Source organism: Paenibacillus aestuarii, assembly GCF_027789125.1.
In the GTDB taxonomy this organism is placed as follows: Bacteria; Bacillota; Bacilli; order Paenibacillales; family NBRC-103111; genus Paenibacillus_E; species Paenibacillus_E aestuarii.
Genome location: NZ_JAQFVF010000015.1, coordinates 1 through 57,113 on the forward strand (window position 1 = coordinate 1; position 57,113 = coordinate 57,113).

At 46.2% G+C, this 57,113-nt stretch carries 62 protein-coding genes and 1 pseudogene; 13 read left to right on the forward strand and 50 right to left on the reverse strand.

What is annotated here, in order from left to right; translation table 11 throughout:
• Positions 1 to 874 precede the first annotated feature (874 nt).
• The 5 genes from O9139_RS03110 to O9139_RS03130 form a co-directional block, all read right to left on the reverse strand.
• Positions 875 to 1,642, reverse strand: coding sequence for an ABC transporter permease (locus O9139_RS03110; RefSeq protein WP_270877992.1), 768 nt, complete (start codon positions 1,640 to 1,642; stop codon positions 875 to 877).
• A complete protein-coding gene (locus O9139_RS03115; RefSeq protein ID WP_270877993.1) occupies positions 1,643 to 2,413 on the reverse strand; it encodes an ABC transporter ATP-binding protein in 771 nt (256 codons plus the stop codon).
• A 13-nt stretch (positions 2,414 to 2,426) separates the two neighbouring features.
• Positions 2,427 to 3,296, reverse strand: a complete 870-nt coding sequence (locus tag O9139_RS03120; protein ID WP_270877994.1) for a pentapeptide repeat-containing protein — start codon at positions 3,294 to 3,296, stop codon at positions 2,427 to 2,429.
• Between the two features lie 14 nt (positions 3,297 to 3,310).
• Entirely contained in the window at positions 3,311 to 3,640 is a 330-nt protein-coding gene (locus tag O9139_RS03125) for a PadR family transcriptional regulator (protein ID WP_270877995.1), read from the reverse strand.
• A 201-nt stretch (positions 3,641 to 3,841) separates the two neighbouring features.
• Positions 3,842 to 4,012: a hypothetical protein gene (locus O9139_RS03130; RefSeq protein ID WP_270877996.1), complete on the reverse strand. Its 171-nt coding sequence runs from the start codon at positions 4,010 to 4,012 to the stop codon at positions 3,842 to 3,844.
• A 216-nt stretch (positions 4,013 to 4,228) separates the two neighbouring features.
• Here O9139_RS03130 and O9139_RS03135 point away from each other — a divergent pair, with 216 nt between their 5' ends.
• Entirely contained in the window at positions 4,229 to 5,146 is a 918-nt protein-coding gene (locus O9139_RS03135) for an HD-GYP domain-containing protein (protein WP_270877997.1), read from the forward strand.
• A gap of 90 nt (positions 5,147 to 5,236) precedes the next feature.
• Here the strand turns inward: O9139_RS03135 and O9139_RS03140 are convergent, their stop codons facing one another.
• The 10 genes from O9139_RS03140 to O9139_RS03185 all read right to left on the reverse strand — a co-directional run bounded on the left by O9139_RS03140 (position 5,237) and on the right by O9139_RS03185 (position 15,255).
• Entirely contained in the window at positions 5,237 to 5,944 is a 708-nt protein-coding gene (locus O9139_RS03140; RefSeq protein WP_270877998.1) for a DNA alkylation repair protein, read from the reverse strand.
• Between the two features lie 238 nt (positions 5,945 to 6,182).
• Positions 6,183 to 6,956 carry an SDR family NAD(P)-dependent oxidoreductase gene (locus tag O9139_RS03145; protein WP_270877999.1) on the reverse strand — a complete coding sequence of 258 codons (774 nt, stop codon included), beginning with the start codon at positions 6,954 to 6,956 and terminating at the stop codon, positions 6,183 to 6,185.
• 166 nt (positions 6,957 to 7,122) lie between these two features.
• On the reverse strand, positions 7,123 to 8,310 hold the full coding sequence (locus O9139_RS03150; RefSeq protein ID WP_270878000.1) for a MalY/PatB family protein: 1,188 nt from the start codon (positions 8,308 to 8,310) through the stop codon (positions 7,123 to 7,125).
• Between the two features lie 28 nt (positions 8,311 to 8,338).
• A complete protein-coding gene (locus tag O9139_RS03155; RefSeq protein WP_270878001.1) occupies positions 8,339 to 8,917 on the reverse strand; it encodes a GNAT family N-acetyltransferase in 579 nt (192 codons plus the stop codon).
• Positions 8,918 to 9,068: 151 nt separating this feature from the next.
• Positions 9,069 to 10,091: a DUF3231 family protein gene (locus O9139_RS03160; protein ID WP_270878002.1), complete on the reverse strand. Its 1,023-nt coding sequence runs from the start codon at positions 10,089 to 10,091 to the stop codon at positions 9,069 to 9,071.
• A gap of 126 nt (positions 10,092 to 10,217) precedes the next feature.
• The gene (locus tag O9139_RS03165; protein WP_270878003.1) at positions 10,218 to 10,448 is read right to left on the reverse strand and encodes an alpha/beta fold hydrolase; all 231 of its coding nucleotides are present in this window, start codon (positions 10,446 to 10,448) and stop codon (positions 10,218 to 10,220) included.
• Between the two features lie 235 nt (positions 10,449 to 10,683).
• On the reverse strand, positions 10,684 to 11,166 hold the full coding sequence (locus O9139_RS03170) for a (2Fe-2S)-binding protein (protein WP_270878004.1): 483 nt from the start codon (positions 11,164 to 11,166) through the stop codon (positions 10,684 to 10,686).
• A gap of 2 nt (positions 11,167 to 11,168) precedes the next feature.
• Positions 11,169 to 12,008 carry an FAD binding domain-containing protein gene (locus O9139_RS03175; RefSeq protein ID WP_270878005.1) on the reverse strand — a complete coding sequence of 280 codons (840 nt, stop codon included), beginning with the start codon at positions 12,006 to 12,008 and terminating at the stop codon, positions 11,169 to 11,171.
• Complete coding sequence (locus tag O9139_RS03180) at positions 11,995 to 14,325, reverse strand: xanthine dehydrogenase family protein molybdopterin-binding subunit (RefSeq protein ID WP_270878006.1); 2,331 nt, start codon at positions 14,323 to 14,325, stop codon at positions 11,995 to 11,997. The genes O9139_RS03175 and O9139_RS03180 overlap by 14 nt, the downstream gene beginning before the upstream one ends.
• A 69-nt stretch (positions 14,326 to 14,394) precedes the next feature.
• Complete coding sequence (locus O9139_RS03185; protein ID WP_270878007.1) at positions 14,395 to 15,255, reverse strand: AraC family transcriptional regulator; 861 nt, start codon at positions 15,253 to 15,255, stop codon at positions 14,395 to 14,397.
• A 182-nt stretch (positions 15,256 to 15,437) separates the two neighbouring features.
• Between O9139_RS03185 and O9139_RS03190 the strand changes: the two genes are divergently transcribed.
• A complete protein-coding gene (locus O9139_RS03190; protein WP_270878008.1) occupies positions 15,438 to 16,415 on the forward strand; it encodes a phytanoyl-CoA dioxygenase family protein in 978 nt (325 codons plus the stop codon).
• A 57-nt stretch (positions 16,416 to 16,472) separates the two neighbouring features.
• Here O9139_RS03190 and O9139_RS03195 read toward each other — a convergent pair whose 3' ends face one another.
• Positions 16,473 to 16,868 (reverse strand): (R)-mandelonitrile lyase, encoded by a 396-nt coding sequence (locus O9139_RS03195; RefSeq protein WP_270878009.1) that lies wholly within the window; start codon positions 16,866 to 16,868, stop codon positions 16,473 to 16,475.
• Between the two features lie 53 nt (positions 16,869 to 16,921).
• Positions 16,922 to 17,968 (reverse strand): NAD(P)-dependent alcohol dehydrogenase, encoded by a 1,047-nt coding sequence (locus O9139_RS03200; RefSeq protein ID WP_270878010.1) that lies wholly within the window; start codon positions 17,966 to 17,968, stop codon positions 16,922 to 16,924.
• A 194-nt stretch (positions 17,969 to 18,162) separates the two neighbouring features.
• On the opposite strand from O9139_RS03200, the gene O9139_RS03205 reads away from it, so the two are divergent.
• Positions 18,163 to 18,720, forward strand: coding sequence for a TetR/AcrR family transcriptional regulator (locus O9139_RS03205; protein ID WP_270878011.1), 558 nt, complete (start codon positions 18,163 to 18,165; stop codon positions 18,718 to 18,720).
• Between the two features lie 53 nt (positions 18,721 to 18,773).
• On the opposite strand, the gene O9139_RS03210 is transcribed toward O9139_RS03205, so the two are convergent.
• The 3 genes from O9139_RS03210 to O9139_RS03220 are packed head-to-tail and all read right to left on the reverse strand — an operon-like array spanning position 18,774 to position 21,698.
• Positions 18,774 to 19,664, reverse strand: a complete 891-nt coding sequence (locus tag O9139_RS03210; protein WP_377526078.1) for a glycine betaine ABC transporter substrate-binding protein — start codon at positions 19,662 to 19,664, stop codon at positions 18,774 to 18,776.
• Between the two features lie 2 nt (positions 19,665 to 19,666).
• Positions 19,667 to 20,500 (reverse strand): ABC transporter permease, encoded by an 834-nt coding sequence (locus O9139_RS03215; RefSeq protein WP_270878012.1) that lies wholly within the window; start codon positions 20,498 to 20,500, stop codon positions 19,667 to 19,669.
• Positions 20,475 to 21,698, reverse strand: a complete 1,224-nt coding sequence (locus O9139_RS03220; protein ID WP_270878013.1) for a quaternary amine ABC transporter ATP-binding protein — start codon at positions 21,696 to 21,698, stop codon at positions 20,475 to 20,477. Before O9139_RS03220 ends, O9139_RS03215 begins: the two co-directional genes overlap by 26 nt.
• Before the next feature lie 231 nt (positions 21,699 to 21,929).
• Between O9139_RS03220 and O9139_RS03225 the strand changes: the two genes are divergently transcribed.
• The 4 genes from O9139_RS03225 (at position 21,930) to O9139_RS03240 (ending at position 24,570) form a co-directional block, all read left to right on the forward strand.
• Positions 21,930 to 22,499, forward strand: coding sequence for a GbsR/MarR family transcriptional regulator (locus O9139_RS03225; RefSeq protein WP_270878014.1), 570 nt, complete (start codon positions 21,930 to 21,932; stop codon positions 22,497 to 22,499).
• A gap of 159 nt (positions 22,500 to 22,658) precedes the next feature.
• Positions 22,659 to 22,973, forward strand: a complete 315-nt coding sequence (locus O9139_RS03230; RefSeq protein WP_270878015.1) for a hypothetical protein — start codon at positions 22,659 to 22,661, stop codon at positions 22,971 to 22,973.
• Positions 22,974 to 23,025: 52 nt separating this feature from the next.
• On the forward strand, positions 23,026 to 23,361 hold the full coding sequence (locus O9139_RS03235; protein WP_270878016.1) for a hypothetical protein: 336 nt from the start codon (positions 23,026 to 23,028) through the stop codon (positions 23,359 to 23,361).
• A 144-nt stretch (positions 23,362 to 23,505) separates the two neighbouring features.
• Complete coding sequence (locus O9139_RS03240; protein WP_270878017.1) at positions 23,506 to 24,570, forward strand: S-layer homology domain-containing protein; 1,065 nt, start codon at positions 23,506 to 23,508, stop codon at positions 24,568 to 24,570.
• 71 nt (positions 24,571 to 24,641) lie between these two features.
• On the opposite strand, the gene O9139_RS03245 is transcribed toward O9139_RS03240, so the two are convergent.
• The 3 genes from O9139_RS03245 to O9139_RS03255 all read right to left on the reverse strand — a co-directional run bounded on the left by O9139_RS03245 (position 24,642) and on the right by O9139_RS03255 (position 27,350).
• Positions 24,642 to 25,463: an SDR family oxidoreductase gene (locus O9139_RS03245; RefSeq protein WP_270878018.1), complete on the reverse strand. Its 822-nt coding sequence runs from the start codon at positions 25,461 to 25,463 to the stop codon at positions 24,642 to 24,644.
• Positions 25,464 to 25,557: 94 nt separating this feature from the next.
• A complete protein-coding gene (locus O9139_RS03250) occupies positions 25,558 to 26,154 on the reverse strand; it encodes a TetR/AcrR family transcriptional regulator (RefSeq protein ID WP_270878019.1) in 597 nt (198 codons plus the stop codon).
• A gap of 368 nt (positions 26,155 to 26,522) precedes the next feature.
• Positions 26,523 to 27,350, reverse strand: coding sequence for an SDR family oxidoreductase (locus tag O9139_RS03255; RefSeq protein ID WP_270878020.1), 828 nt, complete (start codon positions 27,348 to 27,350; stop codon positions 26,523 to 26,525).
• Positions 27,351 to 27,445: 95 nt separating this feature from the next.
• Here O9139_RS03255 and O9139_RS03260 point away from each other — a divergent pair, with 95 nt between their 5' ends.
• Positions 27,446 to 27,850 carry a MerR family transcriptional regulator gene (locus tag O9139_RS03260; RefSeq protein WP_270878021.1) on the forward strand — a complete coding sequence of 135 codons (405 nt, stop codon included), beginning with the start codon at positions 27,446 to 27,448 and terminating at the stop codon, positions 27,848 to 27,850.
• Between the two features lie 209 nt (positions 27,851 to 28,059).
• Here the strand turns inward: O9139_RS03260 and O9139_RS03265 are convergent, their stop codons facing one another.
• The 13 genes and pseudogenes from O9139_RS03265 to O9139_RS03320 all read right to left on the reverse strand — a co-directional run bounded on the left by O9139_RS03265 (position 28,060) and on the right by O9139_RS03320 (position 37,843).
• Positions 28,060 to 28,977, reverse strand: a complete 918-nt coding sequence (locus O9139_RS03265) for an aminoglycoside phosphotransferase family protein (protein WP_270878022.1) — start codon at positions 28,975 to 28,977, stop codon at positions 28,060 to 28,062.
• A 98-nt stretch (positions 28,978 to 29,075) separates the two neighbouring features.
• Positions 29,076 to 29,477 carry a YkvA family protein gene (locus O9139_RS03270; RefSeq protein ID WP_270878023.1) on the reverse strand — a complete coding sequence of 134 codons (402 nt, stop codon included), beginning with the start codon at positions 29,475 to 29,477 and terminating at the stop codon, positions 29,076 to 29,078.
• Between the two features lie 190 nt (positions 29,478 to 29,667).
• Positions 29,668 to 29,928: a TOBE domain-containing protein gene (locus O9139_RS03275; protein WP_333742446.1), complete on the reverse strand. Its 261-nt coding sequence runs from the start codon at positions 29,926 to 29,928 to the stop codon at positions 29,668 to 29,670.
• Positions 29,929 to 29,946: 18 nt separating this feature from the next.
• On the reverse strand, positions 29,947 to 30,255 hold the full coding sequence (locus O9139_RS03280; protein ID WP_333742444.1) for an ABC transporter ATP-binding protein: 309 nt from the start codon (positions 30,253 to 30,255) through the stop codon (positions 29,947 to 29,949).
• Positions 30,209 to 30,406 carry an aldo/keto reductase gene (locus O9139_RS33270; protein WP_377526129.1) on the reverse strand — a complete coding sequence of 66 codons (198 nt, stop codon included), beginning with the start codon at positions 30,404 to 30,406 and terminating at the stop codon, positions 30,209 to 30,211. Before O9139_RS33270 ends, O9139_RS03280 begins: the two co-directional genes overlap by 47 nt.
• Positions 30,407 to 30,478: 72 nt before the next feature.
• Positions 30,479 to 31,006: pseudogene (locus O9139_RS03285) on the reverse strand (zinc-binding dehydrogenase); the annotation flags it as partial.
• 32 nt (positions 31,007 to 31,038) lie between these two features.
• Positions 31,039 to 31,680, reverse strand: coding sequence for an HAD family hydrolase (locus tag O9139_RS03290; protein ID WP_270878024.1), 642 nt, complete (start codon positions 31,678 to 31,680; stop codon positions 31,039 to 31,041).
• A gap of 144 nt (positions 31,681 to 31,824) precedes the next feature.
• Positions 31,825 to 32,520 carry a response regulator transcription factor gene (locus O9139_RS03295; protein ID WP_270878025.1) on the reverse strand — a complete coding sequence of 232 codons (696 nt, stop codon included), beginning with the start codon at positions 32,518 to 32,520 and terminating at the stop codon, positions 31,825 to 31,827.
• A gap of 20 nt (positions 32,521 to 32,540) precedes the next feature.
• Complete coding sequence (locus tag O9139_RS03300) at positions 32,541 to 33,968, reverse strand: sensor histidine kinase (RefSeq protein ID WP_270878026.1); 1,428 nt, start codon at positions 33,966 to 33,968, stop codon at positions 32,541 to 32,543.
• Between the two features lie 12 nt (positions 33,969 to 33,980).
• Entirely contained in the window at positions 33,981 to 34,733 is a 753-nt protein-coding gene (locus O9139_RS03305; RefSeq protein WP_270878027.1) for an ABC transporter permease, read from the reverse strand.
• Positions 34,720 to 35,445 carry an ABC transporter ATP-binding protein gene (locus O9139_RS03310; protein ID WP_270878028.1) on the reverse strand — a complete coding sequence of 242 codons (726 nt, stop codon included), beginning with the start codon at positions 35,443 to 35,445 and terminating at the stop codon, positions 34,720 to 34,722. The genes O9139_RS03305 and O9139_RS03310 overlap by 14 nt, the downstream gene beginning before the upstream one ends.
• 69 nt (positions 35,446 to 35,514) lie before the next feature.
• Positions 35,515 to 36,759: a hypothetical protein gene (locus O9139_RS03315; protein ID WP_270878029.1), complete on the reverse strand. Its 1,245-nt coding sequence runs from the start codon at positions 36,757 to 36,759 to the stop codon at positions 35,515 to 35,517.
• 622 nt (positions 36,760 to 37,381) lie between these two features.
• Entirely contained in the window at positions 37,382 to 37,843 is a 462-nt protein-coding gene (locus tag O9139_RS03320; protein WP_270878030.1) for a DinB family protein, read from the reverse strand.
• 274 nt (positions 37,844 to 38,117) lie between these two features.
• Here O9139_RS03320 and O9139_RS03325 point away from each other — a divergent pair, with 274 nt between their 5' ends.
• Positions 38,118 to 38,996, forward strand: a complete 879-nt coding sequence (locus O9139_RS03325; RefSeq protein ID WP_270878031.1) for a LysR family transcriptional regulator — start codon at positions 38,118 to 38,120, stop codon at positions 38,994 to 38,996.
• 3 nt (positions 38,997 to 38,999) lie between these two features.
• Here the strand turns inward: O9139_RS03325 and O9139_RS03330 are convergent, their stop codons facing one another.
• From O9139_RS03330 to O9139_RS03365, 8 genes are all read right to left on the reverse strand, one after another.
• Entirely contained in the window at positions 39,000 to 40,097 is a 1,098-nt protein-coding gene (locus O9139_RS03330; RefSeq protein WP_270878032.1) for a GerAB/ArcD/ProY family transporter, read from the reverse strand.
• Positions 40,094 to 41,260, reverse strand: coding sequence for a Ger(x)C family spore germination protein (locus O9139_RS03335; protein WP_270878033.1), 1,167 nt, complete (start codon positions 41,258 to 41,260; stop codon positions 40,094 to 40,096). Before O9139_RS03335 ends, O9139_RS03330 begins: the two co-directional genes overlap by 4 nt.
• On the reverse strand, positions 41,257 to 42,654 hold the full coding sequence (locus O9139_RS03340; RefSeq protein WP_270878034.1) for a spore germination protein: 1,398 nt from the start codon (positions 42,652 to 42,654) through the stop codon (positions 41,257 to 41,259). The genes O9139_RS03335 and O9139_RS03340 overlap by 4 nt, the downstream gene beginning before the upstream one ends.
• 169 nt (positions 42,655 to 42,823) lie before the next feature.
• On the reverse strand, positions 42,824 to 44,254 hold the full coding sequence (locus tag O9139_RS03345; RefSeq protein WP_270878035.1) for an aldehyde dehydrogenase family protein: 1,431 nt from the start codon (positions 44,252 to 44,254) through the stop codon (positions 42,824 to 42,826).
• A gap of 28 nt (positions 44,255 to 44,282) precedes the next feature.
• Entirely contained in the window at positions 44,283 to 45,452 is a 1,170-nt protein-coding gene (locus O9139_RS03350) for an MFS transporter (RefSeq protein ID WP_270878036.1), read from the reverse strand.
• A gap of 23 nt (positions 45,453 to 45,475) precedes the next feature.
• A complete protein-coding gene (locus tag O9139_RS03355) occupies positions 45,476 to 46,354 on the reverse strand; it encodes an oxidoreductase (RefSeq protein ID WP_270878037.1) in 879 nt (292 codons plus the stop codon).
• A gap of 79 nt (positions 46,355 to 46,433) precedes the next feature.
• The gene (locus tag O9139_RS03360; RefSeq protein ID WP_270878038.1) at positions 46,434 to 46,691 is read right to left on the reverse strand and encodes a hypothetical protein; all 258 of its coding nucleotides are present in this window, start codon (positions 46,689 to 46,691) and stop codon (positions 46,434 to 46,436) included.
• Between the two features lie 190 nt (positions 46,692 to 46,881).
• Positions 46,882 to 48,087 carry an MFS transporter gene (locus O9139_RS03365; RefSeq protein ID WP_270878039.1) on the reverse strand — a complete coding sequence of 402 codons (1,206 nt, stop codon included), beginning with the start codon at positions 48,085 to 48,087 and terminating at the stop codon, positions 46,882 to 46,884.
• Between the two features lie 202 nt (positions 48,088 to 48,289).
• On the opposite strand from O9139_RS03365, the gene O9139_RS03370 reads away from it, so the two are divergent.
• Entirely contained in the window at positions 48,290 to 48,874 is a 585-nt protein-coding gene (locus tag O9139_RS03370; protein WP_270878040.1) for a TetR/AcrR family transcriptional regulator, read from the forward strand.
• Between the two features lie 49 nt (positions 48,875 to 48,923).
• Here O9139_RS03370 and O9139_RS03375 read toward each other — a convergent pair whose 3' ends face one another.
• From O9139_RS03375 to O9139_RS03390, 4 genes are read right to left on the reverse strand one after another with little or no spacing between them, the layout of a single operon-like run.
• Complete coding sequence (locus O9139_RS03375) at positions 48,924 to 50,039, reverse strand: GerAB/ArcD/ProY family transporter (RefSeq protein ID WP_270878041.1); 1,116 nt, start codon at positions 50,037 to 50,039, stop codon at positions 48,924 to 48,926.
• Positions 50,040 to 50,041: 2 nt separating this feature from the next.
• Complete coding sequence (locus tag O9139_RS03380; RefSeq protein WP_270878042.1) at positions 50,042 to 50,284, reverse strand: hypothetical protein; 243 nt, start codon at positions 50,282 to 50,284, stop codon at positions 50,042 to 50,044.
• A 16-nt stretch (positions 50,285 to 50,300) separates the two neighbouring features.
• A complete protein-coding gene (locus tag O9139_RS03385) occupies positions 50,301 to 51,449 on the reverse strand; it encodes a Ger(x)C family spore germination protein (RefSeq protein ID WP_270878043.1) in 1,149 nt (382 codons plus the stop codon).
• Positions 51,436 to 52,899, reverse strand: a complete 1,464-nt coding sequence (locus tag O9139_RS03390) for a spore germination protein (RefSeq protein WP_270878044.1) — start codon at positions 52,897 to 52,899, stop codon at positions 51,436 to 51,438. Before O9139_RS03390 ends, O9139_RS03385 begins: the two co-directional genes overlap by 14 nt.
• A gap of 200 nt (positions 52,900 to 53,099) precedes the next feature.
• Between O9139_RS03390 and O9139_RS03395 the strand changes: the two genes are divergently transcribed.
• Positions 53,100 to 53,684 carry a DUF421 domain-containing protein gene (locus O9139_RS03395; RefSeq protein WP_270878045.1) on the forward strand — a complete coding sequence of 195 codons (585 nt, stop codon included), beginning with the start codon at positions 53,100 to 53,102 and terminating at the stop codon, positions 53,682 to 53,684.
• Positions 53,685 to 53,704: 20 nt separating this feature from the next.
• Here the strand turns inward: O9139_RS03395 and O9139_RS03400 are convergent, their stop codons facing one another.
• Positions 53,705 to 55,120, reverse strand: coding sequence for a PQQ-dependent sugar dehydrogenase (locus O9139_RS03400; protein ID WP_270878046.1), 1,416 nt, complete (start codon positions 55,118 to 55,120; stop codon positions 53,705 to 53,707).
• 145 nt (positions 55,121 to 55,265) lie between these two features.
• Complete coding sequence (locus O9139_RS03405; protein WP_270878047.1) at positions 55,266 to 55,727, reverse strand: phage tail protein; 462 nt, start codon at positions 55,725 to 55,727, stop codon at positions 55,266 to 55,268.
• A 226-nt stretch (positions 55,728 to 55,953) separates the two neighbouring features.
• Between O9139_RS03405 and O9139_RS03410 the strand changes: the two genes are divergently transcribed.
• The gene (locus tag O9139_RS03410; protein ID WP_270878102.1) at positions 55,954 to 56,349 is read left to right on the forward strand and encodes a VOC family protein; all 396 of its coding nucleotides are present in this window, start codon (positions 55,954 to 55,956) and stop codon (positions 56,347 to 56,349) included.
• Positions 56,350 to 56,451: 102 nt separating this feature from the next.
• Positions 56,452 to 57,096, forward strand: coding sequence for a cysteine hydrolase family protein (locus tag O9139_RS03415; RefSeq protein ID WP_270878048.1), 645 nt, complete (start codon positions 56,452 to 56,454; stop codon positions 57,094 to 57,096).
• The last annotated feature ends 17 nt before the right edge of the window (positions 57,097 to 57,113 follow it).

Below are 57,113 nucleotides of genomic sequence, written 5' to 3' on the forward strand. Positions count from 1 at the left end.
CACCAAACTGCCGCTGCAAGCAGTCAAAATCGGACTGCGCAGTCGAACCGCCCGCGCAAGGCCGCTCCAATTGGGCAAATTCGGACTACGGCGCGCCGGAGAAAAAATGGACAACCCGTTTCTAGATAACGGTTGTCCCAATTTTGGTACCAAGTATCAATTCTTTACTCCAATTTTAATCCCGTATAAGCATGTTGATTGCATAAAGTCTTGATCCTTCCTTTATTTACTATTTAACAAAATAATACAGCATCTGATTGTTTGAAAAAATGAAAGATTCATGCGTTTTCATGCAAAAATGTCGGTTATACCACGCAATTTAAACCTTCAGCAGCTATTTGCATGCTTTCTCCTTCTGCCTCGGGGCCCTCTACGCCTACACCTACAACATCAACATCACATTGTATAAACTCACCTATACATCCCCGTTTGACAGGTTTATCCCTAAGCACTTTCCCGATCCTGTATCTTTTGAATGCCTACGTTTAAGCGCAATCACTTTTGCAAAAGGAAGCCAACGCGAGAAGCGTTAGCCCGCCCTTTTTTTTACAGGTGTGCTAACGCTCTTTATGATGATGAAGGTTGATTTAGCATGGATGCAAAGGTAGAGTTCGCGAATTAGCCCAACGAATTGCGGTCAGTACCGATGTTGAGCGGCAATAGTCAGGGTGGATCCACTCCAACAGCTGTTGGTCCGTGGATGGCAATTTCATGTCTGTATGTGGGCAAGGTTGGACTGGATGGCGTTCGAGAGGGTGGCTGCAATAAGTCGGCAAAATAGAACTGGAGCGCATGCGGCAAGCCTGCATCTGATTAAAGATAGCTTTGCCAGATTAAACCTAAAAACATGGATAAACACATAGAAGACGTCTTTTCATACCCTTCTATCATAGACCCTCATGGCAAAGAAATAAGCGATGACTATAATTCCGACGCACCACGCAAGCGCGATCCATATCTCGTTGTTTAGCGGTTGACCTGACAGCAATGCACGGATGGTTTCGACAATCGCGGTCACCGGTTGGTTCTCAGCAAAGACGCGAACGACGGTCGGCATCGACGCGGTCGGTACAAATGCCGAACTGATAAATGGCAGGAAAATAATCGGGTAGGAAAAGGCACTCGCGCCATCGACAGTTTTAGCGGACAGTCCGGCTATAGCTGCTACCCAAGTCAAGGCTAGCGTAAACAGCGTGAGTATGCCGGCTACGGCAAGCCATGGAAGCACCCCCGCGGATGAACGAAAGCCCATAATCAACGACACGAGAATGATGACGACAACGGATATCGCGTTGGATACCAACGAGGTTACGACATGCCCCCACAGTAGGGTGGAACGGGAAATCGGCATCGTGTGAAACCGCTCGAATATCCCCCGCTGCACATCGGTAAACAGACGGTAAGCCGTGTAGGAAACACCGCTAGCAATTGCAATCAGGAGTATACCGGGCAACAGGTAATTCACATAGTTATCCGTTCCGGTTTCAATCGCACCACCGAATACATAGACGAACAGAAGCATAAACGCGATCGGCATGATGGTAACCGTAATGATGGTGTCCAAGCTGCGGGAAATATGACGCATGGAACGTCCAACCATAACGCCCATATCGCTGAAGAAGTGATTTTTTGCCGTCTCCATTTACTTCTCCTCCTTGTTGCCGACGATTGCGAGGAATATCTCCTCCAAAGTCGGTTGCTTCTCTACATACTCCACCTTGGCGGATGGGAACAGCTTCTTTAACTCTGACAGTGTGCCACTGGCGATAATTCTACCCTCATGCAGGATAGCAATGCGATTGGCCAACACCTCAGCCTCTTCTAAATACTGTGTCGTTAAGAATATCGTCGTGCCGCCATCGGCTAGCTCCTTGACGATCTTCCAAACCTCGATGCGCGCTTCGGGGTCAAGCCCTGTCGTTGGTTCGTCTAGGAAAATGATCTGAGCGTTGCCTACGAGGCTTAAAGCGATATCGAGCCTGCGGCGCATACCCCCGGAATACGTAGATACCCTGCGGTCGGCGGCGTCTGTCAGGCCGAACCGATTAAGCAAGTCTTCCGCTACCTGCCGCGGATTCTTGAGGTATCGCAGCTTCGCAATCATGATCAGGTTCTCCCGTCCAGTCAATATTTCGTCCACAGCGGCAAATTGCCCAGTCAAACTGATCGCTTGCCGTACATGATCGGGTTTAGACACGACATCGAATCCGTTAATAGCGGCGGTTCCGCCATCCGGTTGTAGCAGCGTAGTGAGGATTTTGACAACCGTTGTCTTGCCTGCCCCGTTGGAGCCAAGGAGAGCGAATATACTGCCTTTTTCCACTTCAAAATCTACACCTTTGAGCACCTGATGCTGCTTGTAGGATTTCTGCAGTCCTTTAACTTGAATGGGTTTGGTTTGCACGCTTTGCATGTGGTTCCCTCCCTTAAATAACGGTTACTTTCGACAAATCGGCTCCCATGCCTTTGAGCGCTGCATAGGTCAGTTTATCCATGGCCGCGCCATCAAAGCAGATGGTTTTGATCATACGATAGTACTTATTCGTTAAAGTAAACCCAGGCTGGAAAGAAACGTTTTTTAATGTAGCTCCCTTGAACGAAACATCCGTTAGTGCCGCCTTGTCAAATCTCACGCCAATGAACGTCTGCCCTTCAAAACTTTGCCCGCTTAAATCGGTATACTTGAAGTCAACTCCATCAAAGATACAACCTTTAAATTTCGTTTTTCTAAGATCGGTCATCGTTAACGTCACGTCAATGAGTTTTACTCCTGTGAATTTGGCTCCATCAAGACCCGACTTGTTGAAATTGGTGCGAACAAGAATTGTCTTATTGAAACTTGCATTTGACAAGTCAAGCACGGTCAAGCTGCAGTCCGTTAAATTCGCACCGTCAAAATTAGCCTCGCGTACGTCACTCGCCTTAAACGAACTGCCCGTCAAATCTGCGCCCGAAAAGTCCGCACCGTGCAATGCGCTCGCTTTAAATTGGCCTTTATGGGCCTTCACACCTGCAAAATCGCTTTTCTCGAGGTTACTTGCGCTAAAGTTGGTCAGTACTTGCCGCTCAAGCGAGCGAGAGAGATTGGCGACTTCAAGAATCGTCTGTTCAATGTCGCCGATACTCTCAATCGTCAGCTTAAACGCCGTTTCATCGTCTTTACCCGCAGCTCTGAGTTCGCTGTACCGTTCCTGCAAATCGGAGAGCAGGTCGGCCTTTAATTCGGAAACGCTTTTTACCCCGTCATATGGCGTAAAAACACCGTTCAAATAATCCGTCAGTTTGTGATTCGTCATATCCATCCATCTCCTTATAATAAGTTTTCTAACACTCGTTTTGCATACGCCCAATTGCTTTTGTTGCGGGAGTATGTATCTTTGCCCTTTTCGGTTATTCTAAAATATTTGCGTCGTCCACCCTGTGTTTCATCGCCCCAATACCACGCGATGTCGCCATCTGCTTCAAGCCGCCGGAAGCTGGAGTACATCGTGGCTTCCTTAAGTTCATACTCACCGCCTGATCGCTCGGCAATCAGCTTGACAACTTCGTAACCGTAACGATCAGCTTCGGACAGTAGCCGTAAAATCATCGTATCCGTATGTCCGCGCAGCAGGTCGGATGTGATCTTGCTATCATTCATTACCTCACCTCCATAACTGTATGATAAGACATATTACTATGACTGTCAAGGTAATGTTCCAATTATATTACTTTGACTAGAAAAATGGGTGCAACCCTATTAAATAACCGCTAACCGGGAAAAAATAAGGACACTAAAAAGGAACCCTCGCTAAAAGGGTTCCTTCTCGATCCGTTGAGCAGCTCCGTCGTGGACCTTTACTCAAACTTGATTTTTATTGATATTATTTAAACTTGGGACGTAATCAGCGGCCGTGTTGCTTGAGAGTGTTTGCGCTTCTTCAAGAAGACTAGCATCATTTTGCTGATTATTCTTACTATCCGCACGGTTATTCTCGCGGTCATGCTTCGGGTCTGCTTCATTTTTTGGCATAACATTCACCTCCATCGTTTCGAGTCTTAGTATGAATATTTCGCTTGTATTTTATCCCAACTTGTCATGGAAGCAATAATTTTAGAGCTGCGCAAATGATTCTTCCCCCATAATGTTAGGAAAGTTTGAGTTATCTACAATCATTTCCCTAAACGTTTTCTAACACTTTTTTGTTACGCTTGTGGTCCTGAGATCATTCTTTGAAGGTGTGAGCTGATGTTTAAAATGTTTAAGGAAAAAGCGGCAGATTATTTAAGCAACACAGCTGTTTACCGCTGCTCATTCTTCGTTATGATTATTTTTCTGCCAATTCTGAATCTCTTTATATTGCCTAATATTGATGTCTATTCACTCTATCTGCTATCTGTCATCTTCTTAGGCATCGGATTTTCGCATCGCCCATTTATCCTAGTTTTAACCGTAAGTACATTTGTCGTTTTATTGCGGGTATACATACAGTTCCACAGATTACCATCAGCTGACCTGATCACGCTTTGGATTGTGTATGCTGTTATGACCTATTTAGCCTATACGATGGAAAATTTATATCAGAAAAAGAAAAAAGCTGCATTAGAAGTGCTTCTGGCCTTGTCCAAATTGTTGGATTCACGCGACACCTACACAGCCACTCATTCAGAAAATGTAGCCAAATATGCGTCAATGATCGCCCAAGAGATGAAACTTTCGGCTAAACAGTGTGATATCATTTATATCGGTGGTTTGCTCCACGACATCGGAAAAATCGGTATACCCGAAAGTGTGTTAACGAAATCCGGACGCCTAACCGCAGAAGAGTACAACACAATTAAACGTCACCCCAAGATCGGCTTTGAGATCATTAAGCATATCTCCGCCTTTCGGGAAACACATGGCGTGCTCGACATGGTGCTTTATCATCACGAGAGATACGATGGACAAGGTTATCCTGAAGGATTAAAAGCCCAGGAAATTCCTTTGATGGCCCGTATTTTATCGGTAGCAGACTCCTATGACGCGATGACAACCAAACGCGCCTACCGGGAGCGGATGGAATTGGAATACGTATATCAGGAATTTATCAACAACAAAGGGTCGCAATTTGATCCGAAAGTGGTAGATGCTTTTTTAACTATTTTAAAAAAAGATCACTCCTAAGAGCTTGTACCAAGCCGTCAACCATGCTACAGCTCATACAAAAAAAAACCAGCCGCGTTTCCACCTGAACAGTGGTATGCGCCTGGCCTATTAACACCTTACCTGTTTGCGTTTGAAACCAAGTTTCCCTCGAGCTTCTGCCTTTTGAATATTTTCGAGAGCGCTTATAAGCTTGCTTTTCCCCTTGTCGTTGATAACTTCTACCGGACATACGGTCTTCGCAATTGCGACCGCTTTATCATGAAGTGGTAAGTAGGAGGTCGCTACGGTGTACATGAAATTATTCATCGCATATTTCGTTCGCTCCGGAGCTTCGTGAATCGTAGCAGCCACCTGTTCAAGCATCTTCGCAAGCTTGCTTTCTACAAATTCGCTGTCCGGGCGACTGCCCAGCAGCCAGCAATAACAACTCCAGCCCGCTGACATTTTCAAGTCTTCTCCGCTTACAATCCACTTATCGGCAACCTCTTGCGCAATATCCGCTTCCGACAAAGTGACAGCCACCACATAATCGGACAACATGTAAAAATAAGCTGCATCCATCCAACGCTCATAATCCGCCTCTGTCATCACGTTGGGTTCAGCAATGATGCCGGCAAAGTACATGGCGTCGTAATTACCTGTAGCATAAAGCTGTTCCGCTAAAGGTTGATTATATTTGATTTTCTTGAAAATCGGCTTCATCTCGCCTGTGGCTACGCCAAATAGCGGCTCCCGCGCGCCATTGGAGATATACATTTTCTTGAGTCGTTCCTTGCCAAGGGCTTCAAGCTCTTGCATGACCATTTCTAAATCCATGATTTCACACATCCTATACTTCGAGCTTTTGCCTTATCCGGCACCTCGACGGATCTTGTACTTGGACTAGTTTAACATAGAACTATTGCGGATGAAAAACCTCCTGTTGCCAGGACAGGAAGTACCCTCGCTCGCCCGCCCGCTCGCTCCATATAAAAAGAACTTTTCCGGAAGACCCCCAAGGAGTTTCGAAAAAGTTCTAATTTACTTCGATAACTTTACGGCTTCGTAAGTGAACTCAAAGACCTATCCCCCCGTTAATATGCAGCTCGGTGCCGGTGACTTGCGAAGATTCGTCCGATAAGAGGTATACAGTCCCGTAAGCGATATCTTCAGGCGTCTGCAATCGGCCGGATGGGACGTACGATTCGCCTCGCTTGCGAAGCTCATCTTCACTTATACCCAAATTCTCGTGTAACTCGATTTCACCCTCGGATGCAACCCAACCGACGGTAATCCAGTTGGAACGAATCCGATCACGACCGTAATGTGCAGCGATATGTCGATTTAATGTGAGCATTGCCCCTTTGGAGCACGAATAAGCCGCCAGTTCCTTATTGCCCTTGTACCCGTTCGTGGACCCAATCTGTACGATGGAACCGCCTTCTGCCTTCTGCATCGCCTGAATGGCGTACATGGAGCAGAAGAAAGCACCCTTGATATTGACAGCAAAAATGGAGTCAAATAATGCCTCCGTCGTGTTAATCATCGATCCTCTTGGAAAAATCCCTGCATTATTGACGAGCCCATCTATTCTTCCGAAGCGTCTAACGGCGGAATCAATAAGCTGTGCGCACGCAGCTTCCGAGCTAATATCGGCTTGAACAAACATGGCTTCGGTGCCGTATTGTTCCTCAATATGCCGGACAACGGCTACTCCATCGGTTTCGTTCTTGCCGTTTACGATGACCGTTGCTCCCTCTTCTGCGCACATGAGGGCTATTCCTTTGCCAATTCCTTGCGTGGCTCCTGTGATGACTACAACTTTGTTCTCCAATCGCTTCCTCATCATGACTATCCCCTTTGCCTAGGCCGCCACAATATCAGCATGCCGCATTAGTCATATATATGATAACCAAGGAGAGAGAATGCTAGAGCGTACTCTCAGAGCTTCAAAAGGTTAATGAATGCAAAAAGAAGCAGCTGCTCGAGCAACTGCCTCCTCAGCCTATCTATCCTTATTTTAACGCTAGCATATTCGCAAGCCGCATCAACGCTTCTTCGAGAATCGTCCTTGAACACGCAAAATTGAGCCGCATGAACCCTTCCCCACCGGCACCGAACGATGCGCCGCTATTAAGCAATACTTTTGCTTCCTTTATCCGGCTATCGAGTTGTTCAATATCGATATCACTCTTTCTAAAATCCAGCCAGGCTAAATATGTAGCCTCCGGTTTGACATAGGTAACACCTGGCATTTTGTCTTGGACAAACGCCTGAATAAAATCGGCATTCGCGTCAAGGTATCCCAGCAGTTGATCCAGCCATTCCGCACCCTCTGGCGTATACGCTGCTGTCGTGGCCACAATACCGAACAAATTGGCGCCGGAAATAGAAGATTTCTTAAACTCTGAATCAATTTTTTCTTTCAAGCTCTTATTGGGAATGATAAGATTGGACGTCTGCAGTCCCGCCAGGTTAAACGTTTTGCTGGGTGCTGTGCATATTACAGCATGATCGGCGAATTCTTCGCCCAACCGTGCATATGTCGTATGGAGATTTCCTGGTAAAATCAAATCGTTATGAATTTCGTCTGCTACGACAATCACACCATTTCGGCTGCAAATTTCACCCAATCTGTGCAATTGCTCATAGCTCCAGACGATGCCAAGCGGGTTGTGCGGACTGCATAAAATCATCATTTTCGTTTTGGGCTGCTTGGCCAAACTCTCCAGATGATCATAATCGATTACATAAGTGCCATTTTCCCAAATAAGTGGATTATTGACAACGACCCGATTGTTAGTTGTAACTGTACTATGGAACGGATGGTAAACGGGCTGCTGAATAATGATCTGATCTTCTTCATCCGTCAATGCCCTAATGATAAAATTCAATGCAGGGACAATTCCCGGCGTAATTGTCACCCATTCTTGCTTGATCGTCCAATTGTGTCTGACCTGCTGCCACCAAGCCAGCGCTGAATAGTAATCATCCAGAGGTGCGCAGTAACCGAAGATACCGTGTTCGACTCTTTTTTGCAGCGCGTCTGTTACGGACTGAGGTACTGCAAAATCCATATCAGCGACCCATAAAGGAAGGATATTGTCGCCTTCAATTCCGAAGATTTTCTTCAAAATAGCCGGATCCCATTTAACGGAATTCGTGCCTTCCCTTCGAATGACCGTGTCAAAGTTGTATTTCATTGCGAGCCTCCTAGTTCAATATGATTTACTAAAATTCTACGCCTCGCACTTTAGAGAATACCATTGTATTTCGCAATAAGCCATCTATATCGCATTTATCATTTCGAAGTATTCCCTCTAAAGAATATCCCACTCGTTCAGCCACTCTTGCACTATTTGTATTCCGTTCATCACATCGGATTTCAATCCGATTCGCTTGCAGCTCGCTGATGGCAAAGTTTGTGATAGCTTCTACAGCTTCTGTTATGTATCCTTGCTTAGCATAAGAAGTTCTCACCCAGTATCCAATTTCAAATTTTCGTGACTGCCAATCTATTCTGTGTAAACCGCTGCTGCCAACTAGCTCATCGGTTCCCTTTAAAAGAAGCAGCAATCTTAAATCCGTGCGATCTAGAAATTGCAGTCGAGAACGACGGATACTCATTTCAGATTCTTCGACTGTAGGCATGCTCGTTGCCCATGGCATCCAGGGACGCAGTTCCGCCATACTTTCTTTTACTGCCACATTGACCTTTTCGCCATCATTCCATAATGGTGCACGTATTAGCAACCTGTTACTTTCAAAACTCTCCGGGATCGAATACATAATTGGATCTATTTCATTCATATCAGCAATCACCCCTATAGGCGAATATTTCAAAAAAGAGTACCATGATTTTTTTCATCCATCAACCTGAAATTTTAAGACTCTCTCGCTATACATGTTTTCAAACCAAAAAGGGGCTGCCTTTATGGCCCCCTACTGTGTACTTCGTTTCTTAATCTTCAATGAGTTGCTTCCGATTCGTCGTTAATGGTGGTTGTTCGAGCCATTCTCGTTCAACCATAACATCAAACGTGTCTTTCGCGTACAACATGACCTCGGCAATTAGTTTAGAATAGTGAGCCGTAAGATCAGCTCGCATACTTAATGACATAGCATGTGAGATCAATACAATATCTACCGAATTTAAAACATTGATCATCGACATGATCAGTTTGTCTGAAAACGGTGAGACTTTAGAATCTGTAACTTCCATGCTGACTGTTACCGTTCCCAGCAAATCTTCCTCCATTAACAGCTTGTTAAAAAGATCAATTTGCTTTTCACTGATTTTTTTTCCGCGAAGAATGAGTTCCTTTAATCTTTTATCTTCCAATATTTGAGCAAAACCGAGCATGATAATAACAGAAAAATAATTTCGCTCAATGTTGAAAAATATTTCAGACAACTCAATAGCATCTAGTGGACGCTTCTTTCCTAGCATACCGTCAATAAATGATTCTTTTTGAACGTATTCAATTTTTTGGGGGTAGTTCATTTTGGGTGGCCGGTCATAAATGCCCTTCTCCAACATCATGCGAACAGCTTTCCCGAACATCTCAGTTGAATTGTGTAAACATTCATTAAAAAAATCCAACACATCTAGGCGAACATTATTGGAAGCTGTAAAAGAAAAATTAATCATACTCAATCGATTCATCATATAGATGAAACTCAAGGTAAACGTATCGTGAAATAGAGGTGGAGCGGCTAGATTCACATCGCCTTCCGAATACCCGGCAGGAACCGGAAAATTTTCTGCTTGAAAAAATTTTTTTATTTGTTCTTTCCTATCTTGCGACAATTCCAATGATTTTTTTGCCAGTGGGAGAATCTGCTCATCCTGAAGATGAAAAAGGAGATAAGTAAGAAAACACTCCGCTAAGCATTCTTGCATATAAACGCCCCATAGGCCCCCGATTTCCGTACAGGTTAATTCGATATTTGCAGGCTTTACTTGAGGCTTCTGAAATGACATATACTTCCACCCCCACAATTTTAGAAGTAGTATTTGTCATACATCGTTATTTAATTCAAAAGTGTGCGACCAACCGACAGACAAAACAAACCGCCCGCACAAATTAACGTATTCATCCATTTGCCGCTATTCTTGTTTTTGCTTATTGGACTTTCCGATAAAATCCAACATCTCCTGGTTAAACGTCTTCGGCTTCTCTAAGTTCACCGCGTACCCGACATTATTGACAATGCAAAATGTCGCATGGCGGCATCTCTTCGCAGCAGCCTCTGCGACCAGATGGCCACATTGGACTTTGCGCACCGGCCAGAAGAGAATGGGAATTCTGAATAACGAGAAGATTGTTGAAGCCCCCATAGATTGGCCCACTAGGATAGGAGCTTTCAGCCCCAGGTGCTGCATCAGTTGATGAAGGTCTTCGCCGTGCCGCCGCATGCTGGGTCCGTAATCTGGAATGGCCCTCTGATTAGTTTTCCCCTCATTTTACAAAAACGAGCCGCGATTTACGCGGACCGCTTAGTATTGACCAACAAAAAAGCAGTCTCGGACAAGGTTCTATAACGTCCCCGTCTCGCCACTGCCTTCATCATGCTTATTGATTTCTATGTTTCAGCTTCGCAATTTGGACAGCATCCCGGATCTCTTCGTAACTCGTGCATCGGCAAATGTTCGACTGCAGCCAGCTACGAATCTCATCTTCATCAGCATCCGGCTTCGATTGCAGCAGGGCATGGCAAACCATAATAAATCCCGGCGTACAAAAGCCGCATTGAAAAGCAAATGTTTCAATAAATGCTTGCTGCACCGCCGTCTCTCCCCCCAAGCCTTCAATCGTTGTCACGTTACGGCTTGGAGCTTCAACGGCGAGCATGAAGCAGGACTTAATCGGCACGCCATCGACCAGCACGGTACATGCGCCGCAATCCCCATTCTCGCATCCGGCCTTGGCACCGGTAAGCCCAAGATGCTCCCGAAGCACGCGCAGCAGCGTATCCGCCGAACGAATGGTCACTTGATGTTTCTTCCCATTGATAATGAGTTCAACTTCTCTTTTACCGCTACGAAGTGATTGCATCGTTAGCCTCCCTTTCGTTCCAGAGCGGTTAATGTATCCGATAAGGTGTTACGAAGCACGAATCTGCGATAGTCAGCTGAGGCAAGCATATCGTCCAACACCGGGACGGGCCATCTTCGAATAACATTATCAATCCGCATTTCAGGAGAAAGCGAACGATCGTTCAGCACTTCATCAATCTGCTGCGAGCGAAATGGTACGGCGCTTACACCACCGAAGGCGAATCGCATCCAGCCTCCCGTATTCATCGCACAGATGCGAACGACCGGATAATCGATGTACTCGATCTTAGTACGCTTCACCGTGTATGAGGGCTGATCCAAATACTTGCGATCAGTTATCAGCTGGACCAGCATTTCCCCTCGCGCCAAACGAAGCCTTCCGTTGAAGACAGAATGAATCGATACACGCCGTACACCGCTTGGACCCGCAAGAACAACTTGACTGTCCGTGAGCAAGAAAGGAAGCAGCGCTTCCCGATAAAACAGTTTCCCGCAGAGGTGGCCGCCAATCGTTATTTTGTTGCGGTTCGTCTGATCGGCTAGATGCAGAACCGTCTCGGTGAGCAGCGGGAACGAATTGTCGTCTGCGAGGTCTGTCAGCGTCCGTGCTGCACCAACGATCCATTGCCCTCCCGAATGCATAAGCACGTTGCATTCCGGAATGGCCTTCACATCGATCATAGCTCCCGTTCGAAGCTGATCGACCCGTGCCATCGTAATTATCTCCGTGCCGCCGGAATAGTAGAGCGGCTCCAATCCCAGCGAGTCAGCGCGCTGAAACGTTTGAACCGCCTCTTCCATCGTAGCCGGCTTGATATAGTCGAAATCAAACGAGATCATGTGCAGCCCCCCTTGCACGCCATATGAACTCAGGTGTAAGCGGCAGCTGGTTCAGCTCGACACCGGCGGCGATGGAGAGCGCATTCGCCAGAGCGCAAGGCGCACCAATCGTTCCATGCTCTGCGATGCCACGAGCGCCGTAAGGGCCTTCGACAAAAGGAGTCTCGACAAAATCAACCAAATATTCCGGCTGCTCGCCGTACCGTGTTATCTTATAAGTGCGCAGCTGGGGATTTAAGACGACGCCTGCTTGGTTGTACAGGAAGGCTTCACGGGTCGCGAAGCTGAGCCCCATATTCACGCCGCCCACGACCTGCCCGCGCGCCGTTCCGAAGTTGATCACCTTGCCGGCGTCAAAGACGGAAGCTACCTTCAAGATCCGGTACGTGCATTCCCGCGTATCGAATTCGACGACAACCGCCTGTGCGCCGAGCGTCCACTGTTGGCCGGGAATGCCTTTGCCTGTCTCCGGATCCAACGCGCTCTGATGATGCACCCGATATCTACCGCGACCGATCACCAGATTGCCTGAAGCGCTGCCGTTCGGGTACATATATCCGCTAACGAGGGAGCGGATTTCCAGAAAAATATCAGGTTGATCCTTCACATATACGTTGCCGCCGCCAACCTCCAGCTCCTCCGGAGAGCGGTTCAACACAATCGAGGCATTATGCTTCAGCTGTGCGATCGCATCATCCGCCGCATCGAGCACAGCCCGGCCGACCATCATCGTGCTGCTGCTCGACACCGTCTTCCAATGCTCCGGCGTGATTTGCGTATCGACATCGAGCTTGACATGAACCTGATCCATCGGTATGTTCATTCGCTCCGCTGCGAGCTGACCCATGGCCGTTCGGTTCCCTTGCCCGATCTCGATCGAACCGACACTAAGGTTCAGCGACCCGTCGTGATTGAACGTGATGGTCGCGCCTGATCCCGTATCGATCATGGAACCTGACACTTTCCAAATGCATGCGACCCCTGTGGTTCTCACCTTGAAGCGGTCCACCTGCACGCTCTGCCCACCATCTCCCTGTATCAGCTCTCTCAACTTGCGGATGCATTCCCTTAGGTCGCCTACACTGCTGCGGTTCAACAGCGTTTGTGTCGGTGTCGTGTCTCCGGGCTGAATAGCATTAAGGTACCTCAGCTCCAGCGGGTCCATCCGCAGCTTCTTCGCCAGCAAATCCATTGCCCGCTCGGTACAGTAGAGCACTTCGGCATGGCCGAACCCCCGATAAGCGGTTGCATAGGGGTGGTTCGTATACACACTCAGCGCGTCACAGTGGACATGCTCGACTCGATACGGCCCGGTACAATCCACGGCTGCCGATTCCACAACGATCGCCCCTTCATCGGTATAGCCGCCGTTGTCGAACAAAAGCGTGATCTCTGATGCCGTCAACAGCCCGTCACGAGTAGCGCCGAGCTTCACTCGCGCCTCCAAGCCGATATGGCATGGCGAACCGACCATGTCCGTCTCGCGGGTATTATTCAGCTTGACTGGACGTCCGCCACAGGCGAGCGAAGCCAAATACCCGATGTACTCGAGCTGCACCGAGCCCTTGCCTCCGAAAGCGCCCCCGACCAGCGGTACGCGCACAATAACTTTAGATTGGTCAATTCCGAAAAAACGCTGAAAAAATCGCTTCATCGTATAAGGGTCCTGCGTCGATGTCTCCATATGTACCGTTCCGTCCGGCTTTACTTCGACAATGGCGCAGCGCGGTTCCATCGCGCAATGGTCCGACGAATTAAAGGCGTAGCTGCCTTCAACCGTCACTTCACTCGCCGACCAGCCGGCTTGCATATCGCCTTTGCGAATTCTCACGTGATTGCCGATATTGGTCCCCGGTACAGGGTGAACCTCATTCGTCCGCTGATAGCTCGCCAGGTTCTCATGAACTAAGGGCGCTCCGGGCCGCAGTGCGCTGCTGGGCGAATGCACGACAGGGAGCGGCTCGAAGCGGGCTCGAATCAGCTTTGCCGCTTGCTTGGCGATGTGCTCGGAATCCGCCACAACGACCGCATAGGGCTCGCCGTAGTACCGCACCTTACCTCTAGCTAATGGGGGCCGATCAGCCAGTACACCTCCGACGAGCACATCCTGATCGGCTCCGGTAACAACAGCGTGAACACCTACTACTTGAAGGGCTGAGGAGCAATCGATATGTGTAATCCGAGCATGAGCATATGGACTTGTCACCAGCCAGCCATGCAATTGACTAGGAGACTGCGTATCATTCGTATATCGGGCAGCTCCAGTCACTTTATCCTTCGATTCCACGCGTGGGATCGCTTTGCCTATGACGGTCAAGCTTTACTCCCCCTTTTCCAAACGTCATTCTACATTTTATAAGGAAAAAGGATGTCCCATACTTCCGACTTACAAGTCAGATGAATTCATGCGCTTTCTATATAATGAGGGTGGGATTCCAAACATAGCGGTAAATTGCCTTGAAAAATAATGGATAGAATCGAAGCCCAACTCCTCAGCTACTTCCGTTATGGTTCTATTGCTTTCTAGCAGCATAACTTTGGCTTTCCTCATTTTGAGCTTGACGATATATTGCTGCGGTGAAAGACCGGTCGTTTGCTTAAATACGCTGTGGAACTGCGATTTCTGCAATCCACTAGCAGTCAACCATTCTTCGTAGTCTGGGATGAACTCACTTCCAGCAGCTTTTTCAATAAGCTTGCGGATCCGGAAGTCACTTTCGCGATACTTGGCTTGTGTCAACTGCTGCCATTGCAGCAACCAGCCATAGAGCAGCGCATTTACAATTTCATTCTTATAGACAGGTAGACTTTCATTCAATCTGACTACGTGTATCAAATCTTCTAAGAGCCTCGGATATAATTGGAGTTTCGTGTACGTTGGAAGCGCTTCAAGTTCAGGACAGAGCGCGATCTCTGTCATCAATTGCTGCTCAAACGGTTCACTGCCATAAGAAAAGTGCTTCTCATCGGCGGCTAGCTTGTTCCATAAATTAAAGTACACATTATAGGAAAAGAGTGGTGCTGTATCGTCATTCACAAAACTGTGCGGAATTCCAGGCGGGACAAAAATAAGGGATCCCTTCTCCAGCTGATACCATTGATTGTCTACGGACATCGCTCCTTTGCCTTCCATAAATAAATGTAAAGCATATCTGTACCCAATTCGTGGAGTTTCATGAAACGTACCTTGAAATCGATATGGATGTGCATTCCTCACCGTTGGACGAATAGCAATGATTGGTCTCATTGTTCCCCCTTCTTTCAATGAATGGCAAACTTTGGTACTCGTAGTATGAATCTAGATCACAGCTTCGTCAATAATTAAGCGGAAAAAAATACAAATGATCGGAGCAAGAACTCAATACAGGATCCTTCATGATAGATACAATCAAAGTATCACAATCCTACATTTTTGAGGAGGATACCTATATGGACAATCTTACGAATCCAAATCCTGTAGCGGATACCAACGAGGTAAAATGGCCAAAGCGAACAAAGCGAACTCGGAATAATGTACAAGAGTCGGGATATCGCATAAATAGCGGCAGCCTGACCCCAGCGCAGGTTGCGCATTATGACATGCAAGGTTATTTAGTTATTCCGAACCTTCTTCAGGAAGCTGATATGGAACCCGTAAAACAAGCGATGTCCGATAAGGTATCGATGATCGCGGATGAGCTATTTGCGGCGGGGCTTATTTCGGATAAATGGGAAGAACGACCATTCCCGAATCGGCTTGCGGATTTATTTAAGGGGTTGTCGGATAAGGAGTTTTTAAAATATGGGCGCAGTTGGCGCGACCGTCTTCCCGGATACTTTAATCTACTATCCAATCCCAGAATTTTGGATGCAGTAGAATCTTTAATTGGACCTGAGATTTTTGTTAATCCGGTCTATAATGTACGGCCCAAAGTACCTCGTGTCGCTGCAGGCGCCGTCCCGTGGCATCAAGACAAATCATATTGGCCGGATGCCAACTCTAATCCTGTCATCACTGTATGGATCTCTATGGTCGATGCGACGCTGGAGAACGGTTGCCTGCATATCAAACCTTGTACACATAAGATCAGAGTGTTGGATTGGCACACAGAAAGTTCCACAGGCACAGGCTACACGGCCTTAACGGAGGATCAAGTCGGCAAGCGTGAAACTGTCGCGCTGCCCGTACCGGCAGGCTCAGCGATTTTATTTAATGATCGCTTAATTCATATGTCTACACCGAACCTTTCAGATAGCGTTCGCTGGAGCGTTGATCTTCGATATCAGCCAACAGACCAGGATCCTATGCCGCAGCACGGCATTGGTTTTCTCGGTCGAAGCCGGCTTCGGCCAAATCGAGTAGCCACACTTACCGACTGGCTGGAAGAAAGAATGGAGCATGAGTCGAAGGATGACGCAAGCGAATAAAAAAAGGCAACCGATCTTTAAGATCGGTTGCCTTTCATTATGTTTTGCTCCATCCAATCAGCCTTGATATTGCTCGTCGCTTACTTTCTCCAACCATTCAACCGCCTTACCTTCCAGCCGTTCTTGGATGGCAATATGCGTCATTGCTACCGTTGGTGATGCGCCATGCCAATGTTTCTCGCCCGGTGGGAACCAAACCACGTCGCCAGGATGAATGTCCTCAATGGGTCCTCCCCATCGTTGAATTCGTCCGCTGCCCGCGGTTACAATCAGTGTTTGTCCTAGCGGATGAGTATGCCATGCCGTCCTTGCACCCGGCTCGAACGTCACGCTCGCGCCAGCTGCGCGTGCAGGCTCAGGCGCTTCAAACAGCGGATCGATACGTACTGTTCCCGTGAAATATTCATGAGGTCCCTTGCCGGAAGGTTGGGAACCGATTCTTTTGATAGTCATTTTTTCAATTGCCTCCATTGATTTCTATATGTATTCAGCGTTGAAATTAGCTTCTATCGGTCCATCGTGCTAATGTCGATCACAAACCGATACCTGACGTCCGAAGCCAGCACGCGCTCCCAAGCTTCATTAATTTGGTTGGCGGAAATGACTTCGATTTCAGGCGTAATTTGGTGTTCAGCGCAAAAGTCCAGCATCTCCTGGGTTTCGCGGATTCCACCGATGGATGAGCCGGCGAACGAACGACGCTGCGGGATCAGCGAGAAGACTTGAACCGGCAGCGGCTCCGATGGGGCACCGACGTTAACCAAAGTACCATCTACCGCCAGCAAGGATAGGTAGGCGTTAATATCAATCTTGGCGCTCACCGTATTCACGATGAGGTCGAACGTGCCGGCCAGCTTCTTGAACGTCTCCGGATCGCTCGTGGCGTAATAATGGTTTGCACCCATCTGCAAACCGTCATCTTTCTTTTTCAAGGTTTGTGATAAAATCGTAACCTCTGCCCCCATGGCGTGAGCGAGCTTCACGGCCATATGTCCCAGCCCGCCGAGCCCAACAACTGCGATCTTTTTGCCAGGCGCAGCTCCCCAGTGGCGCAGCGGCGAGTACGTGGTAATGCCGGCGCATAGAAGCGGAGCGGCAACGTCTAGCTCCAAACTGTCAGGAATTCGGACCACGAAGTCTTCGGTGACGACGATATGGGTGGAATAGCCGCCTTGCGTATACTGTCCGTATCGGTCGACCGACCCATACGTGCCAGTCATCCCATTCAGGCAATACTGCTCTTCTCCTTTATGACAGCTCACGCATTTCCCGCAGGAGTCAACCATACAGCCTACGCCTACGCGGTCGCCAGTGGCATATTTGGTAACTTCCGAACCGACCTGAGTGACAATTCCGGCAATCTCATGCCCTGGAACAAAAGGATATTGAACCGGTCCCCATTCACCGCGAGCGGAATGAATATCAGAGTGGCAAATTCCGGCGTATTTAATCTCAATAAGAACATCATGCGGCTGAAGCTCGCGGCGTTCGATCGTTGTCAGTTGAATAGGGCTTTCTGAACTAAATGCTGCGCGTGCATGTACAGTAATCATCGTATAGCCTCCCACATTTCCAATAATAAATTCAACAAGAACTGGATAACAAAAATAGATTGTTTAATCAACTCATGTTCATTATTATATAGATTAGAAGTTACAATCAATGGTTAAAAAACCGGGATTTGTTGATATATCAACACAAGAATGAAAAGTGTCTATTATCTCAGGAAGCCAGGTGATCTTTTTTAATGACCCGAACGGATCGAAGAATTGTCAAAACACAGGAATCGTTAAAAAAAGCCGTCATTGATATAATGTCTGAAAAAAGTTTTGATGACATTACAATTCAAGATATTGCCGACAGGGCCAACCTCAACCGTGGAACCATTTATCTTCATTATCAAGACAAGTATGACTTATTGGATAAACTCATTGAAACACACTTAAATGAATTGGGTGAAATGGAGGAATGGGCCTGTGAAATGGAATGGATTGACGCCCTCGTGCCTTATTTCGAATATTTTGAATCCAATTATTTATTCTTTTCCACCATGCTAGCCAGCAAAGAAGCTAAGGGTGCCCCCTCCTCATTCCGTACTCGGCTTTTAAACTCTTTTATGGAAGGGTTTAAAGGTGAAATTGACAGAGAAAGCGACAGGAATACAGATTTAAGTGATGATGTGATGCTGCAATATGCCGGGACCGCTTATGTCGGAATCATTGAGTGGTGGATTAAGAATGGGATGCCGTATCCGCCACAAGTGATGGCTAAACAAGTTGGCATTTTGTTAGGGAGAAGTCTTTAAACCAAAAAACCATCGCTATTTATTTGCTGATGGTTTTTGGATGGTTACCTTGCTTATTTCGTCTTTAAATCTTCGATGGAATCGATATTCATATACCGAGGAACAACTAGCCCCAGCTTTGTTCCATTCAAATTCGCTCCGAGATCCTCAAACTTCCCGCTGTATTTATCAAAATAGTCCTTATGTGTAGTTGGGAGCCAAGCTGCGACCATTGCGTCGGCACTTCCGTCTGCAATGCCTGCCCACATAGGCCCAGCTTCCACTTGCAGCATTTCAACTTTATAGCCGAGTTTCCCCTCTAAAACAGCTTTTACCACGTTCGTACTTGCAATTTCCGAGTCCCAAGCGACATAGGCAAGTTTCAGCTTTTTCCCTTTTTCTTCCGGTAAGTCTTTTACCCAGCTATCTACTTTGGCGGCATTGTCCTTTACCCAGTCGGATGCAGCTTCTTCAGGCTTCTTCCCGTCGATAATGGCCGACATCACCACAGCCATTTCTTCAGGTGTCCATTCGAATCGATCAAGCATTGCATAAGCAGAAGGAGCATCCTTTTGCAGATTGTTTCGTACAACTGTATGTATCTGCTCATCCTTCCCAAACACACCTTTGGGATCACTCAAATATTTCAAATCGTATTTGGCGAACATCCAATGCGGTGTCCAACCTGTCACGATGATCGGCTTTTTCGCTTTATAGGCTTTATCCAAAGCTGCTGTCATGGCTGCACTTGAGCCTTCAACAAGCTTCCAATCCTTAAGATCATAATCGGTTAAGACTTGCGCAGTTTGTTTCATTAAACCTGCCCCGGGGTCAATGCCGATGATTTCATGATTAACTTGACTTCCAATGCTGCCGTCAGATGAAGTTGCATTTGAACATCCAGTCATGAACGCAAAAGCAATCAGACTCGCCAACATCAACGATCTTGCTGTATTCTTCAACATGCTTAAGCACTCCTTTTTCTTTTGAGTATGTACTGTGTCATGCGATCAAGAAGTATAGCTAATACGACAATGGACAAGCCGGCTTCAAACCCCTGTCCTGTTTTAATTTGAGTGACAGCCCTATATACATCGGCTCCAATTCCTTGAGCGCCAATCATCGACGCAATAACCACCATAGACAGGGATAGCATAATGGTCTGATTTATTCCTGCCATAATCGATGGCATCGCCAATGGAAATTGTAGCTTAAACAGTTTTTGTGATGATGTGGATCCGAATGCGTCGGCAGCCTCCACTAAATCTTCCGCAACCTGCCTAATTCCCAAATTCGCTAGGCGAATCGTTGGCGGTACAGCAAAAATAACGGATGCAATGACGCCTGGAACTACACCTAGACCAAAAAATGTGACGGCTGGGATTAAATAAACAAATGCTGGCATGGTTTGCATGAAATCCAGCAAAGGTGTGACCACGTTCCTAAATTTATCGCTTTGAGCGCACCAAACGCCAAGCGGTACGCCTAAGATGATCGAAATCAACGCAGAGGTCAGAACGAGTGCAAGGGTATCCATCGTATGGTCCCAAAACCCTAAATTGAATATGAGCAGCAATCCCACTGCCGAAAACAAAGCAAATGTCCACCGCCCTAAGTAAAGCGCTAGCAAAGTCATTAACGCAATAAGTATAAGAGCCGGTATCGCATGAAAAACGAAGGCAAATGCATGTACAATGCTCTCGATGCCGTTCGAAATGACTTGAAACAGGACTGACAAATGATTTTCAAGCTTGTCAACGATATATTCCACCCAGTCAGCCAGCGGTATCTTTGGAAACATCTTTAAGCACCTCCAATTTAGCCACGGGTTGACCTGCCAAGGCTCCAAGGACAGCGCCACGAACGATGACCCCTATAATTCGATTATTCGTATCGACGACACCTACCGGATACCTGGAAGTACCACAAATTTCGAATAATTCGTACAGCAATTGGTCCGGAGCTACAGTCGGGACATCTCTGATAACAATTTCATCCAAACCTTTACCTGCCCGTACAGCATCTGACGCATCTTCGGCTGTAATAACACCGACGAGCTTCTTACCGCGATCGACAACAAATAAATTCGATATCCCATTTTCGCGCATGAGCTGAAGAGCAACCCTAGGCCCCCTGTCATTTGCAACAGTCTCAGGTCTTCGCATGACGGACGAGGCCGTAAGCACCTTGGACAGATCAACATCTTCGACGAACCTCTCCACATATTCATTGGCAGGATTCATCATAATCTCCTCAGGTTTACCAATCTGAACAACGCTTCCATCCTTCATCAGAGCAATGCGATCACCAATACGGAGCGCTTCATCTAAATCATGCGTGATGAAAATAATCGTTTTTTTCATTTTGTCCTGCAGTTCCAGCAGTTCATCTTGCATATCCTTACGGATTAGCGGGTCTAGCGCGCTAAAGGCTTCATCCATTAATAGAATGTCAGGATCATTAGCTAGCGCCCTTGCTAGTCCTACCCTTTGCTGCATGCCTCCACTCAATTGAGCCGGCATACTATCCCTCCATTGCTCAAGCCCGACTAAACGCAAAGCCTCGACGGCCTTTAACCGTCTCTCCTTCTTGCCGACACCTTGGACTTCCAAACCGTATTCTACATTTTGGGCAACCGTTCTGTGAGGAAATAAAGCAAATTTCTGAAAAACCATACTGATTGTTTCTCTTCTTACGCGTCGAAGCTCTTCATCATTCATCTGCACAACATCTTTGCCATGAATGCTGATACTTCCACTGGTAGGTTCTATTAACCTGTTTAGCAGACGGACAAGCGTTGACTTTCCGCTGCCTGACAACCCCATGATGACAAAAATTTCACCGGGATGTACGGAAAAGCAGACTTCGTTGACACCTACTGTATGCTTCGTTTCCTTGTAGATCTGCTCTTTTGAATATTTCTTCGCCAATAGTGGCAGAACGCACTCAGGTTCAGGCCCAAATATTTTGGTAACCTGCTGCACATCAATAATTGCCATACGCTCACTCCTTTCTGTATGAGTTAATATCCTCGTGCCCATTTAAGTGTAAAGAACAAAAACTGGTTATGTCAACACTAAATTCCGTTATTACTGTTTATACAGAAAAAACTGTACGAAACATCCTTTTCTCTACCTTACGCTTATTGATCCTTGTTCATGACTATCTTTACATTATTAAAAATGTTTTTTACAATAGCGATGTACATATAAAGGCAGGGTGACTTCTCGATGGAACAACTACACAACTTAACTATAGAACAAGAAAACATCATTCAAAGGGCGCGCAAGCGTGTGATAGAATCCATTGGCAACAATATGGATCTCTATGGTATCACCCAATCGATTGGTCATCTTTACGGCTTGCTCTTCTTCCAAAACAAACCAATGACCTTAGATGAAATGGTCCAAGCCATGGAAATGAGTAAAACCAGCATGAGCACGAGCGTGCGAACGCTGGTTGACTTAAAAATGGTAAATAAAGTTTGGGAAAAGGGATCGAGAAAAGATCTTTATGAAGTGGAAATGGACTGGTTCCAAACCTTTGCTGACTTTTTCAGCTTAAAATGGCGGAAAGCATTAGAAATGAATCTCAACAATTTGCGCAAATCAAGAACAGAGCTTGTTCAGCTTCTAGATCAATTTCCTCACGATTTAACTTTACAAAACGCCGTACAAAGCGATATGACGAAGATCAATGAAGCCATTCGTTACTACTTATGGCTGGATCGTCTTATCGATTCGTTTGAGTCTGGTGATATTTTCAAATTGGTCCCTAAAGACATTCAAGAGAATAACTAGGTCATCACGCTCGTTGTTAGGGCCAAGCCCAAATTCTGTACCTACCCCACCAATACATTCACTCCTGTCGAAAGCTATATCAACTCCAATAACAGATATCGCAACCATCGAGACATCCAATCCTGAATGCATAAAATTTTGCTTAAGGTGGTGTTTTATATGGTATTAGGTATGATGTTGCTGGTTGTCGCTTTGCTGTGGGTAGGCTTATTGATCAGAAGCAAGAGATGGAAAGTATTGCTTACGGCTACAAGGGCAAATAGCGAGCAAGTAGAAACGATGTACGCTTATTTTCAATCTCATAAGATTAGATGTAAGTTAATAACGGATGTTGGTCCCGTAGGAAGCAGCAGTTTCATACATGCAACCGACATGATGCCCAATGATTCAGGTGCGGTCATGATGTTGAAAGTACATCAACGCGACATGGATGCAGCTAAGAAACTCATGGGGATTCATCAAGGAATCCTGTAAACGGCATACCTGCCCTTTCTCAAAGTTGTTTGAACGAAAAGGAGTGTATGACATGAACAACATGAATCCCACGGAAGAGAAGCATGTGAGGAACACCCTGCCGGAACCTCCGATGCAAATGGATAATCGTCCATGGCACCGTCAAGGTTGGGTATGGATGATCGTTGTACTGATCGCTTTGGTAACGATCGTGCTGGCAATCGGAGAGTTAAGCGACCAGGTCGCGAACGTAAACAACTCCATCCAGCAGCAGACCGCAGCTATACGTCAACAAAATCATTTATTAGCTGCGCTCGATCATGGTCTGAATCGTATTGAGATGGCCATTACGAATGGTGTGGATCGCGTCATAAACGCGCTTGATAAATGGATGAATAAAATCGCATAGAGATTGTCCCAGGTGATCGTCCTGCTGCCATAGTACCCCGGAAGGGGTACTATTTATTTTTAGGCATCGCTTTGTTTTTGCAACAATTCCAGACTGTCCGTCGTTTGAGATAATGAAAGCAAAAATTCAACGAGGTGATAGAACTTGAATTCCCGGAAAAAACTTTTTAGCCTATCCGCTGCCGCCGTGTTGTCCCTTTCCATAGCTGGTCAAAGCTTTGCAGCAACGACCGCTTTCACCGATCTGGAGCAGGTTGCGGCCAAAGATAAAATTATTTCTCTGCAATCGCAAGGTCTCGTATCGGGAGTCAGTGACGACCTGTTCCAGCCCAATGCAACGCTAACAGCCGCCCAAGGCGTGCAATTAATCGTCAAGGCGCTTGGTTTAAATCTCAACTCCATTAATTTTGTAAAAGCACCACATGCAACCGACTATTTTGCAAAAGCAAACAATGACGCATGGTATGCGCAAAGCTTAATTATTGCGGCAAATAAAGACCTGGGCCTTCCAGCTGATTTTGATCCGAACCAGAAATGGACGAAGGAAATGTTTACCAAAGAGTTGCTTGTTGCTTTGGATGGCCACAACATCATGCATATGATGAAGCTTCCGCCGATCGAGATCAAAGACAAGGCTGATATTACCTTAGACGCTCTTGGTTCAATCCAAGCCGCGATCTACAAAGGGATTGCCTCGCTCGACGCCGACGGTAATTTCCATCCACAAGCGGAAATTACACGTGCGCAAGCCGCTGAGATGATTTATAACGCGCTGAAATACGTCCACCCTGCTGCGAATCAATCCGATCAAACCGTATACGAGAATACCCAATACGGCTTTCGTTTCACTTTGCCTGACAGCTGGAAAGGTTACACCATCGTAAATGACAAATGGGAAGGACTGTCGATCGGGGATTCACAAGGTGAGAGCGTGGTGGAAAGCGGTGCGAAGATTAGCATTCGTCATCCCGCATGGACGGCTGAACAGCCGAGACAGGATATCCCGATTCTCGTCTTTACCGTTGACCAATGGAATGAGCTCCAGCAGGACAAATTTCATATCGGTGCAGCTCCGGTCGGCCCAAGCGAATTGACCCGCAATGACAAGTATGTTTTCGCGCTCCCGGCGCGCTATAACTTTGCGTTCCCGGAAGGCTATCAGGAAGTAGAAGATATTTTAGCTAGCAAGCCGATTCAACCGATTTCGTAACTAAAATGGGCAGTACCCGAAAGCGCAACGCGACTTCCGGATACTGCCCTTCTTTATTAAGTAGCTGTAATTTAGTTATAGTTAGCCGCGATGGTTTCCAAATATTGCTCGATCGGCACGGATTTGCGAAGCGCCATCAAGCCTTTCCCCGCCTCACCGACAATCGTGCGGAATTGCTTGCTTGCCCCGGTCGCTTGCGCCGCAATCGCTTCTACGATCGTTTGCGGGTCATCGAGCTGATCTTCAGGCATTACTGCCATCATTTGCGATACCTTGTTCGTCAAATCATCATATGCATTAATGTTCTCATCTTTATTCCAAATGATACTTTGAACGAAATTATTGCCTTTGGAACCGCCTTGCTCGATAAGCCGAAGCTCGATGTTCAACGGTTTGAGCTCGTAATAGAGACCTTCCGTCAATCCTTCCAAAGCAAACTTGGACATATTATAGAGGGAACCCAGCGGGACGGCCGTGGTGACACCCATAAAGGAACTGATATTGATAAACATGCCGCCGCCTGCGGCTCTGAAATGAGGCAGGAATTTGCGAATGACGTTAATCGGGCCGCGGACATTGACGGAAAACTGCCAATCGATCGTATCTTCTGCGGCTAATTCCAGTGCTCCGTAAGATCCCATCCCCGCATTATTCACAACCACGTCGATTTTCCCAAATGCGTCAATCGCATCTCTTACGGCTGACTCGACTTGGTCCACATTCGTAACGTCCAGCTTAAAGATTTTAATATTGTCGTATGCGGTAAGCTCTGTTTCTTTTTCCGGCGAGCGCATGGTCGCGGCTACGTTCCAGCCGAGCTTGGCAAAATGAATTGCCGTTAGTTTTCCCAATCCTGAGCTTGTTCCAGTAATAAAAATTGTTTTCTTTTCCATGTTTGTTTCCCTCCGTTGTATATTCTGTAATTAGTTAAATTTTAATTTTATATCGAACGTTCGATCTAATTTAGGCAAAAGAATCGGGTTGAACTTATTCGTTCCAACCCTTTTCAAGGCTCACCGCGTTCCAGCAAGCGAGAACCGCTTGCTCCGCGATATCTTCTGTCAGTTCCAGCAGATTTTGCTGATAACCCTTGAGGAGATAAACGATGGATCCATAGTGCATCTGCACCATCATCTGAGGCTCCAATCGTACGAATACGCCTTCGTCGACTGCTTTCCGATACAGCTTCTCCAGCGGCCCGCACCAGCCGTCCTTGTAAGCTTCCAACTTAGACTGCTCATAAATATAGGGCGAAAATGAATACTGCTCAATGAACCGGAACCCCTTCGGATACATATTCCCTAGTTCGATCAAGTTGCGCCAAGCTTTGCGAAACTGTGTCTGAATCGAATCCGTCTCGGTCATATCCTTCGTCACATACTCTCCGTTAAATCGCACAATCGCTTTGTACAGCTCGTTAATAATATCTTCCTTGCTGTTGAAGTAGTGATAGATGTTTCCAGTGGAAACGCCGGAATCTTTGGCGATCAGCGACATGGACGTCGCCTGCAGCTCCTTGTCAATGATCAGATTCAGCGTTGTCTCCAGGACGGCCTGTTGGACCTTGTTGTAAGTCTCAAACATGTTCCCAGCCTCCTTTCGCCTATTTTCTATCGAACGATCGATCTAATCATAGTACACGGTTCCACTGTTGTCAACTCGCCACTCCTCTCCCGCGGTGTCGCTCGATGACCAGATGTAGCGTTGCCTCTAAGAATACGATCTACAATGCACTGTATTGTACAAACATGACCTGACTCCTTCCAATCAAATTAGATCGAACGATCATTCTAATCATATGATGATTCATTACTAACGTCAACCCCCTTTTTCACACTTCGCTATCATCGTTAACAGCGACATCAACGAATGTCAAAGGAAAAGGCCATCAGATCATCTCTCAAGATGATCCAATGACCTGTTTGCAATCTGATAAATGGTGCCGCCATTCACTATTTAAAATAATGCCCCTGTTCAAGATCTGCGATCAGCCCTTGGTGAACAGGGCGCCAGCCCAAGAGATCCTGTGTCTGTACACTCGACCTCGGGATGTCGAGCCCGGCAAGCATAGCGAGGAATCCGAAGTGCGTGCTCGCCTCCTCACGCGAAATGCTGACCACCGGTACATTCAAATGTTTACCGATGACAGCTGCGATTTCGCGGAATGGCACGCCCTCGTCACCTACGCCGTCAAGCCGTGACCCCGCCGGCGCAGATTCGAGTGCCAAGCGGAATAGCGACGCGGCATCGAGACGATGAATGGCCGGCCAGCGGTTCGCGCCGTCTTCTACATAGGCTGCGAAGCCTTTTTCGCGGGCGATATGGATTAATCGCGGCACGAACCCTTTGTCATCCTCGCCATGCACGGATGGCGCAAGTGAGACGATCGAGGACCGTACGCCTCGTTCAGCCAGGGCGATCGCCGCTTGGTCGGAAGCCTCGCCATTGAAGTGAGCCGTAGTCACAAGCGGCTTGCCGCTGCCTTCGAGCGCCGCACCTAACGTTTCTATGGCGCGAAGATCCATTGCCAGCGCGCCGGCGAAATCGGCGAAGTCATGCTTGAACGCCAGGTGAATGACACCGTCCGCATCAGCTGCGCCGCTGTGAAGACTGTCCAGGTCTTCAAGTGTACCGCGGTGCACCTCGGCTCCCATGGCTATCAGCTTGGCGGCGCTATCATCAGAACGTGTTAATCCGACAACCGTATGACCTGTATGGATAAGTTCGCAGACGACCGCTGAACCAATGTAGCCTGCTGCTCCTGTTACAAATATACGCATATGATCTACTCCTTAAGTGGTTAAGTATTTGAATCATTTTTAGTGTAAACTATAGAGTGTACTCTATGGCAAGCGATCATAAGGAGAGATTTTTTATGAAGATTCAGGAATTAGTAGTTAAGACTGGGCTAACTATTCATACCATTCGTTATTATGAAAAGGAACGCTTATTAGACAGCCGGCATGTCCAAAGAGAGAAAAATAACTACCGTAACTATTCGAATGCCGCTATTGAGCGGTTGCGACTCATCAAGAAATTTCAAGGGATCGGTTGTTCGCTCGTAGAACTGAAGGAAATTTTGCAGGATCATGATACGAATACGCGTACCAATCAACAAGTGATAGAATGGATTCGCCAAAAAATAAGTGAAATCGAACAGAAGAAGTACCAGTTTGATCAAATGCTGGACACGCTTCACTTTATGTTAGAATACCGGATTACTTTGGATCATGACCCGCAAAAAGCTCAATCTGTATTAAAATCCCGATATACGGATTAAAATAATGCCACTTTTTCTCACAACTCCAAAATCATTCCCTCCGGCCGTGACCATTGCATAACTTGTGCTATTTTCCTATTGCTGTATCTTACTAAAAATTTCAGTGCCTTTTACTTTCAATTTGGCAACAATTGCTTCCATATCATCAACATCTAAGGCAGTATGGCGAGCGGATACTAGATGAGACATCTCCTCTATTTCATTTTACTTCAAAATGCTGTATGCATAATGGCTTCTGCAAAAGCAGCATTCGTTACTAATTGGGCGTATTCCTCAGGAGTCGCCCCGTCCTCTACGCTCCAACAAACGCCCATGGCCGTTTCTACATATAGGCATTGCTTTAAAATTTGCTTTGGAATATGGAGGCTTTTTGCGAGAATCGAGATGATTTCAATTATTTTCTCATGTAGTTCCTGCGTTTTGGCATCTTCAAATTCATTTAAAATAAAACGCGGCACATCAAACACAGGATCACCTATGACACCTTTGGGATCGATAATTTTATATATATCATGGCCGCTGAGCAAAATATTGTCATGATGAAAGTCGCCGTGCAGCAGCATCTTTTGTGAGTATAATGAAGCGACTGCTAAGCAAATATCTTTTGCTTTTCTCATGTGCAGATACATTTCGGGGCAGTCCTCCCGCTTGCTCATGTAATCGGTTATTCGACTGACCCAGCCTGTGTAAGTCGGATAAATATCGGTTTTTTTAGGCTCGATGTGCAAGCCATTATATAAAGAGCTAAATACAGTCAGTCTTTTATGAAGCGATGCCTCATCCCTCAATGAAGTCCCAGGACGTACACACTCTTCCAAAATGACACCGTTCTCAACATCAACATCATGCCCTTTGCAAAATCGTCTGCCTTTATATTGACTTAACGTTTCATATTCAGTCGAAATGGATGCAGGGTTGCCAATTTTAAGGACAGCGCTTCCAAAATGAGCTGAATGGCATCTAACAACTAAGTTTGCCGAATACGAAGGAATGAGTTGAAAATCGTTCAGTTCCCATTTATCCGAATAGGTTTGAATTACACTCAAAACCTTCTCATAGAAATCGTTCCCAAAACGGCTCCTGATCGTTTCGATCTCATTTTGCGTAAACTCATATCGCTCTTTCATCCGAAGGTACGACCTCCATCGATTCACAAATTTTGGGTCAATATGGAGTCATTATACTTTAGATTGGATATTTATTCGAGTTCTTCATCAACTGATCCTTATTTACTAAAATATCGGTAAGCTAAAGTCCCTAGCCAAACAGCTAATAAAAACCAAACCAGAATAAATAACGCACCAGTTATCCAATTCTTCGGTTTTCCCTGCTTATGGATTTCCTCCGCTTTTATTCTACAATCCTCAATAACAGTTGGCGAAATCATCTTTAGTGCCAATGTTATTCCGAGAGGAACGATGATTAAATCATCTAGATAACCTAATACCGGAATAAAATCGGGAATTAAATCTATAGGACTAAATGCGTACGCTACAACCAAAATCGTAAATAACTTCGCGTACCACGGTACTCTCGGGTCTTGATATGCCAAGTACAGTACGAAAATGTTCCTTTTAATCCCGTAAGCCTTATTCTTTACGCTTTCCAATGCCTTCGCCACGCCCATGTCTGACCCTCCGATTCATCGTTTTCCATACCAAGTCTGATACGCGTCACACCTAACGAACCAGATTATAGCATGTTATTCAAATCATTATGAAGCAGATTCCCATGAACGTAAAGAAGGCAGCCAGATTTCAAATCGGCTACCTTCGTTTGTTATTTATTAAATCTACTACTCCGATACTTTAGCATGCTCATGCGTCAAACCAATACGCTTTCTCTTGGGCAATTCTCACCAGACATGGGCCTAATTCGAGATAAGCTTCATCGACAAAAATCGGCTGGCCTTCAATTTCCACCATATATCGATAATACGAGCCCATAAATAAATGATGGCGAATCACGCCCTCCAGCAAATAATGGCCATTCTCTAGTCGAACCCGCTGGAGGTCAGCACTAGATTCTTCATCATGAAGCGCATCGATCGTTTCAATATGAGAATCCCCCGAACGAATGACGACTTTTTGCTGCCTTCATTCATAACTGAGTGTAAGCGTGTGGCTCTCACCTAAAAACTGTGCGGCAAAGTAAGTTGCCGGCTGACGATAAATTTCCTCGGGTGTGCCCGCCTGTTCGACCCGGCCTTCATTCATCACGATGACATAATCAGCCATCGACAGCGCCTCTTCCTGGTCGTGCGTAACGTAGACGGCTGTAATGCCAAACGATTGCTGGATGCTGCGAATGCCGACCCGAAGCCGCTGCCGTACTTTGGCATCAAGATTCGATAACGGCTCATCGAGAAGCAGCACTTCCGGCTGCACGACAAGCGCCCGGGCCAACGCACCCAGCTTTCACGACATCGTGCAAAGCCTCCATCCTTTCCTCTATGGGGGTATCGTAATCCCAGCGATGAATTTGATATAGATCTACATAATCGGTAGAAACAGAGCGGTATCTCGATTTTCTTAAATGATTGCCTAATCCTCCCACTGCACGAACAATTGGATATAAAAAAGCCGCGAACTTCGCTGCAGCATCTAAAAAATTACTCGTGTCATGGTTTAAAATAATTTTTATCGCATTATCCTCTTTATTATTGAAGATTTGGTAGGCGTGCTCGGCTTCATCTAAATTGAGGCGATGTGTAATGATATCCGTTGGATCGAACACACCTTCTTTAATCTGGCGGTACAAGTCGAGCAAATAATGAATAACAGGGGCTTGTCCCATCTTCACCGTAATATTCCGGGTAAATAAATCGCCAAACGGGAACGCGTTATAATTACTGCCATAAACGCCAGTTACTTGGATCGTGCCACCTTTGCGGACAAGCTTCGTGGCCATCCGGAAAGCCCCGTGACCGCCGCCTTACAGTTTAAGGAGTGTTTCCACCTTTTCGACTAAAGTCTTCTCGGAGTCGAGCCCTACTGCGTCCATGACAACATCAGCCCCGCCACCCGTTAGTTCCGCGAGTTCCTGCAGAAGATTGTCCTGCTTTTTGAAATTGAAAACTTCAACATGATTCGTTTTACGGGCATGCTCCAATCGATAATCAACATGATCGATGGCGATGACGCGTTTGGCAGCTTTGGGGCTTGCCGCTATCATCCAGCACGCCTCCACTATCTTTTAAAAAGTGAGGCAAATTCCGCTATATTTTTGAATATAGCGTCAGGTTCAACATCATATTTTACGCTTTGATACGTTGATAACCATTGCACGGCGTAGGTTTGAACGCCTGCGGCTTTCCCCGCCAAAATGTCAGCATTACTGTCACCAAGAAAGACAGCTTCATCAGGAGCTGCCGCAAAAAATTCCATCGCCTTAAAGATCCCCTCAGGATCTGGCTTCGGTTTTTCTACATCATCACCTGTGACAACAAAATCAAAATATTGCGATAGCTGTAAAGCTTCCGAGGAGATGTCAAACGCTTTTCGACTCTTCCCCGTAATAACCGCAATGTGTTTTCCAGCTTCTTTAAGCAGGATGAGCAGCTCCTGAATCGGATTGATTTCATGCATGCTAGCATGTGCTTTTTCATACAAAACGTAATATTCACGTATGGCTTCAGCAACAGCTGCTTGTTGGGCAAAATTAATAGTAATGATTTCATCTTCCGTTGGTCCAAACATGGAAACGAGCTGCTCGTTGGTCACATCTTGCCCATCATATTTTTTGAAAACCGTTCGAAATGCTTCAAACGACGCTGGTAACGTATCCGCAAGTGTGCCATCAAAGTCAAATAAAATAACAGTTTTGTTCATGAAACAGCTCCTTTGCCAAAAATTATTGAATCCCATATAATTCCATAATGATCGCGATAAATCCTGCCAATTATTGAATGCATTCGCTCTAATATAATAAAAAACAGCCGTATCCGGCTGCCTCCCATTCGCTCGTTCATTCGATTATACGATAAACCGATAACCGGAGCCCCAAACCGTTCCGATATACTGCGGCTTAGACGGCGTCTCCTCAATTTTCTCCCGGATGCGGGCGATATGTACTGTCACCGTGGATGCATCACCTAAGCTGTCCAAGCCCCATATGCGCTCGAATAGCTCCTCTTTACCGAAAACCCGGTTGGCGTTCTGCAGAAGAAAGAGCAGCAAGTCGAACTCCTTCTGCGCCAGCATTACTTCACTACCGTTTACAAATACGCGACGAGCATCCTTATGCACTTCCAAGCCCCGCACTTGCAGCTTCGAGCCCTCATGGCCTTTGCCGAACCGTTCTTTCATCCGTTCGAATTTTTTCATATGTGCACTTACTCGAGCTACCAATTCACCCGAACTGAACGGCTTGGTAATATAATCGTCCGCACCGAGGCCCAGTCCGTTGATCTTATAAATCTCCTCCGCCCTTGCGGATACGAGCAGCACCGGAATATCGTCCCGTTCCCGGACGCTCTTCAGCACCTCGAAGCCGTCGATGTCCGGCAGCATAATATCCAGGAGAATCAGCTCAAACGCCTCTTCCTTGAGCGCTTGGAGGGCTGCTGTTCCGCTGTTGACGATTTTCACCGCATAGCCGCTGAGTTCGAGATAGTCCCGCTGCAGATTGGCGATGCTTTGGTCATCTTCCACGATCAGAATCTTCTTCATCTTCTAACTCTCCCTACACGCTAAAACTTCTTGAGCGAAATCATGATCCGGGTACCTTGACCCACTTCGCTCGTTGCCCAAATCTTACCATCATGCCCTTCAATAATTTGCTTGGCGATCGCCAGGCCCAGTCCGCTGCCGCTCTTGCGCGACGGGTCCGCCTGATAAAATCGTTCAAAAATGTGAGGCAGCTTCGTTTCCGGTATCCCTTTTCCATTATCTCTAATTTCAATAATGACTGATGTGCGCGTATCCCGGAGCGAAATTGTAATCTGTCCGGGCCCTTTCTCGACATACGTCATCGCATTATCCACGATGTTCTGAACGACGCGCTTGAACCGCTCCCGATCAATACGAACCTGGACCGATGCCTGCAAATCATCGATGAGTTCAATGCGGATCCCCGCCTTCTCGCATTCATAGCGATAATCCGCTACACAATCCTCGAAATAGGCCAACACATCACTCTTCTCAAAATGATACGGAAGCTGGTTCAGATCCAACTTCGAGTATAGCAGGAGATCGTCGATCATCGCGTTCACCAGAATTGCTTTGGACCTGGCGGTTTCCAGGTACTCCTCCAGCTTCTCCGGTGTTTTGGCGACGCCGTCGATGATACCTTCAATATATCCTTTAATCGATGTCACAGGCGTTTTCAAATCGTGTGAAATACTGGACACCAGGAACTTTCGGTTGTCGTCGTATTTTTCCTGTAAATAGACGGATTCCTTCAGCTTGATCCGCATAATCTCGAGCGTTCTGCTCAGTTCGCGTACTTCGCCTTCGCCCTCCTCGGCAATACCCCGGCTTAAATCGCCTACACTAATGGCTTGTGCCGCAGCTTTCAGCCGTGAGATCGGCGTCACGATGCCGCGTGAGAACCGGTACGATACCCATAAGTTCATCACAAGAAAGACGAATGTGAAGAAGCCTATTGTAAAACCGGCTAACACCCAGTAAAAATCCGTGTTCATTTGAATCGGTGCCATGAGCAGCAGAATGCCCGTGTCACCGCTCTGCAGCTTATAATCCACGCGGGCAAACTGATAATTGTCGCCATCCAGCTCGATGATATCTGAATGCGTCTCTTCTCCTGATAAAATCAAGCTTTTTTCAATATCGAATGTACTGAATTTTTTTGTCGCATACAGGACTTCCCGATTCTTTAATAGGACGGCACTGGCCCCCAGAACGTTCACTCGCTGCGTCAGCTCGCTTTGATATTGGTGATCAAGCAGCTTGTCGAACCCAGCCACTTGCGCTTGCCGCTGCAGCTCGCTAATCGCTATCCGGACCTCGAAGGCGCGCTGTAATCCCTTCGATTGCACTTCGTGGCCGAATACCTTCGTATAGGTTGCTATAAAAATGATAACCGCCAGCAGCGTGAGCCCAATGGATGCCAGCATCGCCAGCATGTTCATCGTAAAAAACCGTTTGGTGAAGTCCATAACAATACCTCGCTAAATATCCTTCCTGTCGAACAAGTAAAAACCTGTCGTAAATAACATCATACCACAACTGGCCAGAATCAAGACTTGCCGTATTATTTTGAAGTAATTCATCGATTCGGAAATCCAGAGAAAGTACCAATCGAACATCGAAGTCACGAAGAAGCTGGAGTAAGCCGAGAACGCAATGCCTAAGAAATTAAAGGCGATAAAGACCAATATCGATAGGAAAAAAACCGCTAACCCGCCTTGAATCACATTCGCCAATACGACAACAATCAGTGCAAAAACGAACACAGGGAAAAAGGTTAACACATACGACGCGATCACTTTGAACACACCGCTCAAGCTAGCTGTGGACGGATTGAAGATAAATCCAGCCAGCATCGAGATCAACATTACAAACAGCAAATTACCGGCAATAAATAAAGCCAGGTTCAACACCTTCGCGCTAAATACACCGAAACGCGACACAGGTCTTAGTAAGGTAAGCTTCATCGTATTGTTCGAAGCTTCCCCGTTGAACATATCGATCGCTACGAAGGTCGCAAACAATGGCAGAATGGTATAGGAGAAAAATTGCAGCACCACAATCGGAAATTCAACGCTGCCCACGACCCGCAAGCCTAAGCCATGCTTAATTGTGGTTACGGCCAGCTGCCCGATCATCACGGCAAGCGTGGACAAAATAACAGCTGCCAGCAGCTTCTTCTTTTTCATCAACTTTACCGCTTCATTAAGGAATGCGGCTTTAAACCCGGCCATTTCGGTCCACCTCGCTTACAAAATAATTTTCCAACGACGAATAATAGGAAAGGATGTTCTCCGTATATTCGACATTGACCAATCTGCCCCCATAGACGATTCCGATTCTTGTGCAAGTCAACTCCACATCGTGGATCAAGTGACTGGAAATAAAGAAGGTCGTCCCTTCTTGCGATAACTGCTTGATAAGCTTCCTCATCTCCAGCATTCCTTCCACGTCCAGCCCGTTCAAAGGCTCGTCCAAAATGAGCAGCTTCGGCCTGGACAGAATGGCCGCGGCAATCCCCATCCGCTGCTTCATGCCCAAGGAGAACTTTTGCGTTTTTTCATGCTTATATTTTAGCATTCCAGTAATTTCCAAGCATTCATCAATACGCCGCTGATCGACTTCCGGATAAAATCGTGCAAATAGCTTTAAATTTCCATTCGCTGTTAAATACGGATATGACTCCGCGGTTTCAATCAGGCAGCCGACATGCTTCATCGCATTTACATAATCGTCAACCACACTAACGCCAAAAATCTTCACATCGCCGCGGTCAGGCTTCATCAACCCGGTAATCATTTTCATAGCAGTTGTTTTCCCTGCCCCGTTCGGTCCAAGGAATCCGAAGACATCCCCTTGATTGACGTCCAGATTCAATTCGCTAATGCCGCGCCCGTTTTTAAACGACTTCGTTAAACCACTAATTTCAATGGCCTTCACAGTCACTTTCTTTCAACTCCTCCACAAAAAATGCTCAGGAAGCCGTGACGAACCACAGCTTCCCGAAAGGTATATTTATTCAAACACGCGGTCAAATTGGCCGTCAAAGTATGGCTTTGCCGTAGATTTGTACGAGTTGTTGCTGGTGATTTCCAGGTTCAGTTCCAAATATACGTTGCCATTACCGTTCGGATGAAGCATACCGCTCTTCTGCTCGCCTTTTGCATTCTGATAAGTAAAGGCCTGATTGGAAGCTGTCTGATCATACTCGAAAGTAAACGCATCTATGTCTGGATAGTCACTTTCGAAGCCAGGGTATACGGTCTCTGTATATGTACCCGCCACTTTATCGCCATTCACATTCGTAATTTGCAGAGTTCTTTCCCCAATCTTCACGAACTTGCCGTCTTTTTCCATGACAATATTGTTCTTAAAGGTCCCTACATATTTGCTGCTGAGCCCATTGGAATAGCTAACCTTCTCCACGTCTGCTCCCGCAAGATCAGGCTTCACGACCTTCGTCGCGCCTACGCCAGTCAACTTGAATACGATGTTCAAGGCAAGGTCATGCTGAACGCCATTCTTGTCTTTACCTGACAATGTAATATCGCCAGTGACATTTTCCAGGTAGCCTGCTTTGTTCTCAACCGCAGAACCTACAACTTTTTTCACATAAATATCACTGTTGATAGCAGGCATCTCAGATTCATGACTTAACGATCTCTTGAACCCGAAGGATGCGATCGCATTCGCAAGCGCAGGTACCTGCGCCTCAGACAAGCTGCCGGCATACATTTTGCTGCCGTTCGCTCCTTCTTCGACTTGGACGTAATCCTTCAAATTTCCGACCACGGCGTCCACAATTTTTTCAACTTCCGGCGCGTTATTTTCGTTGAACGGGTTGTTGAACTCGCCCGGCGCCCGGCGCTTCATATCCTTGGGATAATCCGTCACATAAAACTTGTTATCACCGCTATTCTTCCAGGCGGAAATGTTCACATCTTCATACGTATAGTGGCTGGAAGTTTTGCCGTCAGTTGCTGTTGACACATCGTTGCTTTCGGACATTTTATTGATCGTATCGAATTTTTTCGTTTCGGAGGACTGCAACAAAATTTTATCGTTATCTTTGAGCGTGTAAAGCGTCTCCACCGTGTAGTTGTCAAGCCCTTTCTCCATCATCGCAGCCGTCGATTTCGCGGAGCCTTTCAACAAGTCGTAGCCGGATCCAAGCAAGGAATCGGCGAAAGCTGTTGAGACGAACAAGCAAGCGCCAACGGTAAACGAAAGCACAGTTAATCCTTTTTTACCAATTTTCATTTTGGTTCTCCTTTTAAGCACAAAATTAGGGGGAAACGTTTCCTTACTACTTATTCTAAAGCAAGCTTATTGAATCCCTCTAAATCATTTATTAACAAAGTATAAACTCGCTGCTTTGTTGCTAACGATTCGACTGTGGCCCTGCTTTATAGAAGAAAAGGCAGCGCGCTAATATCAGCGGCTGCCTTATACCATTTTCTATTTTAAGAACCAAGCGAGATACCGATCGATGCATGATCTTCAGGTGTGCCGAGCCAATAACCATAAGCCACAGCCACTTCAACGAAATGTTGAACAACATCCGGTGATGGAGGACCCGGTTCTACAGTATCAGTGGGACGTCCAACCATAACGCCTGGTGGAACTTCCCCTTACTTCCCCTTTCATAAGGGAATAATCTCTATCATCCGATAGCTCTGTTAGGAGCTGAATTCGTGGTTCCATGACATCCAATAATGTTGACATAATAATGATGCCTCCTTCGCGTTAGTGAGCGTGCCTGCTGCAGAAACATCATACTATGCCTTTTACTATCAAGGATAATACAGAATGATGATATCAACTATAAGAAATTCAGATATCAGACGCCAGTGTTAGATACCGACCCGCGGCGCGCCGTTCCTTAGCCGGCAACGTAAAATGGTGGTTTGACGCCAAGCATGCGGGCATACACATAAAGTTGTCCTTTGTGATGGGCTTCATGTCCGATCAGACGATGCAGGATATCGACGCCTGGCTCCGTAATTTTGAGCAGTTCGATCGTTGCGTTTCGCTGTAAGTCCGATTCTGAATAACTAGCAATCTTCTTTTCATGTTTTTCCGTTAATTGCTTAAGAAGCTCACGGGCTTCGGACAATGTTGTCGGTACAGGTGGAATGATCATCTCACGTTCATCCATCGCGGAAAAGAAGAAATCAGGTGTCCAGGCCAGGTGATGAATCAGTTCAGTTGTTGTCAACGCGCCTTCCCATGGACTCCAGGAGCCGCCTTTTTCAGGCAGTAATTCAACGAGTTCCAGCAAAGCATTGCGGTGCATTTTCCAACGATTCATCACTTGCTGTGTGTTTGTAGGTTCATTTGTCATCGTTTTATCCTCCTAAGATGCATCTTTTATATAGACCGTATACAAGTTAACTACTGCTATAAGATTCCCGGCTGCTTGAACGATATTCTTGCAAATTGCTGATCTGTAAGCGCCTGATCGTTTGCACTTTGCATCCCTCCATTCATGAAATCATGGCAAAATGCAAAAACTGTATGAAAGCAATCGGGTCGAATATAATGTAACACCCCGCTGCCGACGTTTGTACTACAGCTATGTTGGGTGGGACATAACAAAAAGTTATGAGGAATTGAACATGAAAACAGAATGGTTAGAAGCCTTTCTTCAGACCGTGGAGTTGAAAAGCCTCACGAAAGCCAGTGAAATGTTGCATGTGAGTCAACCCGCGTTAAGCAAACAAATCCGCAATTTAGAGAACGAACTGGGAACACAATTATTGATCCGTTCAACAATCGGCGTAACCCTTACGCCATCCGGTGAAATTTTACATGAAAGCAGCAAGCGAATAATGAGTGAAGTGAATACGATGAAAAGGGAAATTGCCCTTGCAGAAGGCAAACAAGTCCACCTCACCATTGGATCTTGGCCGAGTATAGCTGCGCTTTATTTGCCCCAGCGAATTGCTGGAAATAAACTAACGGATACCCATTCTGCCTATAAAATTAGAGTGTTCTATAGCTTTTTTGACATGCTGAAAAGTTTAGAAACAGGCACAATCGACGCTGCTTTATTTGATGACAGAGGAGTGAAACACGATTTTTTGGCGTCGCTTCTTTTTACTGAGGCATTCTTGTTATTCGTTAACGTTAATCACCCGTTATATGGAAATCGCCAAGAAGTCACCTTTGCAGAGATTGCGAACGAAGCCTTTGTCATGCTGCCTGAAGGATGCGATGTCAGAATGCTGGTTGATCATGCATTTGCTGCAAAAGGAAAAAAGCTCCATATTTCATTCGAAATCGAGCTCGGCCAAAGCATTCTTGGTTTTATCCAAGCCAATTTGGGAATCGCCATTTTGCCTGAAATCTTTGTTCAACAAACCAATGAGACGGTTAAAGCCATCCCCATATCGGATTTTGGTTTGACCCGGCAAATCTCAGCCATTACGCGCGAACAATCTGCAAGCAAACAATTATTAACTTTATTTGATTCCGTGCTGCCAAGCCCGGGATAGTCGCTATTTCTGGCCCTGTGCCAGTGACCGACCTCGCATCAAACTAACAAGTAGCAGGATCATCGGGAAGCCCACGATAAAAATCGGAAATATGTAAGGAATCCATACGAATTTCGTATAATCCAATAGACCTATGATGTTGGGCGGCACTAAGGAAATCGTAAAAATGACGGTTGCCGCGAATCCGATGAGGATCCGCCAATTCTTGATACCAAACAATTGTGCAGTTCCATAACTGTTGATAAACAGGTAAATGGCTAGCTTAACGAAAACGCTGAAAATCCAGATGAACATAATCCAGACATCCATGTTCTGAATAAATTCCAAATAATTAATAAATCGAACCATGCTAAAATAAGGAAAAATTAAAGTGGACCCAATGTTCGTACCAAATGTCATAATCACAAAAATTGCCGTAATGACGGCGATTATGGATGGAATACATATCGCTATTAGCGTGGGTTTAAGCATCTTCTGCGGATTTGCAATAAAAGGCACCAACATCATGATCATCATAGATTCACCTAGAAATGATGCATTCACATACGATCCTTTCAAAATAGGTATAGCCCCCGAGTCTGCGTATACAGGCAAAATCAGCGATGGGTGCAGATTCATTACATTCAATCCAAAGGTGATGACAATGCCAACTAGCAGCAAAGGGCCAGCCAGTTCACTGAAGCGAGCAATGGCTTCGACGCCTCCTGCGTAATTGATATAAACCATGGCAAGGACCATCAGTACAGTGATGACCCAAATCGGTGTAGCGTGAAACAAAAATTGCTTAATAAATAAGGAAAATATACGCAATATATCCGCGGATACGGAGAACCACACTATAATATAGAGCACACCGATCAGCTTCCCGATCCATTTGCCAAAAAGCTTTTGTGCAAACTCCACCAGGGTGTACGTAGAATGCCTTTGCGACAAGCTTACTAAAACCAGCGTCACGATGACTCCAATAACGCCTGCCACAGTCAGTGAGATCCAGGCATCCTGTCTCGCAATCTCGATCGTGGGGGATACCGTGAGCCAAATGCTCATGGAGATTTCTAAAGTTGTAAACATCCAAAACAGTTGCCAGATCGAAATTTTCACTTTCTATCTCCTATTCCTGGGATCCGCTTGCCAATATCCCCCGAATTCTGAATTTTCAATTGGACATGAACCGTCACCTCAACAGTCGGGAAAATTTCATCCCAATTGTTGCGTATTTCTTTCCAGCGGTAAGGATGTTCGCGATGAATTTCTTCGCCGATGCCAATCACGTCCTGACCGTACTGAAGCTGCAATTTCTTAATCGTTGCTTCTACTTTCTTGGCTTTCATTTCATTCAGCTTCCGTTCTAACGGTATCCGTTCTGCGGATTCGGAGATGTCAATATTCGTGTTGTTTTCAAGAACTCTTCCTTTACCCTCCAGCTTCACATTGGCGATAATTTTATTCCCTATGAAGGAGGTTTGAATGGATTTTTTTAGGTTGGTTTCGTATAAAGAGACATCTCCATCTCCTGTATCTTCCGTAATAAATTGATCTCTCAGTACACCTTTCACCCAGAACAATTCCAGCGATTCACGTCCACTCACTTTCCCGACCATTTGCAACTGTTTATTAAAGATCGCAACGGATTTCACTTCGATCGTTTCATGTTTCTCTTGCTCATTATTCGGTGTAATTTCAACCATTGGCATGCAAGGCCGGATTCCATCGCGTCCGATATCAAGCAACACATCGCGTAAAGCCGTATCCCCTAAACGGCAAAACCGGTCTTGTTCTACGGCCACGATCGCCGAGAATTGATTGAACGGACTGTTAATTTTCAAAACATCTTTGCCTTCGCCATTATTGACAACGAAAATATCCGTACGCATTCGCGTATCGGTATTACGGGTAAATTGATCCATAATTTCGATCAAGCCTTTTTTGGCCAGCTTTTCCCCAATGAATATCGACCTGCGGTGTCCCAGAAAAATTTTGCGCGGCAGTTTATCTTGAACTTGTTGTTCTAAGTCAACGATTGAAGATCCGGTAGCGGTAAGGACGATGTTGCCTCGTTGGTCGCTCCCGCCGCCCCCTCCGCCTCTTTTGCTATTGATACTGGCAGGCACTGCAACCTGTGCGCTTTTTTGAAGTTTTCCGTTCTCTGCCAGATCCAAGGCCGTTCCAATCCAGAAGGCGTATTCATTAATTTCGTTCCGATCCCAACATCCGGAAATGACCAATGTCAATATGAGCATGAGAATTAGCCCTATGTTCCTCATCGTTTTTGCTGCTCCGAAACGTATCGTTTATTCATTCTTATCAGCGTATCCTTCCAGAACTTTTTCCCGATAGGTGCAATCGGTTTGAGATAAGGGACTCCGAACGATTTTAAGGTCATCAAATGAATCAGGACGAACATGACCCCGATGGCAACCCCATACAGGCCAAGGAACCCACCTAATATCAGAAGTGGGAACCGCAAAATTCGAAAAGGCAGCGCCAAACTGTAGTTCGGAAATGCGAACGAGGCAATGCCCGTTCCTGCCACGATCATCACGATGGGCGCGGAGATGAAACCAGCTTGCACAGCAGCTTCTCCAATGACTAACGCTCCTACGATACTCACAGCCGAGCCGATCGCTTTCGGCAAGCGAAGACCCGCTTCCCGCAACCCTTCGAACATCAGTTCCATTAACAACGTTTCGATGACGGTAGGAAACGGAATCCCTTCCCGCGATACCGAAATACTGAGCATTAAATTAAGCGGAATCATCTGAGGATGGAACGTCGTTAGTGCAACATAAACAGAAGGAAGTAAGCAGGACATGATAGCCAGCAGGATGCGGATGATTCGAACTGCCGAGACGTATAAGAACCGTTCATAATGGTCTTCCGCTGCTTGAAATCCGGACCAAAACGTCATCGGCAGCAATAAAGCGTTAGGCGAGCCGTCGACGATAATGGCAACTCTACCCGCCAGTAGGCTCGCTGAGACAGTGTCTGGACGTTCGGTATTTTGGATTTGCGGAAAGAGGGAAAAAGTCTTGTCTTCAATACATTCTTCAATATATCCAGAGTCCAGCAGTTGATTGGAGCGAAAAGCCTGGAGTCTTCTTCTGACTTCTTGAATCAGCTCTGGTTTGGCCTCGTCTTCGATATACGCCAGGACAAACTCCGTATTGGTCAGTTCACCGGCTTGATGCATTTCAAACTTTAATTTGGGATGGCTGATTTTTCTGCGAACCATGCTTAGATTTGTTCTCAGGTCTTCGGTAAATCCTTCGCGCGGCCCCCGAATCGACGCCTCATTGGATGGCTCATTGATTGCGCGTTGTTTAAAATTCGCCAAATCAGCTAAATAAGCAAAAGGTTTACCGTCTACAAAAATAGCCGTACTTCCTTTCAGCACTTTGGCTACAATTTCCGGAACCTGCTGCACAACGGTATATTGTGTCAATCGGTCAAAATCGCGACGAATCATACAGGCCGAAATGATTTGTTCCAGTTTATCCGAATCCGTCAACTCTTCTATGTAAACAAGTAAAATTTGTGAGTGATCCGCGAGTGTTAACGGCCGAAATACGATATCCGCACAATTGTGAAAAATATGTTGTAACGTATCGCAATTGACCGTGACACTTTCATTGACTTCCACTGAAAAGCCATGGCCCATATCCTTCCCCCGCTTTCGCATGATTTGGTTTATTTTGTGTGACATGATGTTCCTTTATTCCAAAAAACAGGAAAGTGATGCGTTCGCCATACAGGCTCACTGCGCAAAATAAAAAGAACTTCAGCTCTTTTCATGATGAAAAGAACGGAAGTCCTTGTAAAATTGACACTTACATGACCATGTCATAACCTGTAATCGTCTTGGTTTCCAGGCAATCTTCCAAGCCGTAAACGCCATATTCGCGGCCAATCCCCGAATGTTTGAAACCGCCGAATGGGGCTTTCATTTCAAAGCCGGCCCCATTGATGAGCACCACACCGGCTTGAATGCGCGAGGCGAGTTCGTTCGCTTTCGCCAAATTCGCCGTACTGATGTAGGCGCCTAGACCATAATCGGTGTTATTGGCCATAGCGACCGCTTCTTCCTCCGTTTTGTAGGTCAAAATGGACAGTACAGGGCCAAAAATCTCTTCCTTCGCAATCGTCATCACTTCCGTAACGTTAGCAAACACGGTTGGTTTGACGAAGTTCCCTTGTTCCAAGCCATCTGGATGCCCTTCGCCTCCAATGACCAACTCGGCTCCTTCTTCAATGCCCTTTCTAATATAATGTTGAACTTGAAGATATTGCTTCTCGGTGACGATTGGCCCAAGTACCGTATCAGCTTCAGATGGAAGTCCAACTTTAATGGATTCGACCGTCTCACGGGCAAGTCTCTTCACTTCTTCAAGCCGATGCTCAGGAACAAATAACCGGGTGCCGGCCACGCATGCTTGCCCATTATTGGTATAACAAGAGCGGACTGCCGCAGGAATCGCTTTGGCGAAATCAGCGTCGTCGAGCACGATATTCGGCGATTTCCCTCCGAGTTCCAACGTGACTCGCTTCATCGTGTCAACCGTTGCTCTGCGGATTTCTTTGCCAACACGTGTCGACCCGGTGAAGTTAATCATCGCAATATCCGGATTGCGCGTAAATTCAGCCCCTACAGTTGTGCCAAGCCCATTCACGACGTTGATCACACCGGCTGGTAGGCCTGCTGCATGGAAGCATTCGGTTAACAGCTGCGTTTGTAGGGCGCTTAATTCACTAGGTTTGATGACGACCGTACATCCCGCTGCGATCGCCGCCCCCAGCTTAGCTGTAATCTGCGAATAGCTGGCATTCCAAGGCGTAATGATGCCAATCACGCCGACTGGCTCAGAGACAACTTTGGCTTTGCCGATGTATTTCACAAACTCAAATTGTTCAAGCGCCTCTTTGCTATCGATGAAATTAGCCGCAGCCAGCTTCACCCGGCCGACAGCCATCATCCGCGGCGCTCCATATTCGAGGATATTGGCTTCTGCCAATTCGTCCATGCGCTCCATGATCGCGTCACTCAGTCGCTGCAGCATGTCTGCTCTTTCTTGCACTGTCGTTCTGGAAAATGACGCAAGTGCCGCTTTTGCCGCCTGGATGGCAAGCTTCGCATCTTCTTCGTCGCCGAGCAAGACGCTGCCGAAAGGTTCTCTCGTTGTCGGGTTCACGAGAGGTTGGATTTGTGTGCCGTGAGGTTTTACAAACTGGCCGTTGATATAGATGTGTTCCATTGTTTTCATAAGTTACACCGCCTATTCAGATGATTGGTTAAGCATTCGTGGATTGCACTTTGGAACGTTTGTTCAGTTGGACAATTGTCAAATAAATGACTGCCGTCGCAGCCAACGCAGCTGCTACAGCCATAAACACGCCGCGGGTAGAATCGGTATGCAGCAGCAGCTCCACCCCTTTTACGAATAACGGACTGAGGAATTGGCATGCATATACGCTCGCTAACAAAATAGAGATGCCTGTCGTTAAAACTAGTTTAGGCACAACTTCCGCCGTTTTAATAAAGGAAAGCGGAAATAGCATGCCTTCCCCCAAACCGATTAAGAATACAGCCAGCGCAACTGTCCACACCGTATGTGCGGAGCTGATTAGCAGGAAGCCGGAGGCCATTAAGGCTAAGTTTAGTGGCACTAGCAGTTTTTTGAATACACCCGTCAGAGGTGTTACGGCTAACCCGCCAATAAAAACGCCGATCAAAGCAAACGCGGTCAAATATCCGACGGAAGTTACGCTTCCGATACCATTATTGGACAGGAATAAGGAAAGATTCGTAGGAATTAAAGTGAACAACATCGCGTGCACGCCGCCGGCGATCGCAACAGCATAGAGAAATTTCGGCATTTTCATAGATTGCTTGATGACTGCGTCCGTCTGCATCGGCGGAAAATTCGGAAGAAAGGCAATCACCATCAGCAGCAGGACAATCGCATAGCTATAGGTTAAAAAAACGTCTCTCCAGCCAAACGAAGCGATCATGCCTCCTATGGAGAGGAAGATGGCTCCGCCGATTCCGTTTACGGAAGTTTGCAAACCGTTCATTTGTGAGCGTGCCTTACCTTGGAAGTTCTCGGAAATGAGCGCGTTACATGTTGGCGAAATGAGACCAATACTTAGCCCTAATAGCGCCCTGAACACTAATATCATCGTAAATGAGTTCGCAAAAGCCGGGCCTGTTCCCCCAATGATGTATAACAATAGCCCTGCAATTAAGATATGTTTCCGTGGAAACCGTCTGCCAAGCTTCCCGGCAATAAATAAGGTTGGCAGGATAAATAGCGAAGATAAGGTAACGACCCACTGTACCCACAATGCGTTCGTATCCGGAAAAGCTACCGCCAGCAGTTTAACTGCCGGCGCGGCCATCATCGTTCCGAAGGTGGTGGTAACAGCCATTGCCAATAAAGTCGTTTTTACACTCGGTTTCAATGATGTACCTTCTTTCTTGTTAATCAGTTATTAAATTCGTCGTACATGCGAGACACGGACGGGTCCAACGCTCTTGTTTCAAAATCCGTCGAGCGGCTCAGCTTCTCCCAGCGCTTCGTTTCAGCTAATTTGCCCGCATCCACCGCGTTGGCAATCGCTACAGCATCACTGCCGAGCAGCAAGCGGAGTGGCGGATTCTCCTCATCGACGATCGCTACAATCGCCTGCGCGGCTTTATCCGGATCGCCATTTTCCTTCCCTGTCACATCACGCAGATGTTTCAGTAGACCGCCAACCGTATCTTTGTACGCATCTCGAGGCTCGATATGCTGCATAGAAGAGCCAGCCCAATCGGTGCGGAAGCCGCCCGGTTCGATCAAAGTCACCTTTAAACCCAGCGGAGCCACTTCTTTGGACAACACCTCAGAGAACCCTTCCACAGCCCATTTGGCTGTTTGGTAAGGTCCAAGACCTGGAGCGCCAGTACGGCCCCCAATGGAAGAGAATTGCACGATATGACCGGATCCCTGTTCTCTTAATAACGGCAATGCGGCTTTCGTCACATGAATGACACCCCACAGGTTCGTTTCCACTTGCGCGCGAAAATCTTCCATCGATGTTTCTTCAATCGAAGAAACGTTGCCGTACCCGGCATTATTGACCAGGACATCTAAACGTCCGAATGTATCGAATGCGGCTTTGATTGCTAACTCTGCCTGTTCGTACTGGTTTACATCAAGTTGAACAATATGAACTTGGCTGCCATAGCGATCGGCAAGATCGGCTAGCTGCTCTGGTTTTCTCGCTGTTGCGACTAATTGATCTCCTTTAGCTAAAACCGCTTCGGCAAGACTGCGGCCGAAACCTCGCGAACTTCCTGTAATAAGCCAAACTTTAGACATGTACATGCGCCTCCTGGTTATGAAATCTTATGGAATGTTTATTCCATGCGCTTAGTATATCTCCACAGATCCAATTTCGTCAACAAGTTTCGGAATGTTTATTCCAAGCAATGCCTTCCAGTCGCCCAAAAATACGCGTATATCCCGCTCCATCAAAGGATTTTACCACTATCATCATCATGCACAAGCCCCCTGATTCAAGCGCATTTTCATCCATTTTTATTAAGATCGTTTGAACTGGAGCATGCAACCGGCTTGCTACAAACGAACCACACCGGAATGTTAATTCCAAATCTTTTGTAAACATGATCATACTTTTAAAGGCGTGATCCGTCATGAATGCTATTGACTCTTCATTCGGCTCGTACTACGCTTAGCATCAATTCAAATCCAACATTTCCTCGAAGCTTCTTGGAAAGCCATTCTTGTATAAAAAAATAGCCCCTTGGACTTCGTTAGGAAGTCGCAAAGGGCTTTTAAATTAGGATTATATGATGACTTCCATGAAGACTCCGCCCCCTACCCTGTCATTGGGCAGCTTTGACTTCCGTCTTTTTCTCAGTCAGATAATACACATAAGCGATGACCGGCAATAAGCATCCGATCAAAGCAGCCAGCTTCCACCCTCCATGCGCATACGCCCAACCTCCAAGGGACGAGCCGACTGCACCGCCTATAAAAAAGATAGACATGAACAACCCGTTCAATCGCCCACGGGCCTGCTGGCCCAGTGAATAAATAGCACGCTGTCCCAGCACCAAATTTCCCGATACCGCCATATCCAGTGTGATGGCCACTATAACCAATATCGCTAAGGAGACTATAGAATGGTTGGGAAGTACCAAAGCGACTAAGAAAGACAACGCCGCAAGACTTATTGCCGCGCCGGTTAGCTTGCGCGTCCAGCCTTTATCGGCCAGCCGGCCGGCAATTGGTGCTGCGACAGCACCTCCGACCCCGGCCAGAGCGAACCAGGCGATGCCGCGCTGCGTTACGCCGAAATGATTCGCCAGATGAAGCGGAATCACTGTCCAGAACAGGCTGAACGCACCGAATAGCGAAGCCTGGTAAAAGGCGCGGCGGCGTAATATCGGTGTTTGCTTAAAAATCGCGCCAAGTGACACAATAAGTGCACCATAGTGCACGGTTGGTGTTGGCTTACGCTTGGGCAAGGCAAAGAACAGCAAAACGATCAACAGAATGACGAGCACGCCCGACATCAGAAAGACCGCCTGCCAGTTGAAAAAGCTGGCGACGAAGCTCGCCACCGGCCGGGCAAACATGATGCCAAACAGCAGGCCGCTCATCACATTGCCGACGACACGGCCGCGCTCTTCTTCCGACGCCAAATAAGTCGCGTACGGCACTAAGATCTGGGCAACGACGGAACCTAGCCCGATGATCAGCGAGGCTGTAAGAAACACCGCTGCGGTGCGAGCAGCCATCGCGGCGAACAATGCCAGCACGACGACGCTTAGCGAGAATACCGCCAGATTGCGATTTTCAATAATATCGCTAAGAGGAACGATAAACAGCAAGCCGAGTACATAGCCGACTTGCGTGATCGTCACGATGAGACCTGCCGCAGCGGCAGAAAGCCCCGTGGCTTCGCTGATCGGACCGACCAAGGTTTGCGCATAATAGAGATTAGCAACGATAATGCCACAGGAGACGGCAAGCAAAATGGTGAGCCAGCCCGGCATGCTTGCTTTTCTTTCCTTCTGTTTTTCCATCTGATTTCTTTCCTCCTCATATCGTTCTTCTTCAGCGAGCTCAGGATTATTATCTAGTTTCCTGCACTCTGCAATTAATGAACGTTGCGTTTATTAATTCAAATCATATACTGAACGTATCGTATTGTAAATAGGCAATTTCAATTATATAATAAACATACAGCATGTATACATGTCAGCTCGGTAAGGAGGATTCCGCTTCATGACGAATACCGGCAAACGAGGTCGTCCTCGGAATATGGAAACAATGAATGCAATTTTGCAGGCTTCTTATGACTTATTATTTGAAAAAGGCTTCGCGGCGATTACGATGGAAAATATTGCGGAACGCGCCGGGGTCAGCAAAGCCACCATCTACAAATGGTGGCCGGGCAAAGCTGCCGTTGTCGTTGACGGCTACCTGTCCGCCGCTTCGCAGCGACTACCTGTGCCCGATACCGGCAGCGTCTATGAGGATCTGCTCACGCATGCCACGAACTTGACTCGCTTTCTGGCAAGCGACGAAGGCCGCGTGATCACGCAGCTCATCGGCGAAGGGCAGATCGATCCCGGTGTCGCGGAAGCGTACCGCAGCCGGTACGTGCAGCCGCGCCGCAAAGAGACGCGGCAAATCATTGATCGGGGCATTGCGCGGAATGAACTGCGCTCCGATGCCAATCCCGATCTCTTCATCGACCTCCTCTATGGACCGATCTTCTACCGATTGACCATGACCGGTGAACAGCTCGATGACGCCTTCGTCAAACATATCGTCACGCTTGCTTTTCAAGGAATTCAGAGGTCTTGAATCTCTCATTAAACTCATGAAACCCGCTTTGGTATGACCAAAGCGGGAATTAGTTACTCTCGCCTCCAAGCATCGGCACTGCCTTTTTCCTACTTTTCATCCATGCTAAGACGACCAACGCGACAGGTAACACAAACTCAGGCAGAAGACCTGTAAACGGTAAAATTCTTGTATCATAATTGAAGATGTCCAAGGGGCTCTCATAACTATTTACGTTCGTTCCAAAATAAAACAAGCCGATGGGCACAATAAAATAGTTTGCATGCTTCAACTTGAAGACGTCTCTCATGATTTGCGCGTAAACATATTGCACGACGATAATCTCGTAAAGCGTTAGGATCGTCCAAATCCCGATCACAATAATTTCAAAACGCTCCAAAAACTCACCAATCCGCACGAGTTGAATGGCAGAGAAATACGGAAAGCTAGCAGACTTCGTGGCGTGAATCCCTAACGATCCAATAGTTAAATACGTTGAAATGAGCACGTAAACACTAGATGAAATTAAGACAATGCAATTGGTTCCGAAAATTTTTTTTTTATTTTTCACATTTCTAAATAGAAAAACAAGCGTCAACGCTTTCCCAAACGGAAATGCCATTGAGAGCAATGTCGCATAAGTCAATTCCGGCAGTGTGCTCCGAAATTGCGGAAGCAAAGGGTTGATCGTCACATTCTTTACCATCATGATGTTGATAATGAGCATACTAATAATGAACACAGGCATCACGATTTGCACGCTCCGAACGATTGTGCCAAGTCCTAAAGAAACGGCATAGGTAGTGACGATTACAATCATAAGAATTAGCAATTCAGGCGAAGTGTTAGGTAGTATCGCCGTCGTGTAGAACAAGGATAAAGAACGAAGCGATAACGTTCCCAAGCCTAGCAGATCTTTGAGGATGACAATGAGCACAATGGTCCCGATCCATCTCCCTAACAGCTTCATCAGGATGTCAGACAAGCTTAAATCCGGATACTTACAAATAATGAAATTCATTAATTTCATAATTCCAATAACCAAGATCAAGGAGACTGCATGACAAATCCAGACATCTGGACCAACGACTTTCGTCTCTAGCAAATACAACGTCGAGAATCCGGATAAATACGTAAAACATAGTGCCCCAAGCTCAAAAGGCGTTATTTGATCTTCATTCTGCATGCTTATTCCTCCAACTGAATATGCAGTAAGCGCAAGATATAGTTAGAAATTGGACCATACACGTACCAGTTATACGTCTCTTCTGTCGGCATGAAGGTGCGCAGCTTGGGGATTAAATAGCAAGTACCCGCCAACGACAATAGCAGGAAAACAACCAAATCGGTGTTTGCTCGTTGTTTCGCTAATCGGATTGCCACCGGAATCCCATAACACCAATATAGAACACAGACGATCAAACAGAACAATGGAATAGCCTCCCTGCTACTGCTTCATTCCAATACTTGTAACTTGTATGTGTACAGTCACTTGAATCGGCATCTCGGGGAAAATGGTTCCCCATTGACTTTTCAATGTGCTCCAAGATTTAGGATCATGTTTGCTAATAAAGTCGGAATAGCCAAATACGTCAACTTTCAGCTCTTTTTGAATACTGTAGAGATTACGGTTAACAGTTTCCTGCAGTTGCGAGGAAATCGTTTGCTCCAGCTTCGCAATCGAATCCTTGCTATGAAAGGATAAAGGCTTGTCGGAATCCATGAGTACGCCTTGTAGGTTGAGATCAACTGTCATCTTCTGTTTCCCTTTTTCCTCATGATAATGAATGGTTCGTTTGGGATTCCTCAGCAGCATCGTGATTTGGGTATGATCCAAATGAAACGTTTGCGGGAATTCAAGCTTGCTTAACCCTCCTCTGCCATAAGTCAGCAAATGGACCACAATCACTTTTTCACCATTCATCCAACCTATGAAGTGTCCTTTATGAAATACACTGCCTCCATTCAAGTAAAGAACTTCCTGACGTTTATCCGCGGGTTGAGCAGCGGTCAATCTGCTCGTGATAAAGCCCCGATAAGGGTCGGCTAAATAATCGGTTACATCCTTCAACTGCATGGATAGACTTTTGCCCCAAAGACGTTCATTTAACACTTTACCCAATAACTCGTTGGCGAGCAGATCGTTGGTCTCCCCTTTTATCGTTAATTTATTGGCCACCCGCCCTTCACTTACGATTAAATAACTTGATCCTCTAATATCACGATTGCGGGTTAAAAAGTCTACCAATTGTGGCATGGCATACTTGGCTGCTTGCTCGCCGATAATAAAAAATTTATCATGCTGCCAAATAAGCATTTTCCCCGCTCGACTTCGTAAATTTCTAGTCGCTTCCATGATCGAATTTCCCGAGGCGCTAGCTACCCATTCATTGCTATTCCCTGTTTTTTTATCCGTGCTCGTTGTGGTGGGTAGGATGCAGTATGCGGTAAACGTATATGTCTTCGTTTTTGCATCGAAATCGATACCGGTAATCATCACAAGCGCAATGTCGCTGATTTCCCTGACATCCGGAGAGCAGCTCACCAATGATAGCAAGATCATGCAGCCCATCAACAGCTTTTTAACGCTTCTCATGGGAATGACCTTCTTGTTTCGATAATCGTCTGTATGGGGCAGGCAGCAGCACATATTTTTCCAATGCATTTCTCATTTGCAGTGAATTTAATGTCGGTAAGAACAGAGTCCCGAACGACTTGAGCGAGCAGAGATGCAGGATGATGGCAAACATGCACAGAGCCAGGCCAAAGACACCTGTTGAAGCGGAGATAAACATAATGGGGAACCGTAAAATCCGTAATGAAATCGCCGTATTAAAGGATGGCATGGTGAATGAAGCTATTCCGGTAAGAGCGACTACAATCACAACGGGGCGAGATACGATGCCGGATTGAACCGCTGCTTCCCCGATAATTAAGGCGCCGACGATACTTACGGATTGTCCTAAGGATCGTGGCAGTCGTAAACTGGCCTCGCGTAGCACTTCGAAAACAACTTCCATCAACATCGCTTCAATGAATGTTGGAAAAGGAACGCCCGCTTTGGTTGCCATAAAGGCGAGCATCAACGGTGTTGGAATCATCTCTAAATGAAATGTCGTTAAGGCAATATATAAAGACGGGGCGAAAAGCGACAAAAAGAACGTAAACACCCGCAGCACCCTTAAGAAATTAGCAAAATAAAACCGTTCATACAAATCTTCGCTGGGGTGAAGAAGGTCGAAAAATGTCGTCGGTACGATCAGCACATTTGGCGTCCCATCCGTCATAATGGCTATTTTGCCTTGATTGAGTGCTGTCGCAATCCTGTCCGGACGTTCTGTGTTCATGATTTGAGCAAATGGCGAGAACGTGCTGTCTTGAATCCACTCTTCGATTTGCGCACTATCGACAAGAACGTTCATTTGGATCGCTGCAAGTCTGCGTTTGACTTCGTCCACGGTGGATGGTTCTGCTTGATTTTGCAAATACATCGCCATGACTTTCGTACTTGTTTGCTTACCGATCTGATAAGTCAAGATTTTCAGCTCTGGTGTTTTTAATCTGCGCAGAACCATGCCGAGATTTTTCTGAATATCCTCGATGAATCCTTCCCGTGGCCCACGCACGTTCACTTCGAGCGTCGGTTCATCGATTGAACGTGTCGCATAGCCAGGCAGCGAAACCCCGAAAGCTTGGGGATACCCATCAATGAATACGACAGCATTGGAATCTGCGATGGCTTGTACAACCACATCGATGTGCTGCAGCTCCGTTGCTCCGCCTAGCGATTTGATCCATTCAAGCGCGAGAGCCTCATCAACGAATGAATCTTTTCGCTGGAGTCCATGATTGAGGAAACTAGCATTTAGTTCATTTAGTCTTTCCTCATCGACCAGTACACTTAAATATGCGATGGCCAATTGAGGACTAGCCTCTGTTCCGTCCAAGTAACGAATCACGAAACAATCATTGTCTGCATAGAGCTGCGAAAGCAAATTCATATTTTGTTCTAGGGAACTAAGCAATTCCCCCGGACGTTCCGTCATGTTGCATCCCCCATACCATTGCATCATCCCGAGTATATGAAGGGAAGTTTACCCAACGAACTTCTAGATTATTCCATAAAAAAAGGGGAATTCATCGATTCCCCTTGAAGAATGCCTCAGATTCATTCGGTTCAAAAGTATATAACTGGGAACCATATACGGTACAATACAGTCTTAATTCGTTTGGGGAGGTCTTTTAGATGTGGACAATTATTTGGCAATCCGCTGCGCTTGCAATTGTCGGTACAATATTGTTGAGATTGGCAGGCCGTAAATCCATTGCTCAAATGACAACGCCGCAATTAGCCATCCTTCTATCTATTGGGGCCGTTTTAGGCTCGGAGGTTGGAGGCAAAGGAATGATCATGACGATTGTGGCAACTGCTGTTTTTGTCAGTTCACTTGTCGTTATTGAATGGATAACACTCAAATGGAATGCAGCTGAAAAAATTTTAAAAGGTGTAGCTATACCTGTCATTACTCATGGCACAATCCATATGAAAAATTTAAGAAAGCTTCGATTAACCGTCGACGATCTCGAAAAAAGATTGAGAATGGCCGGTGTGTCTCGTATTGAAGATGTTCAGACCGGTACAATCGAAGCCAATGGTGAATTAGGATTTGAGTTAATGCCTCATGCAAGACCGCTAACTTTAGGTGACCTGGAGAGAGTACTCAAAGCCAACTTTCCACAGATTACCCTTCCACGATCAGATACAACAAGTGATCTATTTACAGAAGTATCTTCAGGAGCACACCGGGAAAAGCCTAAAAACTCACATTAATCCTTGCCTCACATCCATGATTACAGAACAATTTCATATACAGTACCCTGGTTCCTATCCGCCACTTTCATCGAGCCATAAACCCCTAAATAGAGTCTGCTCTGATCCTGATTCGTACCTAGACTAACATAATAAGCTGATTTCGATCCAAAAGGATCATCGGTTTCAATCACACTGTAATCACTTGGTCTGCCATCGAATCTCGCTCTGGTATAAGCTAAAATTCCTTTCACCGGTGGTCGTGACTCTTCTTTTCGGGCAAGGTCTGTAAACACAACGCTTCCCTTCAGATCAGGAATTCCATTTCCCATATAGGGCTGGACGCCTGTAAGAGCAATTCCTGCGAATTTATCAGGACGCGGATCTTTATGGAAATAACTGGTTAACGGCTGAAGACGACTGCCTGAAACTTTTACAGTATCATTGTAATAGGCGATAATTTGCTCATCTATAGTTTTGCTGCTGGGGCATTCTCTAATGATCGAAGTCGGAAAAGCACCTTCCCACCCTCGCCAGCCCAAATTAATAAACCCTTCCAAGTTCGGCTCAACTTTCATGGCATAAGCTTGAATGAGATGAGGAACCGGTATTGGCTTATAATGGACGAATGAAAAAACCGACTCTACCAAATCCTGTCCGACATTGCCGACATATTTGATATATTGATGATAAAACCTTTGAAAAGAAACGCCCGACATGTTGCGAACTCCTTTGGCCATTACCGTAAGTGTTTCCTGAATCGGCGCAGGAAGTTCATCAAACCGTGTGACTACAGGCGGATGTTTGATAAATGTATGTTTATTTACATCGATTTCAATGATTTTGCCGGCGATTTCCATATCGTCCTGACTTAAATGAAACGGATCATAGCCCGATCCGCCATCTCCTGTTGTTAGCACAAGTTTCCCTGTCTCTGGTGAAAAATTCAAGCTGTTGACGCCATTATGATTTAAGAAGGGTCTTCTGATATTAAGCAGCGTTCGTCGTCGCTGTGGCTGCCCATTTGATTGTAGCGTCCATTCTTCAACGGTATCTATGTGATCAAATTGCTTCTCCCGATTCATCCACTTTAGATGTAAGGTTTCCGGATCACACGGATCGGGCTTAAAAGGTTTCGCAAGCGCACCTGGCCCTTGTGTTCCGGCTACTGAATAATGGAGATAAAACAGACCGTTATAATAAAAATGAGGATGAAACGCAAGCCCCAATAGACCTCGTTCATCATATCCACCACTGGACGCACCTATTTGTAACAGCTGTGAGCGAATATTCAAAAATGTACGTATAACTCCGTTCCCTATATAAAAGATCTCTCCGACCTGGGTTGCAATAAATAATCTTTCCGTGGAGTCACCTGGAAGGAACGCTGTTTTCAAAACCGTAGGTAAATTGATTTGGCTCACAAGGGGCTGTAAATGAACCTTTACTTTTTTCAACTACTTTACACTCCTTCTTATTGGTTTCCCTACAAGATTATGAATCGTACCGACCTATTAGTACCCACGCGGGGGCAGGCTCTAAGGTGAATGTCTGCACCTACTCATAAAAAAACCACCCCTTTACAGGAGTGGTTTGCGGATCTTAATATTCACCTTTAATAACGAAAAACGAGCCCCGAATCGTCCCGGCTAACTTCGACTTCTGCCGAGCAAATTTAAACTTCGTTTCTAATTCCTTTGGTACTTCCATCCCTTCTGAAAGCTTAAAACCAACTGCACGCTTCTTCGGGTCATCAATCGTGTACAGCACGTTCACCGATAGGCCATCCTCATAGAAGACGTAAGCCCATCTAATATTTTCCACTTGAAAAAGCGATGTTTCTAAAGGTTTGGCTGCAAACTCAATATTGCGTTCCTGCAAAACCCGGTTCACATAATCGAGGGTCTCCTGGCTTTCACTAGCGGGCACAACCGTAAATTCATGCTTGTATTTGGTCATGAAGTAACGGGCTTCATTCGCACGTAAGCCAGCCAGCGCTTCCGCTACAGGTGAGGATTCTAACCCAACCGTAGACACATTTTTAAAATCAACGACATAGGACATTTCCTTCTCTCCTTCTATTCCATTATTCCTTAACATCAGCCATTCACATTTCGAACCAAAATAATACATTTCGCGATTTATTTGTGATTTCCTTTAAAATTGCTCCGCTTTTTCGTCGAGCTGTAGCAAAATTTTCTGTTTTTTAATACGCGGAAGTATCTCAAATGAAGGAAAGGAAACCATGATTAAAGAAAGTAATAAAGAAGCCAAATTTTGGGAGGTTATGATGGGCAGAGTACTTCATTTTGAGATTCATGTTGACGATATGGAGCGCGCCAAGACGTTTTATGGCGAAGTGTTTGGATGGACTTTTGAAGACTGGAGCAGCTATGCGGGTATGCCGTACTTTGGAGCTGTCACCGGTGACGCCAGCCAGCCTGGTATCAATGGCGCGTTAATGCAGCGTCAAGGTCCCGCTCCACAGCCAGGACAAGCTGTGAATGGCTTCGCCTGCACAATGGGCGTTGGCGACTATGATGCTACGGAAGCCAAGATTCTTAGTCTTGGAGGCAAAGTCGCCTTGCCGAAGTATGCATTGCCTGGCATGGCTTGGCAGGGGTATTTCATCGACACGGAAGGCAATATTATCGGCATTCATCAACCGGATGAGAACGCGAAATAACGCAAAGCCCGACCTATGGAGGTTGGGCTTTTTCCTTTTGTAATAAAAACGGCCTCGGCAAGGAAACATTATTAGTAATGTTCGTATGGGTAGGTGAATGCTTTGGATAAATTAAAAATGAACTTAGAGCAGAAAAATGCAGCGGTAATCGTTGTCGACGTGCAAAATGATTACTGCCACCCCGATGGTGCGATTGCCAAATCCGGCAGTGATGTTAGCGCTGTGAAGAAGATGATGCCCCACTTGCACAGCCTATTGGAAGCGGCGCGGGACAATCAAGTTCCTGTCATTTTTTTGCAAACCAATCATGAGAAAGCGACCGATTCGGAGGTATGGTTATCGCGATTTGCCGATGGGATCAACCCGATTTGCCATACGGGCAGTTGGGGGGCGGAATTTTTCGAAGTCGCTCCACGCGCGGATGAAATTATCGTCAACAAACATCGATATAGCGGATTTATTCATACCAGGCTTGAATCGGTGTTGCAGACATTAAAGATTGAAACCCTAGTCATGACAGGGGTTAGCACAAACCTTTGTGTGGAATCCACCGCTAGAGACGGCTTTATGCTAGATTATCACATCGTGTTTATGAAAGATGCCTGCGCAGCTTTTTCGCAAGCTGAACACGATATGACCTTACAGACTGTCGATACCTATTTTGGCATGGTAGCCAGCACACAGGAGCTTATTTCTTTCTGGCAAAGTCACAAACCGCAGAAGCAACCAGCTTTGCAGCATGCTTAACTTTAAAAAGACAGCCC

Excerpts from the sequence above, each read along its gene's own strand:
- O9139_RS03340 (WP_270878034.1), bottom strand. The coding sequence starts at position 42,654 with ATGGGCCATGGCTTTTCAGTGGAAGTCAATGAAAGTGTCACGGTCAAT.
- O9139_RS03320 (WP_270878030.1), bottom strand. The coding sequence starts at position 37,843 with ATGACAAATGAACCTACAAACACACAGCAAGTGATGAATCGTTGGAAA.
- O9139_RS03145 (WP_270877999.1), bottom strand. The coding sequence starts at position 6,956 with ATGATGAGGAAGCGATTGGAGAACAAAGTTGTAGTCATCACAGGAGCC.
- O9139_RS03355 (WP_270878037.1), bottom strand. The coding sequence starts at position 46,354 with ATGTCTAAAGTTTGGCTTATTACAGGAAGTTCGCGAGGTTTCGGCCGC.
- O9139_RS03335 (WP_270878033.1), bottom strand. The coding sequence starts at position 41,260 with ATGAGGAACATAGGGCTAATTCTCATGCTCATATTGACATTGGTCATT.
- O9139_RS03235 (WP_270878016.1), top strand. The coding sequence starts at position 23,026 with ATGAACAACATGAATCCCACGGAAGAGAAGCATGTGAGGAACACCCTG.
- O9139_RS03225 (WP_270878014.1), top strand. The coding sequence starts at position 21,930 with ATGGAACAACTACACAACTTAACTATAGAACAAGAAAACATCATTCAA.
- O9139_RS03360 (WP_270878038.1), bottom strand. The coding sequence starts at position 46,691 with ATGACGGATCACGCCTTTAAAAGTATGATCATGTTTACAAAAGATTTG.
- O9139_RS03175 (WP_270878005.1), bottom strand. The coding sequence starts at position 12,008 with ATGATCTCGTTTGATTTCGACTATATCAAGCCGGCTACGATGGAAGAG.
- O9139_RS03325 (WP_270878031.1), top strand. The coding sequence starts at position 38,118 with ATGAAAACAGAATGGTTAGAAGCCTTTCTTCAGACCGTGGAGTTGAAA.
- O9139_RS03205 (WP_270878011.1), top strand. The coding sequence starts at position 18,163 with ATGACCCGAACGGATCGAAGAATTGTCAAAACACAGGAATCGTTAAAA.
- O9139_RS03250 (WP_270878019.1), bottom strand. The coding sequence starts at position 26,154 with ATGTTTGAGACTTACAACAAGGTCCAACAGGCCGTCCTGGAGACAACG.
- O9139_RS03160 (WP_270878002.1), bottom strand. The coding sequence starts at position 10,091 with ATGTCATTTCAGAAGCCTCAAGTAAAGCCTGCAAATATCGAATTAACC.
- O9139_RS03200 (WP_270878010.1), bottom strand. The coding sequence starts at position 17,968 with ATGATTACTGTACATGCACGCGCAGCATTTAGTTCAGAAAGCCCTATT.
- O9139_RS03140 (WP_270877998.1), bottom strand. The coding sequence starts at position 5,944 with ATGGATTTAGAAATGGTCATGCAAGAGCTTGAAGCCCTTGGCAAGGAA.
- O9139_RS03195 (WP_270878009.1), bottom strand. The coding sequence starts at position 16,868 with ATGACTATCAAAAGAATCGGTTCCCAACCTTCCGGCAAGGGACCTCAT.
- O9139_RS03110 (WP_270877992.1), bottom strand. The coding sequence starts at position 1,642 with ATGGAGACGGCAAAAAATCACTTCTTCAGCGATATGGGCGTTATGGTT.
- O9139_RS03385 (WP_270878043.1), bottom strand. The coding sequence starts at position 51,449 with ATGAGAAGCGTTAAAAAGCTGTTGATGGGCTGCATGATCTTGCTATCA.
- O9139_RS03405 (WP_270878047.1), bottom strand. The coding sequence starts at position 55,727 with ATGTCCTATGTCGTTGATTTTAAAAATGTGTCTACGGTTGGGTTAGAA.
- O9139_RS03270 (WP_270878023.1), bottom strand. The coding sequence starts at position 29,477 with ATGGGCGTGGCGAAGGCATTGGAAAGCGTAAAGAATAAGGCTTACGGG.
- O9139_RS03185 (WP_270878007.1), bottom strand. The coding sequence starts at position 15,255 with ATGAGACCAATCATTGCTATTCGTCCAACGGTGAGGAATGCACATCCA.
- O9139_RS03375 (WP_270878041.1), bottom strand. The coding sequence starts at position 50,039 with ATGCAGAATGAAGATCAAATAACGCCTTTTGAGCTTGGGGCACTATGT.
- O9139_RS03115 (WP_270877993.1), bottom strand. The coding sequence starts at position 2,413 with ATGCAAAGCGTGCAAACCAAACCCATTCAAGTTAAAGGACTGCAGAAA.
- O9139_RS03390 (WP_270878044.1), bottom strand. The coding sequence starts at position 52,899 with ATGACGGAACGTCCGGGGGAATTGCTTAGTTCCCTAGAACAAAATATG.
- O9139_RS03410 (WP_270878102.1), top strand. The coding sequence starts at position 55,954 with ATGGGCAGAGTACTTCATTTTGAGATTCATGTTGACGATATGGAGCGC.
- O9139_RS03305 (WP_270878027.1), bottom strand. The coding sequence starts at position 34,733 with ATGGCCGGGTTTAAAGCCGCATTCCTTAATGAAGCGGTAAAGTTGATG.
- O9139_RS03245 (WP_270878018.1), bottom strand. The coding sequence starts at position 25,463 with ATGGAAAAGAAAACAATTTTTATTACTGGAACAAGCTCAGGATTGGGA.
- O9139_RS03190 (WP_270878008.1), top strand. The coding sequence starts at position 15,438 with ATGGACAATCTTACGAATCCAAATCCTGTAGCGGATACCAACGAGGTA.
- O9139_RS03230 (WP_270878015.1), top strand. The coding sequence starts at position 22,659 with ATGGTATTAGGTATGATGTTGCTGGTTGTCGCTTTGCTGTGGGTAGGC.
- O9139_RS03370 (WP_270878040.1), top strand. The coding sequence starts at position 48,290 with ATGACGAATACCGGCAAACGAGGTCGTCCTCGGAATATGGAAACAATG.
- O9139_RS03345 (WP_270878035.1), bottom strand. The coding sequence starts at position 44,254 with ATGAAAACAATGGAACACATCTATATCAACGGCCAGTTTGTAAAACCT.
- O9139_RS03260 (WP_270878021.1), top strand. The coding sequence starts at position 27,446 with ATGAAGATTCAGGAATTAGTAGTTAAGACTGGGCTAACTATTCATACC.
- O9139_RS03300 (WP_270878026.1), bottom strand. The coding sequence starts at position 33,968 with ATGGACTTCACCAAACGGTTTTTTACGATGAACATGCTGGCGATGCTG.
- O9139_RS03315 (WP_270878029.1), bottom strand. The coding sequence starts at position 36,759 with ATGAAAATTGGTAAAAAAGGATTAACTGTGCTTTCGTTTACCGTTGGC.
- O9139_RS03365 (WP_270878039.1), bottom strand. The coding sequence starts at position 48,087 with ATGGAAAAACAGAAGGAAAGAAAAGCAAGCATGCCGGGCTGGCTCACC.
- O9139_RS03255 (WP_270878020.1), bottom strand. The coding sequence starts at position 27,350 with ATGCGTATATTTGTAACAGGAGCAGCAGGCTACATTGGTTCAGCGGTC.
- O9139_RS03210 (WP_377526078.1), bottom strand. The coding sequence starts at position 19,664 with ATGTTGAAGAATACAGCAAGATCGTTGATGTTGGCGAGTCTGATTGCT.
- O9139_RS03150 (WP_270878000.1), bottom strand. The coding sequence starts at position 8,310 with ATGAAATACAACTTTGACACGGTCATTCGAAGGGAAGGCACGAATTCC.
- O9139_RS03395 (WP_270878045.1), top strand. The coding sequence starts at position 53,100 with ATGTGGACAATTATTTGGCAATCCGCTGCGCTTGCAATTGTCGGTACA.
- O9139_RS03120 (WP_270877994.1), bottom strand. The coding sequence starts at position 3,296 with ATGACGAATCACAAACTGACGGATTATTTGAACGGTGTTTTTACGCCA.
- O9139_RS03125 (WP_270877995.1), bottom strand. The coding sequence starts at position 3,640 with ATGAATGATAGCAAGATCACATCCGACCTGCTGCGCGGACATACGGAT.
- O9139_RS03155 (WP_270878001.1), bottom strand. The coding sequence starts at position 8,917 with ATGAATGAAATAGATCCAATTATGTATTCGATCCCGGAGAGTTTTGAA.
- O9139_RS03135 (WP_270877997.1), top strand. The coding sequence starts at position 4,229 with ATGTTTAAAATGTTTAAGGAAAAAGCGGCAGATTATTTAAGCAACACA.
- O9139_RS03130 (WP_270877996.1), bottom strand. The coding sequence starts at position 4,012 with ATGCCAAAAAATGAAGCAGACCCGAAGCATGACCGCGAGAATAACCGT.
- O9139_RS03290 (WP_270878024.1), bottom strand. The coding sequence starts at position 31,680 with ATGAACAAAACTGTTATTTTATTTGACTTTGATGGCACACTTGCGGAT.
- O9139_RS03220 (WP_270878013.1), bottom strand. The coding sequence starts at position 21,698 with ATGGCAATTATTGATGTGCAGCAGGTTACCAAAATATTTGGGCCTGAA.
- O9139_RS03165 (WP_270878003.1), bottom strand. The coding sequence starts at position 10,448 with ATGGGGGCTTCAACAATCTTCTCGTTATTCAGAATTCCCATTCTCTTC.
- O9139_RS03215 (WP_270878012.1), bottom strand. The coding sequence starts at position 20,500 with ATGTTTCCAAAGATACCGCTGGCTGACTGGGTGGAATATATCGTTGAC.
- O9139_RS03265 (WP_270878022.1), bottom strand. The coding sequence starts at position 28,977 with ATGAAAGAGCGATATGAGTTTACGCAAAATGAGATCGAAACGATCAGG.
- O9139_RS03170 (WP_270878004.1), bottom strand. The coding sequence starts at position 11,166 with ATGCAATCACTTCGTAGCGGTAAAAGAGAAGTTGAACTCATTATCAAT.
- O9139_RS03295 (WP_270878025.1), bottom strand. The coding sequence starts at position 32,520 with ATGAAGAAGATTCTGATCGTGGAAGATGACCAAAGCATCGCCAATCTG.